Here is a 41,207-nt window from a genome sequence, read left to right on the forward strand (position 1 = left end):
CGGCCGAGCGCGAGCAGGGCATCACGATCGACGTGGCCTACCGCTTCTTCTCCACCGACAAGCGCAAGTTCATCGTCGCCGACACCCCGGGCCACGAGCAGTACACCCGCAACATGGTCACCGGCGCGTCCACGGCGGATGCAGCCATCCTGATGGTCGATGCGCGCAAGGGCATCCTCACCCAGACGCGCCGCCACAGCTACCTGGTGTCCCTGATCGGCATCCGCCACGTCGTGGTCGCCATCAACAAGATGGACCTGGTGGGCTACGCCGAGCCCATCTTCCGCGAGATCGTCGAGGACTACCGCGCCTTCGCAGCGCAGCTCGGTCTCGAGGGCATCACCTTCATCCCGATGTCCGCCTTCAAGGGCGACAACATCATTGCCCCCAGCGACAACATGCCCTGGTACCACGGCACCACGCTGATGGGTTATCTCGAGACCGTCGAGGTGGACGATTGCCGCATGCAGCGCGCCCCCTTCCGCCTGCCCGTGCAGTGGGTCAATCGCCCGAACCTCGATTTCCGCGGTTTTGCCGGCACCATCGCCAGCGGTGTGGTCAAGCCGGGTGATCGCATCCGCGTTCAGCCCTCGGGGCGCGAGAGCACGGTAGCGCGGATCGTGACTCTGGACGGCGACCTGGCACAGGCGGTAGCCGGGCAGTCGGTCACGCTCACGCTGGCCGACGAGATCGACATTTCGCGCGGCGACGTGATCTCCACGGTCGAGGCGCCGGCCGAGGTCGCCGACCAGTTCGAGTGCACGATCAACTGGATGCACGACGAGCCCATGCTCGCCGGGCGACCCTACCTGCTCAAGATCGGCGCGCGCACGGTGACGGCCACGATCACCGACATCAAGTACCAGGTCAATGTGAACACGCTCGAGCATGTCGCGGCCAAGAAGCTGGAACTGAACGCGATCGGCGTGTGCAACATCAGCCTCGACCGTCCGATCGCCTTCGATGCCTATCGCGACAACCGTGACACCGGCGGCTTCATCCTCATCGACCGGCTGTCCAACAACACCGTCGGTGCTGGCCTGCTGCACTTCGCGCTGCGCCGGGCACACAACATCCACCTGCAACACGTTGACGTGAACAAGCAGGCGCGTGCTGCGCTCAAGAACCAGCACGGTTGCGTGCTCTGGTTCACCGGCCTGTCGGGTGCGGGCAAGTCCTCGATCGCCAACCTGGTCGAGAAGAAGCTGCACGCGCTGGGCCACCACACCTACCTGCTCGACGGCGACAACGTGCGCCACGGGCTGAACAAGGATCTCGGCTTCACCGACGCCGACCGTGTCGAGAACATCCGCCGCGTGGCCGAAGTCGCAAAGCTGATGGTCGATGCCGGCCTCATCGTGCTCACCGCCTTCATCTCGCCCTTCAAGTCCGAACGCCGTATGGCGCGCGGCCTGGTCGAAGAGGGGGAGTTCGTCGAGGTCTTTGTCGACACCCCGCTCGAAGTCGCCGAGGCGCGCGACGTGAAGGGCCTCTACAAGAAGGCCCGGCGCGGCGAGCTGAAGAACTTCACTGGCATCGACTCGCCCTACGAGGCGCCGGAAGAGCCTGAACTGCGCCTCGACACCACCCGGCTTGACCTCGACGCTGCGGCCGACACCGTGCTGGCATGGCTCGAGGCGCGGGGAATGCTCGTGCGTTGAATCGAGCAGTGAGCAAGGATGGGGGCGACCCCATCCTTGCCCTCAGTTACTGAGACTGCGCGTAATCGGCGCACATCTCGCACAGCAGGTCGAAAAGCGTTTCAAGTTCCTTGCGTCCGGTGTTCATCATCGGCTCCTTCCGATTCGCGGCGACAAGTGGGGCGCGCGCCTGTCGAACAAGCCCGGGTGGCCTCGTCCCTGCTCCTGCAAGCCCCATCCCGCTTGAGGCAGCTTACGTCGCTCGCTCAGGAGAGGCCAATCGAAACGCATCATCGCGCCGATTGGCCTCGGCAATGCCCGTCCGGAAGCACGAGACAGCTCAGGAGGCCCGACGCGTCAGGCACCAGCCGAGCAGCCCCGCAGCGATGAGCACGAGGACGCCGGGCTCGGGGACGGGGGAGACGAACTCGGTCAGCGGTGTCATCGTGCCGGTAAAGCGTCCTTCCTCGGCAAAACGCAGGCCGGTGATGAAGGCCAGCGGGTTGGCCGGGTCCAGTCCGGCGGTGGTCTCGATCCCCAGCACGCGGAAACGGTCGACGCCGTCGTCATCGAACACGAGTTCTTCGCCGCCAAGGACGTTGGTCTTGAAGGGCACCCACGCGCTGCCGTCCCAGAGTTCGATATCGTAGAGCGAGTCGCCGATCCCGGTCGGGAGCAGCACGGCGCGGATCAGCGGGTCGCCAGCGCCGATGGCATAGTCGTAACCGACAGCCACTAGCGGATCTATGAAGATGATCTCGTCGGGAGTGACGCGCTCGATGGTGAACTTGAATACCGTATCGCCGGTCGGGTCGATTCCGCCGCTGGGCAGGTAGACACCGTCCGGCGCCCCTTCGGGCAGCAGCATGAAGTCGAAGAAGCTACGCGAGCGGCTCAGGATGTTGGCGTTCGACACCGGCGCGGATTCGTCGCGGCGGTCGATCAGGCTGACCTCGACCGAGTACATCTTGTCGCCGCTCAGCAGGGTGCCGAGATCGGCATAGTCGCCGATCCGGAACGAGGACACATCGGGCGCCATGAAGCTGCGGCTAAACAGGATGTCGCCCGAGATGGAGTCACCGGGCTTGTAGTCCAGGCTCCATATCTGCACCCGCACGCTGTCGTGGCTCGAATCTTCATAGACCCCCCAATTGAAGGTCATGTCCTCGCCACTGCCGCTGACACGCATGTTGGAGACGAAGGGCAGCACAGTTGCGCCTTCGATGGAGGGCAGGGTGCCGACAGCGGCATATGCGTCCGTCGGGTCGCTCCGACCGAACAGGCTCCAGCCGGCCGTGCTGGGGTTGTAGGGCACGTTCTCACCCAGCTCGGCATTGAAGAACAGCATGCCGTCCCCGACCGAGCGCGCATACTGGTTCGGCGCGACGGTGACCGGATCGTAGACGAGACTGGTGTAGTGCACACCGTCCTGGGTGGCGATGATCTGGGTGGCGGCGCTGGGTGTGGAGCCTGGATTGGGGGTGACGTTCAAGGCGCCGATCGTCTGCCTTACGCCGGCGAAGATGCGTACGGAGTTGTCGCTGCGATTGTCCAGGAAGTGATAGCTGTCGCTGACGGTGATGGCGGCGTCCGCCGTGCTCGCCTGCAGCAGGCAAAGGCTCATTGCCGCCGTCAGGGCTACCCTCTGCGGCGATAAGCTGTTTCTTGTGTTCATGCGAGTCTCCTGCGGGGTGTTGTTTTGTAGGTGTCCGGTGGTCGCCCGGACAGAGTGGTCGAAGCAATTTTTGTGCGAGTGGTATATCCCGCTGGCAAGTCGCAGCCGGCTGTGATCGACGCCGAGTTGGGGTGGGCATGTGTAAGGAATGCCGACACTTTCCCGGCGGCAGGAAGTTTCGATGCCGATCGGTTCGGTGGAGCAGCCCACAGGCGCAGCGGCGCAGGCCATCGATTCCGCTGATACCCCGGCAGATCCGAGTGCAGTCTCCTTCGGGCTCTCGCGGCGGGCGCTGCACTGCAGGGGGGCGCGGCGGCCACGCTCTGCTAGAATCGCCCGCCATGAGCTATCAGGTCCTTGCGCGCAAGTGGCGGCCGAAGTCCTTCGGTACGCTGGTCGGTCAGGAGCACGTGGTGCGTGCGCTGTCGCATGCGCTCGCCACCGGCCGTCTGCATCACGCCTGGCTGTTCACGGGCACGCGCGGCGTCGGCAAGACGACGATCAGCCGCATTCTGGCCAAGGCGCTCAACTGCGAGACCGGCATCACCCCCGAGCCGTGCAACACCTGCGACGCCTGTCGCGCGATCGACGCCGACCGCTTTCCCGATTACGTCGAGATGGATGCGGCTTCGAACCGTGGCGTGGACGATATGGCGGCGCTCCTCGACAAGGCGGTGTATGCGCCAGTGCAGGGGCGCTACAAGGTGTACATGATCGACGAAGTGCACATGCTCACCGGGCATGCCTTCAACGCCATGCTGAAGACGCTCGAGGAGCCGCCCGAGCACGTCAAGTTCATCCTCGCCACCACCGACCCGCAGAAGATCCCGGTAACGGTGCTGTCGCGCTGCCTGCAGTTCAACCTCAAGCAGATGCCGCAGGGGCATATCGTCGAGCACCTCACGCGCATCCTGCAGGCCGAGCAGGTGTCATTCGAGCCTGGTGCATTGCGCCACCTCGCCAAGGCGGCGAACGGCTCGATGCGAGATGCGCTGTCCCTGCTCGACCAGGCGATCGCGCATGGCGCGGGCAAGGTCGAGGAGGGGCAGGTTACCCACATGCTGGGTACGGTGGGCGACGACCACCTGTACGCGGTGCTCGATGCCCTGGTCGCGGCTGATGTCCCTGCGCTGCTGCGAGTGGCTGATGGCATGGAGGCGCGCAGCTTGGCCTTCGATGCGGCCCTGCAGTCGCTGGCGACGCTGCTGCACCGCATTGCGCTGGCGCAGTTTGCGCCCGAGGCGATCACCGACGAACTCGAGCGCGCGCGCGTGGCGGCCTACGTGCAGGCCTTCGATGCCGAGTTCCTGCAGCTTGCCTATCAGATCGCCATCCACGGCCGTGATGAGCTACCGCTTGCGCCGGATGAGTACACCGGCTTCACGATGACGCTGCTGCGCCTGCATGCATTCCGTCCCGAGCAACCCGCAGCGCTCGGTGGGCCGGGCGTGGCGCCTGGGGGTGGTGGCTTGGCGCGGGCGGTGCCTGCGTCGGCGAGGCCGGCGCCAACGGTGTCCGCGTCGGTTGCTGCGGCGAGGCCGGAGCCGCCGGTCGCGGCCATAACACCGCCACCTGCCGCGGTCGCACAGCCTGCCGCAGAGCCGCCGCCAGCGATGGCTCCGCAGCCTGCCGAGGCCAAGCCGGCGGCGGTCGGCACCGCGCAAGCGGTGTCGGGGCATGACGTGCCGCCGTGGGAGGATCTGCCGCCCGAGGCCTATGCCGACAGCGCGGCCGTTGTCGAACGCGTGCATGCCGTGTCGTCTTCGCTGGGAGCTGCGAGCGAGGCTGCGTCAGCTCCCGCTCCTGCCCCGGTGGCTCCTGCCTCAGTGGCTGCTGCTGCAGAGAAGTCCGTGGTAGTGCCGGAGGCGACGATGGCGCCGGATGCAGCTGCCGGCAAGGCTGCACGCGGCGATGCTGCGACCCTGTTCGCGCTTGGTGATTGGCGCGGGCTGGTGCGTGCGCTTGAACTCGGTGGCCTCGTGCGCGAACTTGCCCAGCATTGCGAATGGGTCGATTTCAGCGATGAGGGCCTGCAGTTGCGCCTGTCAGTGGCGCACCGTCATCTGCTCGACATGAACCCGGGGGCGCTCGAGCGCCTGCAGGGCAGTCTGTCGTCAGCCCTCGGGCGTACGCTCAAACTGCGCATCATCGTCGGCGACATTGCCGGTGAGACGCCAGCGCAGCGCGACGAGGTCGAGCGTCGTGCGCGCCATGCCGAGGCCGTTGCCGCGCTCGAGGCCGATCCCTTCGTACGCGAGCTGATCGAACGTTTCGACGCCACGCTCGTCGAGAGTACCGTGAGGCCGCTTTGAGCCGCTGCTTGCGGTGTCGGCCTGCGGCACACCCTTCCTGAAACATTTACCTTGAATCCCAACCATACGACGGAGCGCACATCATGATGAAAGGCGGTATTGCCGGCCTGATGAAGCAGGCCCAGCAGATGCAGGAAAACATGAAGAAGATGCAGGACCAGCTGGCCTCGATCGAAGTCGAGGGGCAGTCCGGTGCCGGCATGGTCAAGGTACAGATGACCTGCAAGTACGATGTGCGCCGCGTCTCCATCGATGCCTCGGTCATGGATGACAAGGAGATGCTCGAGGATCTCGTCGCCGCAGCGCTCAACGATGCGGTGCGCAAGGTCGAAACCGCCACCCAGGACAAGATGGCGAGTGTCACCGCGGGCTTGAATCTGCCGCCCGGCATGAAACTGCCGTTCTGAGCGTAGCCGTCCGATGTCGCCGTCCAGCCTCGACGAGCTGATCGAGGCGCTGCGTTGCCTGCCCGGCGTGGGGCCGAAGTCGGCCCAGCGCATGGCCTACCACCTGTTGCAGCGCGACCAGCGCGGCGCAGCGCGCCTTGGTCGTGCGCTCACGCATGCGCTCGAAGTGTTGCGTCACTGCGAGCGCTGCAATACGTTTTCCGAGGAGGTGGTGTGCCAGCGCTGCGCAAATCCTCGCCGCGACGCGTCTCTGTTGTGCGTGGTGGAAATGCCGGCCGATCTGGCGATGATCGAACAGACCCAGACCTACAATGGCCTCTACTACGTGCTGATGGGGCGCTTGTCGCCGCTCGACGGCATCGGGCCACGTGAGCTCGGCCTGGACAAGCTGATCGCGCGGGCGACGGACGACAGCGTGCGCGAGGTGATCCTTGCCACCAACTTCACCAACGAGGGCGAGGCAACGGCGCACACGGTGGCCACCCTGCTCGCAGCGCGTGGGGTCAAGGTGAGCCGCCTGTCGCGTGGGGTGCCGGTTGGTGGAGAGCTCGAGCATACCGACACCGGCACCATTGCCCAGGCCCTGGTGGAGCGGCGTGCGCTCTGACCCATCCCGGGCTTCATGACGCGGCCGGTGGCGAGGATGCTGCAGCGCCACATTTGACCCGCCCGGAGACCGACCGAAAGCCCTCGCATTGTCGCGGAAAGCCTTGTGGCAGAAGGCGATGCGCGCTTTGCGCTTTCTCTGCTGCGGTGACTCCGGTATAATTCTCGGGTTATCTGTATCCAGGTCTTTCATTTTCCTTTCTGGGAAGAGGGTCATGAGCGTTGATCAAAAGATGGACAGCAGCCGCCGCACTCTGCTGCTCGCTACGTCCGCCGCCGGCGGCGTGGCCGCAGTGGCGACCGCGGTGCCGTTTGTTGCCAGCCTGACGCCGTCCGAGCGCGCCAAGGCAGCCGGTGCGCCGGTCGAAGTCGATGTGAGCAAGCTCGCTCCGGGCGAGATGATGACGGTGGAGTGGCGGGGCAAGCCGGTGTGGGTGCTGCGCCGCACGCCCGAAATGCTCGCGTCGCTCGATGCTACCGATGCGCGCGTCAGCGATCCGAATTCGGACAAGCCGATGCAGCCGGACTACGCAAAGAACAAGCATCGCTCCATCAAGCCGGAGTACCTCGTCGCCGTGGGTATCTGTACCCACCTCGGCTGTTCCCCGTCCGAGAAGTTCAAGATGGGTGCCGAGAGCGGCATGGGCGCCGACTGGCAGGGTGGCTTCCTGTGCCCCTGCCATGGCTCGCTCTTCGATCTGGCCGGTCGCGTCTACAGCAGCATGCCGGCGCCGGACAACCTCGAAGTGCCGCCGCACCAGTACCTCGCGGATTCCACCATTCTTGTTGGCGAAGACGGGAAGGCCTAAGCGATGACGACCAAATCACAAGCCCTGCTCAACTGGATCGACGAGCGTTTTCCGCTTACGTCGTCGATCAAGGGGCATCTCACCGAGTACTACGCGCCGAAGAACTTCAACTTCTGGTATTTCTTCGGTTCGCTCGCCCTGCTGGTGCTGGTCATCCAGATCCTCACCGGCATCTTCCTGGTCATGCACTACAAGCCGGATGCGTCGCTCAACGCCTCGGGCGTGCCGGTGGCCTTCGCCAGTGTCGAGTACATCATGCGTGAAGTGCCGGGTGGCTGGTTGATCCGCTACCTGCACTCGACCGGCGCGTCGGCGTTCTTCGTCGTTGTGTACCTGCACATGTTCCGTGGCCTGCTCTACGGTTCCTATCGCAAGCCGCGCGAGCTGATCTGGATCTTCGGTACCCTGATCTTCCTGGTGCTGATGGCCGAAGCCTTCATGGGCTACCTGCTGCCGTGGGGGCAGATGTCCTTCTGGGGCGCGCAGGTGATCGTGAACCTGTTCTCGGCGATTCCTCTCATCGGGCCCGATCTGGCGCTGGTGATCCGCGGCGATTTCGTCGTGTCCGACGCCACGCTGAACCGCTTCTTCTCCTTCCACGTCATCGCCGTGCCGCTGGTGCTGATCGGCCTCGTCGTTGCGCACATCATCGCGCTGCACGAGGTTGGCTCCAACAACCCGGACGGTGTCGAGATCAAGAAGAAGAAGGACGCCAACGGCATCCCGCTCGACGGCATCCCCTTCCATCCGTACTACACAGTGAAGGACATCGTCGGCGTCGTCGCCTTCCTGTTCTTCTTCAGCGCGGTGGTGTTCTTCGCGCCAGAGGGCGGGGGGTACTTCCTCGAGTACAACAACTTCATTCCCGCTGACCCGCTGAAGACCCCGCCGCACATCGCGCCGGTCTGGTACTTCACGCCCTTCTACTCGATCCTGCGCGCGGTCACTTTCCCGCTGTTCGGCCTCGATGCGAAGTTCTGGGGTGTGGTCGCGATGGGGGCCTCGGTGGTGATCATCGCCTTCCTGCCGTGGCTCGATCGCAGCCCGGTGAAGTCGATGCGCTACAAGGGCCCGATCTTCAAGGCTGCAGTTGCCATCTTCGTGGTGTGCTTCATCATCCTCGGTTACCTTGGCGTGCTGCCGCCGACCCCGGGTCGCACCCTGGTGTCGCAGATCTGCTCGGTGCTGTATTTCGCCTTCTTCCTGCTGATGCCGTGGTACAGCAAGCTCGACAAGTGCAAACCCGAACCGGAAAGGGTGACTTTCAAATGAAAATGCGCGTGATCAACCTCATCAAGCGGGCAGCAGCGGTGCTGCTGTTCGCCCCGGCCGTGGCGCTGGCGGCGGCGGCCTCGGTGCAGCTCGACAAGGCCCCGGTCAGTACAGATCCGGCTGCCCTGCAGCATGGCGCCAAGCTGTTCGTCAACTACTGTCTGAGCTGTCACAGCGCGAGCTTCAAGCGCTACAACATGCTCACCAACATCGGCCTGTCCGAGCAGGAAATCCGTGACAACCTGATGTTCACCGCCGAGCGCGTCGGTGATCTGATGACCGTGGCCATGCGCCCGGCCGATGCCAAGGTCTGGTTCGGCACCGCGGTGCCCGACCTGACCCTGGTAGCGCGCCAGCGCAACTCGGGAGACGGCAGTGGTGCGGACTGGCTCTACACCTACCTGCGTCAGTTCTACCGTGACACGGAGCGTCCCTCGGGCTGGAACAACGTGGTGTTCGAGAACGTGGGCATGCCGCACGTGTTCTGGGAGCTGCAGGGCGAGCAGGTGGCCAGCATCACCGAGAACGCCGATGGCACCAAGAACGTGCAGCTGTCGCTCGCCAAGCCGGGCAAGCTGAGCGTAGAAGAGTACGACAAGGCCGTCGCCGACCTCGTGTCCTTCATGGTCTGGATGAGCGAGCCGATTGCCGAGAAGCGCAAGGCGATCGGTACCGTCGTGCTGATCTTCCTGGCCGGCATGTTCGTGCTCAGCTACGCGCTGAAGAAGAACTACTGGAAGGACATTCATTGATCGAAAACGCGGCAGGCCGCAAGGCCGGTTAGCGCGGTCCGACCCCAGACGCACCACGCGCTACCGCGTGGTGCGCTTTTGCTTTATGAATTCCGGAGTGGCAACACCATGATGAACCTTTATTCCGGCACGACCGATCCCTTCAGTCACCGCTGCCGGATCGTGCTGTTCGAAAAGGGCATGGATTTCGAAGTCATCGACGTCGATCTCTACAACAAGCCCGAAGACATCGCCGTCATCAATCCCTACAACCGCGTGCCGGTGCTGGTGGATCGCGACCTCGTGCTCTACGAGTCCAACATCATCAACGAGTACATCGACGAGCGCTTCCCGCATCCGCAGCTGATGCCGCCCGACCCGATCATGCGCGCTCGTGCACGTCAGTTGCTGCATACCTTCGAGCAGGAGTTGTTCACCCACCTCGAGGCGCTCGAGGCCGGGCAGAAGGGTGTCGACAAGGTGCGCACCCATGTGCGTGACCACCTGACTCAGCTCGCGCCGGTGTTCACCAAGCAGAAGTTCATGCTGGGTGACGAGTTCTCGATGCTTGACGTCGCGATCGCGCCGCTGCTGTGGCGCCTCGAGCACTACGGTATCGAGCTGCCCAAGGCTGCAGCGCCGTTGATGAAATACGCCGAGCGCATTTTCAGCCGCCAGGGCTTCATTGACGCACTGACCCCGTCCGAGAAGGTCATGCGCCGCTGAGCGGGCCGGGGCGGGCCCCCAGTGGCGCAGCCCCGATCAACGGAGTGAAGATGAGCATCGTTTCGACCAAGCCGTATCTGCTGCGCGCAATCTGGCAGTGGTGCATCGACCAGGGTTTCACGCCCTATATCGCAACTGCCGTTGACGAGCACACGCGTGTTCCGCCCGGTTACGCCCGCGATGGCCAGATCGTGTTGAATCTCGCCCCTGACGCCACGGGCCAACTGCAGATGGAGAACGACTTCATCAGCTTCCAGGCGCGCTTCGGTGGTGTTGCACACTCGCTGGTCATTCCTGTCGCCAACGTGATCGCCATCTATGCGCGGGAGAACGGGCAGGGCATGGCCTTCGAGCCCGAGCTCGAAGAGGATGCGGCCGGCCTCGAGGATGAGGCTGTCGACGGCGAAGAAGCTGCCGGCACGGAGGCCGTGGTCGAAGACATGGGCGACGCGGCGGCACAGGCCCGCGCCGAAGCTGCAGATGGCGCCGGCGATGCCTCTCCACGCCCGCCGCGCGGCAGTCATCTCAAGCTGGTCAAGTGAGGAGCATGCCGTGACAGGTCTGGTTTGGAGCGAAGCGCTCGAGAACAAGCTCGAGCCGATGGACGCCACGCACCGCGAGTTCGTGGCGTGCTACAACGCGGTAGTCGAGGCGGCGCCCGAGCAGTTGCTGGCGGCCTTCGATGCGCTCATCGCGCACACCGAAGAGCACTTTGCGCTCGAGAACGGGTGGATGGAAGCCGTTGACTTTCCGGGTTGCCATCGCGCCGAGCACGATCGCGTGCTTGCAGTCATGTACGACATCCGCAAGCGCGTCGCGGGGGGCGACACCTTCTTCTTCAAACGCCTGGTCGAGGAGTTGCCGGCCTGGTTCCGCAATCATGTCGACGGCATGGATGCCGCGCTCGCATTCCATTTGCAGAGCGTAGGGTTCGACTTCGAGGCTGGCGTGCTGCCTGCGCTCGCCGAGGGCGAGCAGCGCGGTGAAGGCTGTGCGTGCGCCAGCCTCAGTGCGGAGTCCGCATGCCAGCCGGAGACTGCGCGTAGCCCGGCCTGTTCGGGCTGACCAGGGCACTCTGCTGGCGTATTCCCTGCGCGTTACAGTTCATCGCGACGCGGTTTTCAGGTCTTGCGGCCGTCGCGGAAAGGAAAGTCGAGCGCGGGCTGCCGTCCGCTCATGAGTTCGGCCAGGGCTGCGGCGGAGCCGCAGGCCAGCGTCCAGCCCAGCGTTCCGTGCCCGGTGTTGAACCACAGCCGATCGTGCCGGCCGCGGCCGATCACCGGAACATTGCCGGGTGTTGCCGGCCTCAGCCCGGCCCAGGCTTCGGCCTCGGCGATGTCGATTGCACCCGGGAAGCGGGTGCGCGCCCAGTCGAGGATTCCCGCTACGCGTTCCGGCCTGATCCTCGTATCGAACCCATTGAGTTCCGCCGTGCCTGCGATGCGCAGTCGATCGCCGAGTCGCGAGCAGACGATGCGGCGGGATTCGTCGGTCAGGCTCACGCTGGGCGCGCGGCTCGGGTCGACCACCGGTGCCGTGATCGAGTAGCCCTTTACCGGATAGATCGGTAGCTTTTCGTCCAGCGGTGCGAGCAGACGCGGGCCGTAGCTGCCCAGGCAGACAACGAAGGCGTCGGCATGCAGCAGATGCAACTCGCCGCGCGTGTCGCGGATTTCGACGGCCTCGACGCTCTCCCTCCTGGTTGCCGCAGCGCTCAGGATGCGCGTGATCTCGCACCCCCAGTGCATGCGTGCCCCAGCGCTCGACAGGCGCAGGGCAAGCATCTGGGTGAAGAGGTGGGCGTCGCCCGACTCGTCGCCTGGCGCATACAGCCCGCCTGCCAGCGAGTCCGCCTGTGCCGCGAGTGCGGGCTCGATGCGCAGGCATTCGGCTTTGGTGCAGACCCGGGCTGCGATGCCGAAGTGCGTGAGTTCCTGCACCCGCCTGCCGGCCTGGGAGAACTCTGCCGGGCTGTGAAACAGATGCAGGATGCCGCGTTCGAGGTGTTCGTAGTGCAGGTCGAGTTCCGCGCGCAGGGCGCGCAGGCGCTCGCCGCTCCAGCGCGCCAGGTGCGCGATCGCAGCCGTATTCCGGCGTGTCCGCCAGGGCAGGCATTCGAGCAGAAAGCGCGCCCCCCACTGCCACTGGGCCGGGTCGGTGGTGGGGCGGAACATCAGGGGCGCATCGTCACGGCCGAGCCAGCGCAGCACTTGCAGCGGTGCACCCGGGTTGGCCCAGGGCTCCGGGTGGCTGATCGAGATCTGGCCGCCGTTCGCGTAACTGGTCTCGAGCGCTGCCGCGGGTTGGCGGTCGACGATGCTGACGTCGAACCCGGCCTGGTGCAGATACCAGGCTGTGGTGACGCCGGAGAGGCCGGCACCGAGGACCAGGACATGCATGGGTGGGGCGTGCGCCTTCTGTTGAGGGCCGGGGATGGGTTCCGGGGCTGCGATCATACCCCCGCGCTTCAGCGCGCGGAACCGCTTGCCGGCAGTGCTATGGGCATTTACCCCGTGCGCTGCCGGCGTGGAACCGCGATAATCCACGCCTGTCCGTCTATCGAGTCGATTGGAGTTCCTTCATGCGCCGTGTCACCCTTACCCAGTTCCTGATCGAGCAGCAGCGTGCAGGTCGCATCAGCCCCGATCTGCGTCTGCTGATCGAGGTTGTTGCGCGTGCGGTCAAGGCCATCAGCGTCAACGTATCCAAGGGGGCGCTCGCCGGCGTGCTCGGCGAGGCCGGTACCGACAACGTGCAGGGCGAGGCGCAGAAGAAGCTCGACGTGATCGCCAACGAGATCCTGCTGCAGGCCAATGAGTGGGGTGGCCACCTTGCGGCCATGGCCTCGGAAGAGGTCGAGACCGTGCACCAGATTCCGTTCGACTATCCCAAAGGTGGTTTCCTGCTGCTGTTCGATCCGCTCGACGGCTCCTCGAACATCGACGTGAATATCTCCGTGGGCACGATCTTCTCGGTGCTGCGCAACCCCGCGGGCGGCAGCGAGCCGACCGAGGCCAACTTCCTGCAACCGGGCAGCGAGCAGGTCGCTGCAGGTTATGCGGTGTATGGCCCGTCGACCCAGTTGGTTCTCACCGTCGGTAATGGTGTGCATGGCTTCACCCTCGATCGCGAGATGGGTAGCTTCGTATATACCCAGCCGTTCATGACCATCCCGGTCGACACCCAGGAGTTCGCCATCAACGCATCCAATGCGCGCTTCTGGGAGCAGCCGGTGAAGCGCTACGTGGATGAGATGCAGGCGGGCAAGGGCGGCCCGCTCGGCAAGGACTACAACATGCGCTGGGTGGCGTCGATGGTCGCCGACGTCCATCGCATCCTGACCCGTGGCGGCATCTTCATGTACCCAATGGATGAGAAGTGCCGTGCAAAGGGGGGCAAGCTGCGTCTCATGTACGAGGCCAACCCGATGGCGATGCTGGTCGAGCAGGCTGGCGGCGCAGCCTCTACCGGTCGTGAGCGCATCATGGACCTCAAGCCCACCGAACTGCACCAGCGCGTGCCGGTGATCCTGGGCTCGAAGAACGAAGTCGAGCGCGTTGTCTCCTATCACCTCGAGGCTTGAGCCGGGTGGGTCGGATGCGGTGCTTGGTGCGGGTTGCCGCTGTGCTTGGGGGGCTGGCGCTGCTCCCCGTGCCCGGCGCGTATGCGCAGCAGGCACTGGCGGTCGGCCTGGATGCGCCCGATGCCGTCAAGCCCTTGCTCGAGCGTCACGTTCGCCTGCTGCGTCGTGCAGACCTTGTCGTTCCCGAGGCGGACGCCGACCGCGCGGCGATGACACGGCGGACGCGCCGTGAGGTCGCCGAGTTGCTTGCCACCGAGGGCTACTTCAGCCCGCGTGTCCGCATCGACCGCAGCGCGGCCGGGCAGTGGGTAATTCAGGTCGAACCCGGGCCGCGTACCACGATTGCGGCGGTCAACATCGAGTTCGAGGGCGAGCTTGCCGCGCCCGGCGCCACTGCGGAGCTTGAGCGTCTCCAGGACCTGCGTTCGCGTTGGTCCCTGCCGGTGGGCGACGCCTTCACTCAGGGCGCGTGGGACGGCGCGAAGCAGCAGCTCCTCGATGCCGTAAGCGCGCGTCGCTACGCCGCCGCCCGCATCGTTCGCAGCCGTGCCGAGATCGATCCCGAGGCCGCAACGGCAAGGCTCAGCGTGACGCTCGACAGCGGGCCGGCCTTCTACCTCGGTGCTCTCGAGGTCGAGGGGCTTGAGCACCTGCCGGCCGACCTCGTTCAGCGCTACAGCCTTTTGCGACCGGGTACGCCATACGACCGCGAAGCGCTTCTGGCTTTCCAGACCGGCTTGCAGAATACGCCGCACTTTGGCTCGGTGATCGTCGACATCGAGCGCGACCCCGCATTGGCTGCAGCAGTACCGATACGGGTGCAGGTGACCGAGGCGCTGCCGAAGTACGTTGGTTTCGGGGCGGGTTTTTCCACCAACACCGGGGCGCGCGTCGAGACCACCTATCGCGACTCCAACCTGCGTGGCCGTGGCTGGGAGTTCGCCACCGGCCTGCGTGTCGAGCAGCGCCGCCAGGCGCTGTACGCCGACGTGTTCCTGCCGCCTAGGGGGCGGCATCGCGACAGTTTCGGCGCGCTCGTCGAGCGCAGTGATCTCGAGAACCTCGTCGTCACCTCGCAAGCCGTGGGCGCGACCCGCAGTGCAACCCGTGGCGACATCGAAACCCAGTTGGCGCTGCGCTTGCAGCACGAGAACATCGCGCCCGCTGGTGCGCCGCAGCGTTCCAACAACACCCTTACCGCAAACTGGACATGGGTGAAGCGGGCGGTTGATGACCTGCTCGACCCCACCCGTGGCTATGTATTCGAGTACCAGGTTGGCGGTGGTACCGCGATCGCCTTGGCCGAGCAGGACTTCGTCCGCTTGTATTCGCGCTTCGTTCGCTATCAGCCGGTGCGCGGCAGCGATGTCTTCATCCTGCGCGCCGAGGCGGGCATGACGGTTGCAGACAGCCGTGAGGGTATCCCGCAGGACTTCCTTTTCCGCACCGGTGGCGCGCAGACCGTGCGCGGCTACGACTACCAGAGCCTCGGCGTCAGGGAGGGCAGCGCCACCGTCGGTGGCCGCTTCCTCGCAGCGGCGAGTGCAGAGTATGTGCACTGGTTCAAGCCGCAGTGGGGGGGCGCCGTATTCGTGGATGCAGGTGATGCCGCGGATACGCGCGACGACTTCGACCTACGCGTCGGTTATGGCGTTGGAGCGCGCTGGCGCAGCCCGGCCGGGCCGCTCGCAATCGACCTCGCATGGGGCCACCAGGCGCGCAGCCTGCGTTTGCACTTCGGCGTCGCCATCGCGTTTTGAGTACACCTTCACCGCGAGCGGTGGAGTGTGTGTGCAGAACAGCGCCACAGCATGCAGGCTGCGCTTCAGCCATGGCGCAGTGCGGGTAGCGTGCTCACTGTCCAGCCGCGCGCTTCCAGCGCAGTGCGCAGCAGCCGTGCGCTATCCACCGCGCCCAGGGTGTCGCCATGTACGCAGATGCTGTCCATCGTCGCCGGCAGGACCTTGCCGTTCTGGCTGACTACGGCGCCGGCGTCGAGCATGCGCAGCACGTGGGAGACGAGCTGCTCAGGGTCATGGATGACGGCGCCCGGCTGACCGCGTGGCACCAGGGTGGCATTGTCGGTGTAAGCGCGGTCGGCAAAGATCTCGCCAGCGACCTGAAGACCTGCACGCTGGCCGGCGAAGTACAGCTCGGACAACACGGGGGCGAGCAGAATGAGCTGTGGGTCGATGGCGCTCACCGCACGCGCCACCGCGTCAGCGAGCGCTGCATCCTCGCAGGCCTGGTTGTTCAGCGCGCCATGTGGCTTGACGTGTGTGACGCGCCCGCCTTCGGCCGCGGCCAAGCCGGCGAGCGCGCCAACCTGGTAGATGATCATGGCTTCGAGTTCGGCCGGCGCCATCTTCATCGGCCGGCGGCCGAAGCCCTGCAGATCGGGGTAGGCGGGATGGGCGCCCAGGCTGACCCCGGCGGCAAGCGCACAACGCACGGTGTGGCGCATCACGACCGGGTCACCGGCGTGAAATCCGCAGGCGATGTTGGCCGAGCGCACCACCTGCAGTAGTGCCTCGTCCTCGCCCATCGTCCAGGCGCCGAAGGATTCGCCGAGGTCGGCGTTCAGATTGATGGTCTTGTTCATGTGCAAGTCTCCTTAGGCAGGGGCGGCTCTGAGGTTCAATACAGCGGCCGGTATTCGGGGCCGAGCGCATGAACGACGCCGTCGACCAGATTGCTGCTGTACAGCGCCACCAGGTCCACGCCGTCGGCAGGCAGAGGGCGGATCGAGGCGATCAATGCCCGGGTCTCGGCCTCTGTCGCGCGCGCGACCCGTGCCCCTTCGGTGGCAGTAACGGCGGCAAAGCGCAGCGTCTGTCCGGGGCGCAGTGCGGCGAGTCGGCCGAGGTCGGCGGTGATCACGGTGGCGATCTTCGGATAGCCGCCTGCGGTCTGGGCGTCGGCGAGCAGTACGATCGGCTGGCCGGCGCCGGGCACCTGGATGGAGCCGGGCACGGTGGCGTCGGACACAATTTCTGCGGCGCCGGCATGCTCGAGGCGCGCGCCTTCGAGGCGGATGCCCATGCGGTCGGCTTCCGCGCTGATGCGGTAGTTGCCGCTGACCAGCGTCGCCAGCGCATCGGTGCCGAAATGGTCGGCCTGCGGGCCGGGCACCACGCGGATCGGGCGCGTGTCGGCGGCGGGCGCTTGGGCGAGCACGCGGTCAAGGCCTCGGGTCTCGTCAGTGGCTGGGGCCAGGGCCAGGCGTGTGCCGGTGGTCAGCGCGCGGCCGCTGCCGTTTGCCCCGCCGAGGCCAGCGCGTACATAGGTCGAGGCACTGCCCATCACCGCTGCAACATCGAGCCCTGCGACCGCGACCATGGCAATGCGGCCGTTGTCCATCTTGCGGATGCGCAGCGCCTCACCTGCAGCCAGCGTCAGCGAGCGCCAGGGGGCGAGCTGCCGGCGTCCACCGGTGTCATCGATCTCCACCACCGCGTCGCCCGCGACCGCCAGCTTCACCGCGCCGCCGTGTGCCACGACATGCAGCCCGCCATCGAAGCACTCGATCACCGGTGCGTACTCGGGGCGGCCGGCCAGAGCGTTGGCGATGCGCATCAGTCGGCGATCGAGTACGCCCGCCCAGGGCACGCCGATGCGACGGAAGCCGCGCCGGCCGTCGTCCTGGATCGAGGCGAAGGCGCCCGGTGAGACGATCTCGAGTTCGGTTCTGGCGTTCATGCTGCAGCCTCGCTGGCGCTGCTGGCATCGGCGACGCACCACTGCATCGGGTCGATCTCGCCGCGGCGTAGCCCGGCTTCGAGTGCGCGGTATTCGTCCGCGCTGACGGGGACGAAGCGCACCTTGTCGCCGGCGGCGAGCAGTGAGGGCGATGCGCGGCGGGCGTCGAACAGCGGCACGGGGCAGCGTCCGAGCAGGTGCCAGCCGCCGGGGCTTTCCCAAGGATAGATGGCGGTAAGGCCGGTTGCGATCGCCACGCTGCCGGCGGGAACACGCACGCGGGGCTGGCTGCGCCGTGGCAGGTGCAGGCGCTCGGCCAGATCACCCATGAAGGGAAAGCCAGGCAGGAATCCCAGCATGTAAACCAGGTACTCGGTGCCGCTGTGCAGCGCCACCACCTCGGCGGCGTCGATGCCGAGCGTGCTCGTCACTTCGGCGAGGTCGGGTGCGGCCTCGCCCTCGTAGCAGACGGGCAGCTGCCAGTGGCGGCCGTCCGTGGGTGTGCAGTGCTCGACAGCGTCGATCAGCGGCTGCAGCGCTGGGAGCAGGGTGTCGCGGTCGGTGACGAGCGGGTCGAAGAACACCGTCAGCGAGCGGAAGGTGGGCATGGACTCGATCACGCCCGGCAGCCCGCCGCCATGTTGCAAGCGCAGGATGGCGGCGTCCAGGGCGTTCACGGCGGCGAGCAGGGCGGGGTCGATGACGTTGCCGAACTCGATGGTCAGCGCGGCGTCGCCGGCGTCGAGGATGCGGTGGCTCACTGGCGCGCTCCGGCTTACAGGGACGATGTCGATGCCGCACGGGCCGCTTGGTCGTAGCGGCCGGACAGGGTGCGCAGCAGACGGGCGAGTTCGCCGATCTGGGCGTTGTCTTCCGGTGTGCCGGTGAATCCGGGCATCAGGCAATCCTCGCGTACATCGCGATATGCCATGCACACATCGTGCCCTTGCTCGGTAAGCGAGAAGAAGGCTTCCTTGCCACGCCTGGCACTCTTTACCAGGCCGAGACCGGCCAGCTTGCGCAGTGAGTAGGAAACCACGTGGGTGTCCTCAATGTTGAGCACGAAAGCGATGTCACCGAGGCGCTTCTCGATGTCGCGGTGGGCAACGTGGTGCAGGACCAGCACGTCGGTCGGCGTCATGTCCTTGACGCCGGCAGCCGTCATGCACCGAGTCATCCAGCGCGCAAAGGCGTGCCACGCAATGATCAGGCCGAACTCGAACTCGGACAGTTCGGGCGACTTGGATGACACCAGGTGTTGGGAAGACACGATGCGGTTGGCCTCACTCATGACAGTCTCCGGGGCAGTGGTGGGATGGGTGTTCAGGGATTGAAGGTATTTCGAGTGCGTTATAAATATGTTTCGTTAAAAAAACGTATACGTTTTGTTGACAAGATAACCATAAAATCTCTATCGTGCAATAACGGTGGCTTATGGATTGCAGGTTGCCGCCTAATCACCAGCCTCTCGGGGCGCTTGCCCTCCCATACTCAGGAGTAGATGCCATGACTTTCTCGCACCCTTTGCTAAAGGCGATCACCGCTTCAATGCTTGGGCTCGGCATTGCCGCTGCTGCTCAGGCTCAGACCGTCTGGGACATGCCCACGCCTTACCCGGCCAGCAACTTCCACACCGAGAACATCCAGCAGTTCGCCAACGAGGTCGCCGAGGCCACCGGCGGCAAGCTCAAGATCACCGTCCACGCAAACGGGTCGCTGTTCAAGGCCAACGAGATCAAGCGCGCGGTGCAGGGCGGTCAGGCGCAGATCGGTGAGGTGATCATCTCCGGCCTGGCCAACGAGGATGCGCTCTATGCGCTCGACACCGTGCCCTTCCTCGCCACCGGCTACGAGGACTCGAGGAAGCTGTGGCAGGTGTCGAAGGAGGCGGTCGAGGCGCGCCTGGCGAAGAACGGCCTGAAGATCCTGTATTCGGTGGCGTGGCCGCCGCAGGGGCTGTACTCGAAGACCGAACTGAACACGATCGGCGACCTCAAGGGCATGAAGATCCGCTCCTACAGCCCGACCGTGGCACGCATGATCCAGCTCATGGGTGGCCAGCCCGTGACCGTGCAGGCCGCCGACCTCACTCAGGCGCTGTCGACCGGCGTGGTGTCGGCCAACCTGACCTCCTCGGCCACCGGCTATGACACCAAGAGCTGGGAGCAGCTCAGCCACTACTACGACATCCAGGCCTGGCTGCCGAAGAACATCGTGTTCGTCTCGCAGAAGGCCTTCGATGCGCTCGACCAGCCCGCGCGCGACGCCTTGCTCAAGGCGGCTGCCGCTGCCGAGGAGCGCGGCTGGAAGGTCTCGGAAGAGAAGACCGCGTGGTACATCGATCAGCTCAGGACCAACGGCATGAAGGTGGAGCCTGCGCCCGCCGCGCTGCAGGCCGACCTGCTCAAGATCGGCGAGCAGATGGCGGCCGAATGGGCCGAGAAGGCAGGCCCCGATGGCCAGGCCATCCTCGACGCCTACCACAAGCTGAAGTAAGTCCGTGCCGTCGCCGGGGGCCGCACGTGCGGCCCCCGGCCTTTCCGGAGACCGCCATGAGAGCATTCCTTGATTCGCTGTACCGTCTGTCCGGTGCCCTCGCCGCCGTCGGCATGATCTTCACGCTGGTGATGGTCGCCGCCGGCGTATTCACCCGGCCTTTCAACATCTACCTGCCGGGTACCGATGACTACGCGGGCTATGCGATGGCGGCCTGCGGCTTCCTCGCGCTTGCCTACACCTTCAAGCACGGCGAGCACATTCGCGTGAGCCTGGTTATCGAGCGCCTCGGGCCGGGCATGCGGCGCGTGGCGGAGTGGTTCGCGCACGGCGCCGGCGTGGTGGTGGCGTCAATGCTCGCCTGGTATGCGGTACGCCTGGCCTGGCAGTCGCATGAATTCGAGGAGATCTCGCAGGGCATCGACGCCACGCCGCTGTGGATCCCGCAGCTGTCGATGGCGATCGGGTCGGTGATCCTGCTGATCGCCGTGGTCGACGACTTCATTCAGGTCAGCCTCGGGCGCGAGCCGCAGCGCCTGGCCAAGGCCAGCGCCGAAGAAATGGCGCACATGGAATAAGGGGCCATCATGGAACTCACCGCTGCACTCGTTCTCATCGGCCTGATGGTGCTGCTGCTCGCCGGCGGCCTTTGGATCGGCCTCTCCCTGATGGCCATCGGCATCCTCGGCATGCTCGGCTTCACCACCCGCGCCCCCGGCGACGGCATGGCCGTTGCCATCTGGAGCCACGGCTCGAGCTGGACACTGACCGCGCTGCCGCTTTTCCTGTGGATGGGCGAAATCCTGTTCCGAACCCGGCTGTCGCAGGAGATGTTCAAGGGCCTGTCGCCCTGGCTCGAGCGCCTGCCCGGCCGGCTGCTGCACACCAACGTGATCGGCTGCACGCTGTTTGCGGCGGTGTCGGGCTCGTCGGCGGCGACCTGCGCCACCATCGGCAAGATTGCGATGCCCGAGCTCAGCCGCCGCGGCTATCCCGAGTCCATGGTGCTGGGCACCCTGGCCGGCGCGGGTACGCTCGGGCTGCTGATCCCGCCTTCGATCATCATGATCGTGTATGGCGTGGCGGCCGATGTTTCGATCTCCAAGCTCTTCATCGGGGGCGTGCTGCCGGGCATCCTGCTCGCGTCCTTGTTCATGGGCTGGGTGGTGATCTGGTCGCTGATGAACCGCGACAAGATCCCGCCGGCGGACCTCAAGACCAGCTTCATGCAGAAGCTCGCCGCGTCGAGAAACCTGATCCCGGTGGTACTGCTGATCGCCGGCGTGCTCGGCTCGATCTATTCGGGTATCGCCACCGCCACCGAGGCGGCGGCGATAGGCGTGATTGGCAGCCTGATCATCGCCGCAGCGCAGAAGTCGCTGACCCGCGAGAGCTTCATTGCCGGCCTCATGGGCGCCACCCGGCTGTACTGCATGATCGCGCTCATCCTCGCCGGCTCGGCCTTCCTGACCCTGGCGATGGGCTACATCGGCCTGCCGCGCCATCTGGCTGAGTGGATCGGCACGCTCAACCTCACGCCCGGCATGCTGCTGTTCGCCCTTGCGATCTTCTTCGTGCTGCTCGGCTGCTTCCTCGACGGCATCTCGATCATCGTGCTGACGATGGCGGTGCTGCTGCCGACGATCCAGGCGGCGGGCATCGATCCGCTGTGGTTCGGCGTTTTCGTGATCGTGGTCGTGGAGATGGCGCAGATCACTCCGCCGGTAGGCTTCAACCTGTTCGTGCTGCAGGCGCTGTCAGGCAAGCAGATCAGCACCATCGCCTGCTACGCGCTGCCATACTTCCTGCTGATGGTGCTGGCGCTGATCCTGCTCTATGTCTTTCCCGGGTTGGTGACGTGGCTTCCCGGGCAGATGATGGGGTAGCGGGTCGTGCGCCGCTGAGGGTCTTGACCTGAGCCCAGCCGATTGCTCCGAGGTTGCCGGATAAATGCGGGTGGCGATGAAGAGCCTCCGGTTGAGCAGCCTGGTTTCAAGGTCGAGAATGCCGCTCGTGAGTCTATGAGCATTTGCGTCCCTGGCGGAATTGAAGCAAGGCCACTTTCCAGACCGGAGTTTCACCATGTCCATCAGCGTGCTCGACCTTTTCAAGGTGGGTATCGGCCCGTCCAGTTCGCACACCGTCGGCCCCATGCGTGCCGCCCACGATTTCGTCGCAGCGCTCGGGGGCCGTGGGCTGGTGGATGCGGTGACGCGGATCGAGGTGAAACTCTACGGCTCCCTGTCGGCGACGGGTGTCGGTCATGGCACCGACCGGGCCGTGGTTGCAGGCCTCATGGGGGCTCGCCCGGACGAGGTTGATCCCGATTTCCTGGTTGATGCGGTGGATGCCGTAAGTATCGATGGCGTATTGCCGTTGCCCGGTGGGGGTGAGCTGGCATTCGACTGGGCGCGCGACATGCGCCTGCTGCCCGTGAGCTTGCCCTACCACCCGAACGCGATGCGCCTGGCGGCCTACGGCGAGGCCGGCCTCCTGCATGAGAACACCTATTACTCAGTCGGTGGCGGCTTTGTGATCGACGAGGCACAAGCCCAGGCAGGTGACTTGGCGGCGGAGGAACTGGCGCTGCCTTACCCTTTCGCCACCGCGTCCGAGTTGCTCGCGCAGTGTCGCCGCCATGGTCTGCGCATCAGTCAGCTGATGCTCGCCAACGAGGGCGCCTGGCGCAACGAGGATGATACGCGGCAGGCACTGCAGCGTATCTGGGCGGTGATGCAGGCCTGCGTGGCACGGGGCATGCGCCATGAGGGCGTGTTGCCAGGCGGGCTCAATGTGCGGCGCCGCGCTCCGGACCTGCATCGCACGCTCAGCGCACGGGCGGCGGGCCGCAACCTGATCAGCGACACGATGGCAGCGCTCGACTGGGTCAATCTGTTCGCGCTGGCAGTCAATGAGGAAAATGCCGGCGGTGGTTGCGTGGTCACCGCGCCTACCAACGGGGCAGCTGGCATCATCCCTGCCGTGCTGCACTACTACATGAAGTTCATGCCGGGCAGCAGTACGCGCGACGTGGAGGACTTCCTGCTTGCGGCGGCGGCCGTGGGCGTGCTTTGCAAGACGAACGCCTCGATCTCGGGCGCGGAGGTCGGCTGCCAGGGCGAGGTCGGTTCGGCCTGTGCGATGGCTGCTGCGGGCTTGACCGAGGTGCTGGGCGGCAGCCCCGAGCAGGTCGAGAATGCGGCCGAGATCGGCCTCGAGCACAACCTCGGCCTGACCTGCGACCCGATCGGCGGTCTTGTGCAGGTGCCCTGCATCGAGCGCAACGCGATGGCCTCGGTGAAGGCCATCAACGCCGCCCAACTTGCCCTGCGCGGCGACGGCGCACACACGGTCTCGCTCGATCAGGCGATCCGCACCATGCGCGATACCGGTCGCGACATGCTCGACAAGTACAAAGAGACCTCGCGCGGCGGCCTGGCGGTGAGCTTCCCCGAGTGCTGAACAATGCTGTGCTGGCCGAGTTCTGGTGTAGAGGCAGGGAGCCTGCGCCGCATGAGCGATGCTGCCGAACAAATAGTTTCGGCCTCCCACCCTTGAAATCCATTGGGGCCGTCCCTATTATTAGCACTCGTTGGCGGTGAGTGCTAACACGTGGCGGCGATCAGTCGCACCCGTTGGTGCTCGAGCCACTGCAGATTCACCCGCGGGCTTTGCCCGCGGATCAATCAACCCAAACAGTTGAACCGTAACAAGGAGAGAACTCGATGAAGATTCGTCCCCTGCACGATCGCGTGATCGTCAAGCGTCTGGAAGCCGAGCGCAAGACCGCCAGCGGCATCGTGATCCCGGACAGCGCCGGCGAGAAGCCCGATCAGGGCGAAGTCCTGGCTGTCGGCAACGGCAAGATCCTGGACGACGGCAAGGTGCGTCCGATGGCCGTCAAGGTGGGCGACAAGGTGCTGTTCGGCAAGTATGCCGGCCAGACCGTGAAGGTCGAAGGCGAAGAGCTCCTCGTGATGCGCGAGGAAGACATCATGGGCGTGGTCGAGGCCTGAGCCTCCTGCAAGCCCCTGCAACGCTAATCGAAACAATTCAGGAGTTCTGAAGAATGGCAGCTAAAGAAGTCAAGTTTGGTGATTCCGCCCGCGAGCGCATGGTCGCCGGCATCAATATCCTGGCCAACGCGGTCAAGGTGACCCTGGGCCCGAAGGGTCGCAACGTGGTGCTCGAGCGCTCCTTCGGCGCCCCCACCGTGACCAAGGACGGCGTCTCCGTCGCCAAGGAAATCGAGTTGAAGGACAAGTTCGAGAACATGGGCGCACAGATGGTCAAGGAAGTTGCTTCCAAGACCTCGGACATCGCTGGTGACGGCACCACCACCGCCACCGTGCTGGCCCAGTCGATCGTGCGCGAAGGCATGAAGTACGTCGCCGCCGGCATGAACCCGATGGACCTGAAGCGCGGCATCGACAAGGCTGTCGTGGCCACCATCGAAGAGCTGAAGAAGCTGTCGAAGCCGTGCTCGACCAACAAGGAAATCGCCCAGGTCGGCTCGATCTCGGCCAACTCCGACAGCGACATCGGCGACATCATTGCCCGCGCCATGGACAAGGTCGGCAAGGAAGGCGTGATCACCGTCGAGGACGGCAAGTCGCTGCAGAACGAGCTCGACGTCGTCGAGGGCATGCAGTTCGACCGCGGCTACCTGTCGCCCTATTTCATCAACAACCCGGACAAGCAGGTTGCCATTCTCGAGCAGCCCTTCGTCCTGCTCTTCGACAAGAAGATCTCCAACATCCGTGACCTGCTGCCGGTGCTCGAGCAGGTTGCCAAGGCCGGTCGTCCGCTGCTGATCATCGCCGAAGACGTCGAGGGCGAAGCCCTGGCCACCCTGGTGGTGAACAACATCCGCGGCATCCTCAAGACCTGCGCCGTCAAGGCTCCGGGCTTCGGCGACCGTCGCAAGGCCATGCTGGAAGACATCGCCATCCTCACCGGCGGCCAGGTCATCGCCGAAGAAGTCGGCCTGACCCTCGAAAAGGCGACCCTGGACGACCTCGGCCAGGCCTCCCGCATCGAGATCGGCAAGGAAAACACCATCATCATCGACGGCGCCGGCCAGGCCGAGCGCATCGAAGCCCGCGTCAAGCAGATCCGCGTGCAGATCGAGGAAGCGACCTCGGACTACGACCGCGAGAAGCTGCAGGAGCGCGTCGCCAAGCTGGCGGGTGGTGTTGCGGTGATCAAGGTCGGCGCTGCCACCGAAGTCGAGATGAAGGAGAAGAAGGCCCGCGTCGAAGACGCCCTGCACGCCACCCGCGCTGCAGTGGAAGAGGGCATCGTCCCCGGCGGCGGTGTGGCGCTGCTGCGTGCCCGTGCTGCACTGGGCGAGCTGAAGGGCGACAACCACGACCAGGACGCCGGCATCAAGATCGTGCTGCGCGCGATGGAGCAGCCGCTGCGCGAGATCGTCGCCAACGCCGGTGACGAGCCGAGCGTGGTGGTGAACAAGGTGGTCGAGGGTTCGGGCAACTACGGCTTCAACGCCGCCACCGGCGAGTACGGCGACATGGTCGAGATGGGCGTGCTGGACCCGACCAAGGTCACCCGCACCGCGCTGCAGAACGCCGCGTCCGTCGCTGGCCTGATGCTGACCACCGACTGCATGGTCGGCGAGCTGGCAGAAGACAAGCCGGCCGGTGGCATGCCCGACATGGGCGGCATGGGTGGCATGGGCGGCATGGGCATGGGCATGTAAGTGCCTGCCTGCGACCCGGCATGCCCGGGTCGCGCCCGCAGTAACGCAGACGGCTCCGCTCAGGCGGGGCCGTCTGCGTTTACGCAGGGCCGAAGACGCAGGCGAGAGCATGCATCGCCGCGCACGAAGCCGCGCGAAGCGTGGGATAATCCATAGGTTTGGTAGGGAGAAAGGTCGGCGGGGAGTGAGCTGGCGCAGTGGCCGCCCGCTCCCCGGAGCCGCCAGCGCGCTAGCGCTGGCGGCTCCCAAGGCCGAGCAAAAGGAGAACAGCGGGCCAACTGTATGAAGGTCCGCTTACAAATCACTTACAGCCTGGACACTATGCGGATTCTGCTGGCTGAAGACGACCCGGTGATTGCCGATGGCATCTGTCGCGCGTTGCGGCGTGGCGGCTATGCAGTCGATCATGTGGCCGACGGCGCCGAGGCCGATGCGGCGGTTTCCACCCAGGGCTATGACCTGCTGATCCTCGACCTTGGTCTGCCGCGCATGAACGGCATCGACGTCCTGAAGCGCCTGCGGGCGCGCAAATCGGCGCAGCCGGTGCTGATCCTGACGGCCCAGGACGGTGTCGATGATCGTGTGCGCGGACTCGACGCCGGTGCGGACGACTACCTTACCAAGCCATTCGCCCTGCCCGAGCTCGAGGCGCGCGTGCGCGCGCTGACGCGGCGCGGTACCGGGCAGCCGCGCTGCATCGAGATCGGCCAGCTCAGCTACGACCAGGCCGATCGCGTGGTGAAGGTCGGCGGTCAGATGATCGACCTGTCGGCGCGCGAAATCGGCTTGCTCGAGGTCTTCCTGCTGCGGGTCGGTCGCCTGGTGAGCAAGGACCAGCTCGTCGACCACCTGTGCGGCTGGGGCGAGGAGGTGTCGAGCAATGCAATCGAAGTGTATGTGCACCGCTTGCGCAAGAAGCTCGAGGACAGCGGCGTGCGCATCGTGACCGTGCGCGGTCTGGGGTACTGTCTGGAAAACCCCGATGCTGCCCCTGCGGCGAAAGCCTGAGAAGGCGGGCGCGGCGCGCAAGACTGCGCCCCCAAACTCGCTTTTCGGTGAGATCCTCGACTGGATGCTCGCGCCGCTGCTTTTCCTGTGGCCGATCTCCATCATCGTCACCCATAACGTGGCGGACAGTATCGCCAATCAGCCCTACGACCTCGCGCTCGCCGACAGTGTGAGGGCGTTGGCGCGCTTCGTCGTCATCGATGAGGGGCGTGCCGTTGTCAACTTTCCGGCGCCACCGCGCGCCTTGTTTCGTGCCGATCAGGACGACGCGGTTTATTACCAGGTGGCGGATTGGCGTGGCGTGACCGTCAGCGGCGACCCCGAGATCCTCCCGGCTCCCTTGCCCGTTTCCATCGACGGCGAGCAGATCTTCTTTCGTGACGAGCTGATCCACGGCGAAGATGTGCGTATCGCCTACCGCTTCCTGCGCCTTGATCCCGCGCGGCCCGAGCTGCTTGTGGTAGTGCAGGTGGCTGAAACGCGCAACAAGCGTACGGATCTGGCCTCGCGAGTGGTCACGGGGGTGCTGTTGCCTCAGTTCGCGATCATCCCGCTCGCGGTGATCCTCGTCTGGGTCGGCCTCAGTCGCGGCATTGCGCCGCTCAACCGGCTGCAGAGCCTGATCCGGCGCCGCCGGCCGACCGACCTGTCACCGGTCGCGCCCGGCAGCGTCCCGGAAGAGGTTCGTCCCTTGATCGTCGCCTTCAACGACATGATGGTCCGCCTCGAAGAGAACCTGCAGGCACAGCAACGCTTCATTGCTGACGCAGCGCACCAGATGCGCACGCCACTGACCGGTCTGAAGATGCAGGCCGACCTCGCGCTGCACGAGACCGACCCCGTGCAGTTGCGGGAGTCGCTCACGCGTATTGCAGAAAGTACCGACCGCGCTGCCCACTTGATCAACCAGCTTTTGTCGCTGGCGCGCGCCGAGGCAAGCTTCGAGAAGCTCTATACCGTGGAGCCGGTCAGTCTCGATGCAGTGGTGCGGGAGGTGGCGCTCGAGCTTTACCCGCGCGCTCAGGTCAAGCAGATCGACCTCGGCGTCGAGGCCGGCGACACCGAACTGGTGATCGAGGGTAACCCCGTCCTGCTGCGTGAGATGGTCAAGAACCTTGTCGACAACGCGGTCAAATACACCCCGCACGGCGGACGGGTGACGGCGCGCACCCGCTTTGCGGGATCGCCGATCCTGGAGGTGGAGGACACCGGACCGGGAATCCCCGATGTCGACCGCGAGCGCGTGTTCGAGCGCTTCTACCGTGTGCTCGGCAGCGGCGTGGATGGCTCCGGCCTGGGCTTGCCGATCGTGCGCGAGATTGCCGAGTTGCATCGCGCCACGGTGACGCTGGATGCCAATCCGGCCGGGCAGGGCACGCTGGCGCGGGTGGTTTTCCCGCGCAGCAATCTGCAGCCGCCACCGATCGTGCAGGGCGATCATGATCCGCTGGGTTGAGGCCTTGTGCCACGCCCGAGGTCTTCCCTCGAGCGTGCATCCAGCACGTCGCGCATTTGCATTGAATTAGGCTTTGACATCGGAAAAGATTTCACTATAATGGCGTCCTCGTTGGCCAGTTAGCTCAGTTGGTAGAGCAGCGGATTGAAAATCCGCGTGTCCGTGGTTCGATTCCGCGACTGGCCACCACGATTCCCAGAGCGGGCCGACACTTGTGTCGGCCCGTTTGCTTTCCGGGCTGGAATTTCGGGTCAGAAGTGGCTGATTCTGCTCAAGTTTTACGCTTGTTTCGCGGTGCTATAATGCGCCACGCCCGAAAACCCGGTTTCCGCATGCAACTCTTCGCCCTTGGCCTGAACCATCACACCGCGCCGCTCGCCATCCGTGAGCGCGTGGCGTTCCAGCCCGAGCGGCTGGATCAGGCTCTGCACGATCTGACGCATGCCGATTCGGTGCGCGAGGCGGCGATCCTGTCTACCTGCAACCGCACCGAGCTCTACTTCGCGGCCGAGCAGCCTCAGCACGCGGCCGACTGGCTGGCGCGCTTTCACAGCGTGCCCTTGCCGGAAGTGTCGCCCTACCTGTATTCCTACCCGCAGCGCGACGCCATTCGCCACGTCTTTCGCGTCGCCAGCGGGCTCGATTCCATGGTCATCGGCGAGCCGCAGATCCTCGGCCAGGTCAAGGATGCCGCGCGCCACGCCGAAGAGGCGGGCACCATGGGCGTGCTGCTGCACAAGCTGTTCCAGAACACTTTTGCGGTGGCCAAGGAGGTGCGCTCGACCACCGCGATCGGGGCCAACACGGTGTCGATGGCCGCCGCCGCCGTGCACCTGACCGAGCGCATCTTCGAGCGGGTGTCCGACCAGCATGTGCTGTTCATCGGCGCAGGCGAGATGATCGAGCTCTGCGCTGCGCATTTCGGCGGGGCAAAGCCCAAGTCCATGACCGTGGCCAATCGCACCGAGGAGCGCGCGCGTGCGCTGGCTTCGCGCTTTGGTGCCCAGACCATGCGCATCGAGCAGATTGCCGACGCGCTGCCGCGCTTCGACGTGGTCGTGTCCTGTACGGCCGCGCCCTTGCCGATCGTCGGCCTGGGCATGGTCGAGCGCGCGGTCAAGGCGCGCCGCCACCGCCCGATGGTGATGGTCGATCTCGCCGTGCCGCGCGACATCGAGCCCGAGATTGCCGGGCTCGATGACATCTTCCTGTACACCGTCGACGACCTCGCCCAGGTCGTCGAGGCCGGGATGGAGTCACGCCAGCAGGCGGTGATCGAGGCCGAGCAGATCATCGACACGCGTGTCGACGGTTTCCTCAGCTGGATGGCCAATCGTGACGCGGTGCCGGTGATCCGCGCGCTGCGCGACCATGCGGAGTCCTTGCGCCGCAGCGAGCTCGAACGTGCCATGCGCCTGCTTGCCAAGGGTGAGGATCCACACAAGGTGCTCGATGCGCTGTCGCAGGGTCTGACCAACAAGCTCATGCACGGGCCCACCCGTTTCCTCAACCAGGCTGAAGGCGAGCACAAGGCCGAAGCCGGCCGCGTCGTGCGCGATCTTTTCAGCCTGCCCCGCGACCTCCATCGCGATCAACACTAGGCCCATCGGCATACGCCGGGCCGCCCGCAGGGGCGGTGCAGGCGCATGTCGCTCATCACGATGAAGCAGAGCATCCGCGACAAACTCGAACACCTTGCCAGCCGGCTCGAGGAGCTCGACCGTGCGCTCGCGGCAGAAGATGCTGCGCGTGACATGAACGTCTTTCGCGAGCTTTCGCGCGAGCGTGCAGAGATCGAGCCGGTGGTTGCGCTGTATCGCGACTACCTTCAGGCTGAAGCGGACTGCGCCACCGCGCGCGAGCTGATCGCCGAGCCCGAGATGCGCGAGCTTGGCGAGCTGGAGTTGGAGGCCGGGCTGGCGCGCATCGGCGAACTCGATGGCGAGTTGCAGCGCGCCTTGCTGCCGCGCGACCCCAACGACGAGCGCAACCTCTTCCTCGAGATCCGTGCAGGCACGGGTGGCGATGAGGCCGCCTTGTTCGCTGGCGACCTGCTGCGCATGTACACACGCTACGCAGAGCGCCAGCGCTGGAGAGTGGAGATCGTGTCGGCGAGCGAGTCCGACTTGGGGGGTTACAAGGAGGTCATCGCGCGCGTGGTCGGCGCGGGGGCGTATTCCAGACTCAAGTTCGAATCCGGCGGTCATCGCGTGCAACGCATCCCGGTCACCGAGACGCAGGGGCGGATTCACACCTCGGCGTGCACGGTGGCGGTGCTGCCCGAGGCGGATGAGGTCGAGGCCGTCGACATCAATCCTGCAGACCTGCGCATCGACACCTTCCGTGCCTCTGGCGCGGGCGGCCAGCACATCAACAAGACCGATTCGGCGGTGCGTATCACCCATCTGCCGACCGGGATCGTCGTCGAGTGCCAGGACGACCGTTCGCAGCACCGCAACAAGGCGCAGGCGATGGCTGTGCTGGCGGCGCGTCTGTATGACGCCAAGGTGCGTGCGCAGCAGAGCGCCGAGGCTGCGCAGCGCAAGAGCCTGGTCGGAAGTGGCGACCGCTCTGAACGCATCCGCACCTACAATTTTCCTCAGGGGCGTGTCACCGATCATCGCATCAACCTCACCCTCTACAAGCTCGATGCGGTGATGCAGGGCGAACTCGACGAGATCGTCGCTGCGCTGACGCTGGAGCACCAGGCGGCGCTGCTCGCAGCGCTGGCGGACGACTGATGGGCGAGGAGCGTTCGGGGGTGCCGGTGGCCGGTGTCGATATCGCTGGTGCGCTCGCCTGGGCGCGCGCGCGCATCGATATGCTCGATGCGCGAGTGCTGCTGCGCCATGTGCTGCAATGCCCTGCGGCGCGCCTGGTGGCTTGGCCCGAGCAGCGTCTCGAGGCTGCCGATTGGGCGGAGTACCGTGCGCTCGTCGAGCGCCGCTGCGCGGGCGAGCCGGTGGCCTACCTGACAGGCAGTCGCGAATTCTACGGTCGCGAGTTCCTGGTCACGCCCGCGGTGCTGATCCCGCGTCCGGACACCGAATTGTTGGTCGAGCTGGCGCTGGCGCACTTCGCCGGACAGCGCGGCGCGCGCGTACTTGACATGGGTACGGGTAGTGGTGCGCTGGCCGTCACGCTCGCGCTCGAGCTCGACGGGGCGGATGTCGTTGCCCTCGACCGTTCGCGCGAAGCCTTGTGGGTGGCGATGGCCAATGCCGCCCGCCTCGGTGCCAGCGTGTCCTTCGTTCAAAGCGACTGGTTTGCCGCCCTGGGCGATGAGCGCTTCGAGCTCATTGTTTCCAACCCACCCTATATCGCCGCTGCCGATCCGCACCTCGAGCAGGGCGACGTGCGCTTCGAGCCGCGCAGCGCGCTGGCTGCCGGCCCGCAGGGGCTGGACGACCTTGCCGAGATCGTCGCCGGGGCGCCAGCGCGTCTCGTGCCGGGCGGCTGGCTTTTCCTCGAGCACGGCTATGACCAGGCTTCCGCAGCGCGGGGCTTGCTGGCGGATGCGGGCTTCGCGCAGATTGCGTCCTGGAGGGATCTGGCCGGAATCGAGCGCGTCTCCGGTGGGCGCTGGCTGGGCAGGGGCTGAGCACCGGGTGCGTCTGCGACCGGCTTTGTGCGTCCGGCTTGACGCCTTCCGGGGCCATCCCTAGAATTTCCGACTGTTTAACTCAACTTTTGCAGGTTTTTCCATGGACATCCAGGACGTCATCCGCGAACAGGTCGCCACCAACGACGTGGTGCTTTACATGAAGGGTTCGCCCCAGTTCCCGCAGTGCGGCTTTTCGTCCACCGCGGTGCAGATCCTGAAGGCCTGTGGCGTGCGCGAGGTGCTGGCGGTCAACGTGCTCGCCGACGCCGAGATCCGCCAGGGCATCAAGGAGTTCTCCAACTGGCCCACCATCCCGCAGCTTTACATCAAGGGCGAGTTCGTCGGCGGCAGCGACATCATGCGCGAGATGTACGAGAGCGGCGAGCTGCAGCAGATGCTGAAGGATGCAGGTGTGTCCGACGCCGCCTGAGTCGTCGAGGCATGGCGTTGCTGGTAGTGTCGGTTTTTTTGACACTCTCGTTGCTCTGGTCGCAGGGCGTAGCAACAGCAGGGTAATTTATTCTTTTTGTTCAGCTGTTTGCGGGAATGGGCGTGAATCTTGCTTTACGTCTTTCGAAAAGCGCAGGAATGACAGCATTCGAATCCGTGCCGTTGTTCACGCTCGCGACTGGCGAGCTGTGATACGGTGCGGTGCGCTGACGGAGATACTTGATGAATACGCCGAACAAACCCTCAGATCCTGGTGCGGAAGCCTCCGGCCAGGTCGAATCCGTGTCCGATCCCAAGCGACGCAAGCTGACTACGGCCGGTCTTGCCGGCGCGGGTGTGCTGATGTCGCTGAGTTCCCGCTCGGCGCTCGGTACCGGCTTCGGCCAGTGTGGCTCGGAGTCGGTGTCGGCGGCAATGTCTCGGCATGGCGAGGTGTCGTCATGCGGCTGCAGCCCTGGGTTCTGGTGGCGTAGCCCGCACGGGATCATCAAGTGGAGCGATACCGACATCATTCCCGCGCACTATGGTCCCTACAAGACCTTCAATTCGGTGTTCGGGGTCATGCTTTTCAAGTCAACCTCCAACCGCAAGCTGATCGATCTGGGGCCTGGCAGCAACAAGGTCGGGGACTCCGAACTTGCGATGAGCAAGCTCAAGGGTTGTACTTCGCTCTCGGCCAGTCTGTTCCATGTGATCGCAGGCTTGCTGAATGCGTCCTTCTATGGTGATCGCTATCCTGCGCCAGGCTACCAGACCCCGGGCGCGGTGATCGCTGCACTGCAGACTGCGTTGTCGAGTCCCAGTCCTTGCAGCGCGCTCAATGCGCTCAAGAGCCATCTGGATGTGTATGACAAGTCCGGCGAGTTGTGGTGCTTCAACGGCGTCACCACAGGTGAGAAGGACTGGACTCAGAAGTACTGATTGACCACGGCCCGCCAGACCGGGGCGGTATCGCGGGCCGTGCGCACCGGCGCGCAGTTTCCCTCAGGTATAGATGACCACCTTCTTTTTGAACCCGGAAGTGCGCTGGCGTGCCTGGGCTGACGGTGTGGTGCTGTTTTCGCCACGCAGTGCCGAGACCGTAATGTTGCCTGGTGCAGCGGAGGCGCTTCTGCTTGACGCCGCGAGTGCCGAGGGTTGGTCCGCGGCAGCGGTTGGTGGCGAGGCTGAGTCCGCGCTGGTGGACGCATTGTTGCGACTTGCGGCGCTCCGGGGCCGGGATTGACGCTCGGAGCGCTTTCCCGGGTTGAATTGCAGCAAAGGCTGGCGGGCGCCGGGCTATTGTTGCCATGTGGCCCTTTCGTGGTCCGATTGCGTACGCGAAGCGCAGAGATCGTCGAAGGCTTGCAGCGTCTCTATCGAGACTTCCCCCTTCTGCCAGAGGGGGGCTTTGTCGATTTCGAGGTCGAAGTCCGTCCGCCAGGCCTGGCTCGGCGTTTCCTGCGGCCGCAGGTCGGCTTCTACTGCGATGGTCGTGCGCCTTTCAAGCCTCTGCCGCGTCATCAGGCTTTTCCGATGCTCGAGTGGGGGCTCAACTGGGTGATCTCCACCCACGCTCACGACCATCTCGTCCTGCATGCCGCTGTTCTCGAGCGTGACGGGCGCGCCCTTCTGTTGTCTGCTGATCCGGGATCGGGCAAGAGCACCTTGTGTGCAGGCCTCGTGCATGCGGGCTGGCGCCTGCTGTCGGACGAGTTGGCCTTGCTCGAGTTGTCGTCCGGGCGTGTGCGGCCGGTGGCGCGACCGATCAGCCTCAAGAATGAATCTATCGAGGTCGTGCGCGGTCTTGGCGACGAGGTCGAGCTCAGCGCAGTATGTGCCGATACGACCAAGGGCGCCGTCGCGCATATGCGCCCGCCTGCCGATAGTGTGGCGCGCAGAGCGGAGATGGCGCTGCCGGCTTGGTTGGTTTTTCCTCGCTTCACGCGCGGCGGTCAGCTCAGCGTCGAGCCGGTCGGCAAGGCGCACGCTTTCATGGAGATGGTGCGCCACGCCTTCAACTATGGCTTCCTTGGCGCCTCTGCCTTCGACGCATTGGCCGGCTTGATCGAGCGTAGCGAGACCTTTCGCGCTGGCTATGGCAGTCTGACGCAGATACTCCCCGAGATCGACCGCCTTACCGCGGCGGATCGCTCATGAGCGGGGGCGGCGTGCTCGACACGAGCCTGATTGCCGCTGTGCTTGCCGAGCCCGGGCGGGTGGCCGGCCTGGATGCGGCGGCGTGGTCGGTTCTGATCGGACAGGCCAGAAATGCCGAAATGCTCGGTCAGTTGCATGCGCGCCTTTCGTGTGCCGCCGCGCTCCATTTTGCGCCTCAGGCGGCGCGCCGCCACCTTGATCTAGCCTGGCAACTGTCCATGCGCCATCGCGAGGCCGTGCGCTGGGAGGTGCTTCACATCGCGCGTGCCCTGCGCAAGCTTGATGTTCCTGTGGTGCTGCTGAAGGGAGCCGCTTACGCCCTCGCGGACTATCCGGCGGCGGAAGGCCGCGTATTCAATGACGTTGATATCATGGTGCCGCATGCCGCGATCACCACGGTCGAGTACGCCTTGCTTGATGCGGGCTGGATTCCGCAGATCGTCAACGATTATGACCAGCGCTACTACAGGCGCTGGATGCATGAGATTCCGCCGCTTGAACACAAATCACGCGGCACTGTGCTCGACGTGCACCACACGATCGTACCGCCGACCTCCGGTGTCGTGCCTGACGCAAACGTGCTGCTCGAGCGCGCGCAGCCCCTGAACGGTCTGGAGTCCGACAGGCTGGGCATGTTCAGGGTGCTGGCGCCGGAAGACATGGTCCTGCACTCGGCCGCGCACTTGTTCTTCAATGAGTTCCACAAGGGCTTGCGCGACCTCTACGACCTGCATCGTCTGCTGACGCATTTTGGCGATGTGCCGGCGTTCTGGACGGTCCTGCGGCGCAGGGCTTGCGAGACTGGGCTGGAGCAGCCGCTGAACGATGCGCTTCAGCATTGTGCGCGGGTGTTCCATACCGCTGTGCCTGAGGTCGAGCTGGCACAAGTCGTTCGAGCGCGGTCGTGGCGCGGCGTCGGCGCGCTTCGTGACTGGATGCTGCGCCGCGCGCTTCTGCCCGATCACCCCTCGTGCGCCACATCGTCCGTCCGATTTGCGCGCTGGATGGCCTTCGTGCGCAGCCACTGGCTGCGCATGCCGCCAGGATTGCTGGCAGTTCATCTGCTCAACAAGGCCTTTCGCAGCGAGGCGTGATGCGCGGCGCACTTTGACGCCTGTCCTCAATCCCGGCGCAGCGACAGTTCCTGGTTGAGCTTGGTCGCAAGCCTCAGCGCTTCGCCCAGGTAGCCGCGCCCGAAGAGGTTGAGGTGGTTGAGCATGTGATACAGGCTGTACAGCAGCTTGCGCTGCTCGTAGTCCTCGTGCAGCGGCCAAGCCTGGCGGTAGCGCGCATAGAAGCTCGACGGGAAGCCGCCGAAAAGCTCGCTCATGGCGATATCCGACTCGCGGTCGCCGAAGTGCACCGCGGGGTCGTACGCAACCGGCGTGCCGTCTGCGAGCAGGGCTGCGTTGCCGTGCCAGAGGTCGCCGTGGACGAGGCTCTCGCGTGGACGGTAGTCGAGGAAGAGTGCGGGCACGCGTGGGAGCAGGCGTTCTCCCTGCTTCTGCAGCTCGCCGACGAAGCCGCGCTCGCGCGCAAGGGCGAACTGGGGGCGCAGGCGCTGTTCGATGAAGAACTGGGCCCAGTTCGCATTTGGCGTGTTGCGCTGGGCGCTGCGGCCGAGGAAGTTGTCGCATCGCCAGCCGAAGCTGTCGCCCGTCGTGTGATGGAGGGCAGCCAGCGCTTCGGCATAGCGGACGCCGTCGGTCGCAGAGCTCACAGCCAGCAGGTCGAGGTGCTCGAGGACGACGAAGGCGTGCTCGGCGGACTCGCCACGGGCAATGACGGCAGGCGTGCGGAACGTTGCGCTGGCTGCGATCGCGGCGAGGCCGTCTGATTCGGCGGCGAACATCGCTGCACAGGCGCGGGGCCCGACCTTGACGAAGTGGCGGCTGCCGTCGGTGCCGTAGACGGTCATCGCCTGGTGGGTGCTGCCGCCTCTGGCTGGTGTCAGTTCGGCGATGTGGAAGGCACTGCCGGTCGCGCTGCGGATTGCGTGTTCGATGTCGGGCAGGGCGGGGTGGGGCGGTGTGCTCATGGGTTTGCGATGCGTGCGCTGGCCTGGGACAGGCGGGTGGCGAGGACCTCGAGGAAGCCCTGGTAGAAATGCATGCGGCAGGTGTCGCTGGCGCGTTGCAGGGCCGCTGCGCGTATGGTGATGAGCGCCGTGTCGGTGGTCGCTTCGACCGAGGCCGAGCGTATGCCGGCAGCCGCCGAGAACACCGCCACCTCGCCGAAGCACTCGCCGGTGCTCAACACGTTGAGCAGGTGCCCGTGCTTGCGCACATGCGCCTCGCCTTCGAGCACGAAACAAACGGCGTCGCCGCGCTCCCCTTCCTTGAAAATCACCGTGCCGCTATGGGCGCGACTGAAGCGCGACAGGCCGATGACCTCCCACAGTTCGGCATCCGAGAAGCGGCGGAAGAAGTGGATCGCGCGCAGGGCCTCGAACTTCTCTGCATCGGGGACGCTGTTTGCGGCCAGGTGAACGCCATGGTTGCGGAATGCGAGCGCGAGGTCGTGCGAGAACTCGGCCCAGTCCTGGTAGCGGCGCTCGATGTCCTTCTCGGTGGCGCGACGCACGATCGCATCGAGGGCTTCGGGTACCTCGGGGCGCAGCTCCGAGGGGAGTGGCGGCGTATCGTTGGCGATGCTGTAGAGCAGGCTGTAGTTGTTGTCGTGCTCGAAGGGCAGGCGACCAGTGAGCAACTGGAACATCACCACGCCGAGCGAATAGATGTCGGTGCGGTGGTCCAGCGGCACCTCGCGCACCTGCTGTGGTGACATGTAGGCAGGCGAGCCGACGCCGGAGATCTGGGTGGTCTCGCGTGCCGTGTGCAGCGCGGCGCCGAAGTCCGAGATGCGGATGTCGGTGCCCTCCGGTTCCATCAGCAGGATGTTGGCCGGCTTGATGTCGCGATGGGTGATCCCCTGGTGAAAGGCGTAGTCGAGTGCGCGCGTGGCCTTGAAGACGATTTCTATGACGCGCTCGAAGGGGGCGAGCGTCCCTGGGGTGGTGATGGCGTCGAGTGTGCCGCCGGGTATGTAGTCCATCACCAGCCAGGCGCTGTCGTCGCCCACCATGGCGTCATGGATGCGGACGATGTGGGGGTGCTTGAGCTTGCCTGCGAAGGTGGCTTCGTTGAGAAACAGCTGGCGCAGCAGGCGGCCACGCTGCGGGTCGCTCACGATCTCGCGACGCAGGCGCTTGATGGCGACCTCGGTCTGGCGGAACGGATCCCAGGCCAGGTGGACGCTGCTGGTGGCGCCGCGGCCGATGAGGCGGCGAAGTTCGTACTTGCCGATGAACTCAGCCGTTGCCGTGTTCATCGTCGCCGCGCCGCAGCGCCCTTACGTGCCGTCATCGAGTTGCGCCGAACTCAGCCGAGCCGGTTGCGCGCGCGTGCAACGGCGGCGCGAACCTGCTCCGGCGCGGTGCCGCCAATGTGCTTGCGCGAGGCCAGCGAGCCCTCGACCGTGAGCACGCCGAACACGTCCTCGCCCAGGCGCTCGGCTGCGCCCGGCACGTGCGCCATGGCGATGCGCAGCTCGTCGAGCGAGAACTGCGGCAGGTCGCAGCCCTTGACGTCGGCTGCGCGCACCGCCAGCGCCACGGCCTCGTGCGCATCGCGGAAGGGCAGGCCCTTCTTGACCAGGTAGTCGGCGAGGTCGGTGGCGGTGGCATAGCCCTGGCAGAGCGCGCCGCGCATGGCGTCGGCCTTGACCTTGATGCCGGTGATCATGTCGGCATAGATGCGCAGGGTGTCGATGACGGTGTCGGCGGTGTCGAACAGCGGCTCCTTGTCTTCCTGGTTGTCCTTGTTGTAAGCCAGGGGCTGGCCCTTCATCAGGGTGAGCAAGGCGATCAGGCTGCCGTTGACGCGGCCGGTCTTGCCGCGCACGAGCTCGGGCACGTCGGGGTTCTTCTTCTGCGGCATGATCGAACTGCCGGTGCAGAAGCGGTCGGCGAGGTCGATGAAGCCCACGCGGGGGCTCATCCACAGGATCAGCTCCTCGGACAGGCGCGACAGGTGGGTCATCAGCAACGCCGATGCGGCGCAGAACTCGATGGCGAAGTCGCGGTCGCTGACGGCGTCGAGCGAGTTGTAGCAGACCTCGTCGAAACCCAGCTCCGCGGCCACGAACTCGCGGTCGATCGGGTAGCTGGTGCCGGCGAGCGCGGCCGAGCCCAGCGGCAGGCGGTTGGTACGCTTGCGGCAGTCGGCAAAGCGCTCGGCGTCGCGCCGGCTCATCTCGTAATACGCCATCAGGTGGTGGCCGAAGGTAACCGGCTGCGCCACCTGCAGGTGGGTGAAGCCGGGCATCGGTGTGTCGGCGTTGGCCTCGGCGACATCGAGCAGGTTCTTCTGGAACTCGGCGATCAGCGCCAGGATCTGGTCGATCGCGTCGCGCAGCCACAGGCGGATGTCGGTGGCGACCTGGTCGTTGCGGCTGCGGCCGGTGTGCAGGCGCTTGCCGGCGTCGCCCACGAGCGCGGTAAGGCGTTTCTCGATGTTGAGGTGCACGTCCTCGTCGTCGAGGTTCCAGGTGAATTCGCCACGCTCGATCTCGTCCTTGATCTGCGCCATTCCGCGCTCGATATCGGCGAGATCCTGGGCGCCGATGATGCCCTGGCGGGCGAGCATCCTGGCGTGCGCGAGCGAGCCGCGGATGTCCTGCGTCGCCATGCGCTGGTCGAAGAACACGCTGGCGGTGTAGCGCTTGACGAGTTCTGAGACGGGCTCCGTGAAGCGGCCGGACCAGGCCTTGGCGGGTTCGTTGCCGCTGGCTGCCGGCGTCGTGGTGTCTGTCATAATGGTGCCGATGAAATGAATCGGCCGGCGTATTGAAGCCGGCCCTGCGCGTGGATGTGAGGCCGTGGTCACGGCGCTCGGGAACGATGGAAATTATAAAGCAAAAGCCAGCCGGGCTTGGCCCGCCCCGCCTGCCGGATTTCCGCAATCTGGGCGTCATCCTGCGCGTGCTTGTGCTGGTGAGCCTGTTCGTCGTTCTCACCGTTGGCGTGCGTGTCGATGAGCCCGCCGAGCTGCCGGCAGCGCTAGTCTTGATGGCCGGGCAGGTGGCGCTGCCGCTGTTGCTCACCGTGCTGCTGCTCTATGGCGTGGCACCTGCATTGCTGCGCGCTGGTGCGCGTCGCGCGTGGTTTGCCGTTGTCGGCCTGGCTGTTGCTGCGGCGCTTGCGGGTGTGGCGCTGGTCGGCGGCGATGTGGTCGCCGAGGGCGCGCGCAGCGCGGTGTGGGCTGCGCTGGCCGCCATGCTGTGCCTGCTTTACCTCGACTATGTGCGCTGCCGCTATACGCCCGCACTTGCCGAGGCGCGTCTGCTTGCGCTTACCGCGCGCATCCGGCCACATTTCTTCTTCAACAGCCTCAACGGTGTGCTTGGTGTCATCCGGACCGATCCCCGTCGGGCCGAGCGCGCCCTCGAAGAGCTTGCAGACCTGTTTCGCGCGCTGATGCAGGACAACCGCGAGCAGGTGCCGCTGCGCGACGAACTGGCGCTGTGCGAGCGCTATATCGACCTCGAGCGCCTGCGTCTGGGCGAGCGCCTGCATGTGCGCTGGGAGCTTGGCGAAGGTGAGGGCGGGCGCGAGGCCTTGCTCGAAGCGCGAGTCCCGCCGCTGCTGTTGCAGCCGCTGCTGGAGAACGCGGTTTATCACGGCATCGAGCCCGCTGCACAGGCCGGTGAGGTGGTCGTGCGTCTGGCACGCCACGGCAAGGAGCTGAGGCTCGAGGTCGACAACCCGGTGTGCGATGCAGGTGGCCACCATGCCGGCAATCGCATGGCCCTCGACAACATCCGTGAGCGACTGATGCTGTTCTATGACCTCGAGGCCGGACTTGAGATCAACGACGATGGCAGGCGATACCGCGTGCGCATCCGACTGCCTTACCGTACCGGGGGTGCTTTGGGAGCATGGAACGATGAAGCCTGAGGGGGGCGGAGCAGCGCCCGCACTGCGGGTCCTGATTGTCGATGACGAAGCGCCTGCGCGCAGCCGCCTGCGCGACCTGCTCGGCGACATCGGTGCGGGGCAGCCGAGCCGGGTCGTGGGCATGGCGGCCAATGGCGTGGAGGCCTTGCGCATCCTGGAGGCCGAGCCGGCCGACGTCGTTCTCGCCGACATCCGCATGCCGGTGATGGATGGGGTGGAGCTTGCCCGCCACCTGGGCCGCCTCGACAAGCCGCCGGCGGTTATCTTCGTGACTGCTTACGACCAGTATGCGGTTCAGGCCTTCGACCTTGCGGCGGTCGATTACCTGCTCAAGCCCGTGCGCGCCGAGCGCCTGGCTGCTGCGCTGGGCAAGCTGCGCCCGCCCGCGCGTGTCGCCGACGCCACGCTGGCCGGCCTGGCGCCGGGCGAGCGGCGTCACTTCAGCGTCAGCGAGCGTGGGCGCATCCTGTTGCTGCCGGTGGCCGATGTGCTTTACCTGCGTGCCGAGCTCAAGTACGTCACAGCGCGCACGGCAGAGCGCGACTACGTGCTCGACGAATCGCTGGTCCAGCTCGAGGAGGAGTTTCCCCAGCGCTTCCTGCGCCTGCACCGCAACTGCCTGGTGGCGCGTGCGGCGGTGCTCGGTGTCGAGCGCGCCGGTGAGCAGGACGGCGAGGCCCACTGGGCGGTACTGCTCAAGGGCGTGGACGAGCGCCTGGCGGTCAGCCGCAGGCAGTGGCCTGCGGTCCGCCAGGCGCTTGGTGTGTAGGCGCGCGTCCTGTGCTGCGCCCTAGCCGCTGTTGCGCAAGCCCGCCGCGATGCCGTTGATCGAGATATGGATGCCGTTGCGGGTGCGCTCGTCGCTGCCGGCAGCGGCGGCGGCTTCGCGGTGGCGGCGCAGCAGCTCGACCTGGACGTG

General features: G+C 65.5%; 40 protein-coding genes and 1 tRNA gene. 31 read left to right on the forward strand and 10 right to left on the reverse strand.

Going from position 1 to position 41,207, the window contains the following annotated elements; translation table 11 throughout:
- Nucleotides 1-1,661, forward strand: a 1,661-nt coding sequence (cysC, locus tag P7F68_RS18705; protein WP_277835418.1) for an adenylyl-sulfate kinase, incomplete at its 5' end; no start/stop codon positions are given.
- A 319-nt stretch (nucleotides 1,662-1,980) separates the two neighbouring features.
- Here the strand turns inward: cysC and P7F68_RS18710 are convergent.
- On the reverse strand, nucleotides 1,981-3,315 hold the full coding sequence (locus P7F68_RS18710; protein ID WP_232431663.1) for a PEP-CTERM sorting domain-containing protein: 1,335 nt from the start codon (nucleotides 3,313-3,315) through the stop codon (nucleotides 1,981-1,983).
- 341 nt (nucleotides 3,316-3,656) lie between these two features.
- On the opposite strand from P7F68_RS18710, the gene dnaX reads away from it, so the two are divergent.
- The 9 genes from dnaX (at nucleotide 3,657) to P7F68_RS18755 (ending at nucleotide 11,243) form a co-directional block, all read left to right on the forward strand.
- Nucleotides 3,657-5,627, forward strand: coding sequence for a DNA polymerase III subunit gamma/tau (gene dnaX, locus P7F68_RS18715; protein WP_277835421.1), 1,971 nt, complete (start codon nucleotides 3,657-3,659; stop codon nucleotides 5,625-5,627).
- An 83-nt stretch (nucleotides 5,628-5,710) separates the two neighbouring features.
- Complete coding sequence (locus tag P7F68_RS18720; RefSeq protein ID WP_002926821.1) at nucleotides 5,711-6,034, forward strand: YbaB/EbfC family nucleoid-associated protein; 324 nt, start codon at nucleotides 5,711-5,713, stop codon at nucleotides 6,032-6,034.
- A gap of 13 nt (nucleotides 6,035-6,047) precedes the next feature.
- Entirely contained in the window at nucleotides 6,048-6,641 is a 594-nt protein-coding gene (gene recR, locus P7F68_RS18725; RefSeq protein ID WP_002926820.1) for a recombination mediator RecR, read from the forward strand.
- 214 nt (nucleotides 6,642-6,855) lie between these two features.
- Entirely contained in the window at nucleotides 6,856-7,449 is a 594-nt protein-coding gene (petA, locus tag P7F68_RS18730; protein WP_002926818.1) for a ubiquinol-cytochrome c reductase iron-sulfur subunit, read from the forward strand.
- 3 nt (nucleotides 7,450-7,452) lie between these two features.
- Nucleotides 7,453-8,721, forward strand: coding sequence for a cytochrome b (locus P7F68_RS18735; RefSeq protein WP_002926815.1), 1,269 nt, complete (start codon nucleotides 7,453-7,455; stop codon nucleotides 8,719-8,721).
- Nucleotides 8,718-9,473 (forward strand): cytochrome c1, encoded by a 756-nt coding sequence (locus P7F68_RS18740; RefSeq protein ID WP_002943257.1) that lies wholly within the window; start codon nucleotides 8,718-8,720, stop codon nucleotides 9,471-9,473. Before P7F68_RS18735 ends, P7F68_RS18740 begins: the two co-directional genes overlap by 4 nt.
- A gap of 108 nt (nucleotides 9,474-9,581) precedes the next feature.
- Nucleotides 9,582-10,178 (forward strand): glutathione S-transferase N-terminal domain-containing protein, encoded by a 597-nt coding sequence (locus tag P7F68_RS18745; RefSeq protein WP_002926809.1) that lies wholly within the window; start codon nucleotides 9,582-9,584, stop codon nucleotides 10,176-10,178.
- A gap of 50 nt (nucleotides 10,179-10,228) precedes the next feature.
- On the forward strand, nucleotides 10,229-10,720 hold the full coding sequence (locus tag P7F68_RS18750; RefSeq protein WP_002943258.1) for a ClpXP protease specificity-enhancing factor: 492 nt from the start codon (nucleotides 10,229-10,231) through the stop codon (nucleotides 10,718-10,720).
- 10 nt (nucleotides 10,721-10,730) lie between these two features.
- Complete coding sequence (locus P7F68_RS18755; protein ID WP_002926807.1) at nucleotides 10,731-11,243, forward strand: hemerythrin domain-containing protein; 513 nt, start codon at nucleotides 10,731-10,733, stop codon at nucleotides 11,241-11,243.
- 56 nt (nucleotides 11,244-11,299) lie between these two features.
- Here the strand turns inward: P7F68_RS18755 and P7F68_RS18760 are convergent, their stop codons facing one another.
- Entirely contained in the window at nucleotides 11,300-12,577 is a 1,278-nt protein-coding gene (locus P7F68_RS18760; protein WP_277835428.1) for a D-amino acid dehydrogenase, read from the reverse strand.
- Between the two features lie 182 nt (nucleotides 12,578-12,759).
- Here P7F68_RS18760 and P7F68_RS18765 point away from each other — a divergent pair, with 182 nt between their 5' ends.
- Both P7F68_RS18765 and P7F68_RS18770 read left to right on the forward strand, forming a co-directional pair.
- Complete coding sequence (locus P7F68_RS18765; RefSeq protein WP_002926803.1) at nucleotides 12,760-13,761, forward strand: class 1 fructose-bisphosphatase; 1,002 nt, start codon at nucleotides 12,760-12,762, stop codon at nucleotides 13,759-13,761.
- Nucleotides 13,762-13,775: 14 nt separating this feature from the next.
- Nucleotides 13,776-15,521: an autotransporter assembly complex protein TamA gene (locus tag P7F68_RS18770; protein ID WP_277835430.1), complete on the forward strand. Its 1,746-nt coding sequence runs from the start codon at nucleotides 13,776-13,778 to the stop codon at nucleotides 15,519-15,521.
- A gap of 65 nt (nucleotides 15,522-15,586) precedes the next feature.
- On the opposite strand, the gene P7F68_RS18775 is transcribed toward P7F68_RS18770, so the two are convergent.
- Genes P7F68_RS18775 through P7F68_RS18790 form a run of 4 tightly spaced genes read right to left on the reverse strand, consistent with a single transcriptional unit; the run spans nucleotide 15,587 to nucleotide 18,751 of the window.
- The gene (locus P7F68_RS18775) at nucleotides 15,587-16,363 is read right to left on the reverse strand and encodes a LamB/YcsF family protein (RefSeq protein WP_002943262.1); all 777 of its coding nucleotides are present in this window, start codon (nucleotides 16,361-16,363) and stop codon (nucleotides 15,587-15,589) included.
- 35 nt (nucleotides 16,364-16,398) lie between these two features.
- Nucleotides 16,399-17,460: a 5-oxoprolinase subunit C family protein gene (locus P7F68_RS18780; protein WP_277835433.1), complete on the reverse strand. Its 1,062-nt coding sequence runs from the start codon at nucleotides 17,458-17,460 to the stop codon at nucleotides 16,399-16,401.
- Nucleotides 17,457-18,221: a 5-oxoprolinase subunit PxpB gene (gene pxpB, locus P7F68_RS18785; protein ID WP_277835435.1), complete on the reverse strand. Its 765-nt coding sequence runs from the start codon at nucleotides 18,219-18,221 to the stop codon at nucleotides 17,457-17,459. The genes P7F68_RS18780 and pxpB overlap by 4 nt, the downstream gene beginning before the upstream one ends.
- Nucleotides 18,222-18,235: 14 nt before the next feature.
- Nucleotides 18,236-18,751 carry a winged helix DNA-binding protein gene (locus P7F68_RS18790; RefSeq protein ID WP_270069400.1) on the reverse strand — a complete coding sequence of 172 codons (516 nt, stop codon included), beginning with the start codon at nucleotides 18,749-18,751 and terminating at the stop codon, nucleotides 18,236-18,238.
- Between the two features lie 215 nt (nucleotides 18,752-18,966).
- Here P7F68_RS18790 and P7F68_RS18795 point away from each other — a divergent pair, with 215 nt between their 5' ends.
- From P7F68_RS18795 to P7F68_RS18875, 17 genes are all read left to right on the forward strand, one after another.
- Nucleotides 18,967-19,956 carry a TRAP transporter substrate-binding protein gene (locus P7F68_RS18795; protein WP_277835439.1) on the forward strand — a complete coding sequence of 330 codons (990 nt, stop codon included), beginning with the start codon at nucleotides 18,967-18,969 and terminating at the stop codon, nucleotides 19,954-19,956.
- A gap of 56 nt (nucleotides 19,957-20,012) precedes the next feature.
- Nucleotides 20,013-20,534, forward strand: coding sequence for a TRAP transporter small permease (locus P7F68_RS18800; RefSeq protein WP_002926790.1), 522 nt, complete (start codon nucleotides 20,013-20,015; stop codon nucleotides 20,532-20,534).
- A gap of 9 nt (nucleotides 20,535-20,543) precedes the next feature.
- On the forward strand, nucleotides 20,544-21,842 hold the full coding sequence (locus tag P7F68_RS18805; RefSeq protein ID WP_277835441.1) for a TRAP transporter large permease: 1,299 nt from the start codon (nucleotides 20,544-20,546) through the stop codon (nucleotides 21,840-21,842).
- Between the two features lie 196 nt (nucleotides 21,843-22,038).
- Nucleotides 22,039-23,418 (forward strand): L-serine ammonia-lyase, encoded by a 1,380-nt coding sequence (locus tag P7F68_RS18810; RefSeq protein ID WP_277835443.1) that lies wholly within the window; start codon nucleotides 22,039-22,041, stop codon nucleotides 23,416-23,418.
- Nucleotides 23,419-23,681: 263 nt separating this feature from the next.
- Nucleotides 23,682-23,972 carry a co-chaperone GroES gene (groES, locus tag P7F68_RS18815; RefSeq protein WP_002926786.1) on the forward strand — a complete coding sequence of 97 codons (291 nt, stop codon included), beginning with the start codon at nucleotides 23,682-23,684 and terminating at the stop codon, nucleotides 23,970-23,972.
- Nucleotides 23,973-24,025: 53 nt separating this feature from the next.
- Nucleotides 24,026-25,675, forward strand: a complete 1,650-nt coding sequence (gene groL, locus P7F68_RS18820) for a chaperonin GroEL (RefSeq protein WP_002943277.1) — start codon at nucleotides 24,026-24,028, stop codon at nucleotides 25,673-25,675.
- A gap of 321 nt (nucleotides 25,676-25,996) precedes the next feature.
- On the forward strand, nucleotides 25,997-26,683 hold the full coding sequence (locus P7F68_RS18825; protein WP_002926782.1) for a response regulator transcription factor: 687 nt from the start codon (nucleotides 25,997-25,999) through the stop codon (nucleotides 26,681-26,683).
- Nucleotides 26,658-28,139, forward strand: a complete 1,482-nt coding sequence (locus tag P7F68_RS18830) for a sensor histidine kinase (protein WP_002926780.1) — start codon at nucleotides 26,658-26,660, stop codon at nucleotides 28,137-28,139. Before P7F68_RS18825 ends, P7F68_RS18830 begins: the two co-directional genes overlap by 26 nt.
- 113 nt (nucleotides 28,140-28,252) lie before the next feature.
- Nucleotides 28,253-28,328, forward strand: a tRNA-Phe gene (locus tag P7F68_RS18835).
- 143 nt (nucleotides 28,329-28,471) lie between these two features.
- Nucleotides 28,472-29,740 (forward strand): glutamyl-tRNA reductase, encoded by a 1,269-nt coding sequence (gene hemA, locus P7F68_RS18840; protein WP_002926778.1) that lies wholly within the window; start codon nucleotides 28,472-28,474, stop codon nucleotides 29,738-29,740.
- A gap of 60 nt (nucleotides 29,741-29,800) precedes the next feature.
- Nucleotides 29,801-30,880, forward strand: coding sequence for a peptide chain release factor 1 (gene prfA / locus P7F68_RS18845; protein ID WP_002926776.1), 1,080 nt, complete (start codon nucleotides 29,801-29,803; stop codon nucleotides 30,878-30,880).
- Nucleotides 30,880-31,740 carry a peptide chain release factor N(5)-glutamine methyltransferase gene (gene prmC / locus P7F68_RS18850; protein WP_277835448.1) on the forward strand — a complete coding sequence of 287 codons (861 nt, stop codon included), beginning with the start codon at nucleotides 30,880-30,882 and terminating at the stop codon, nucleotides 31,738-31,740. Before prfA ends, prmC begins: the two co-directional genes overlap by 1 nt.
- A gap of 103 nt (nucleotides 31,741-31,843) precedes the next feature.
- Nucleotides 31,844-32,173 carry a Grx4 family monothiol glutaredoxin gene (gene grxD, locus P7F68_RS18855; protein WP_002943284.1) on the forward strand — a complete coding sequence of 110 codons (330 nt, stop codon included), beginning with the start codon at nucleotides 31,844-31,846 and terminating at the stop codon, nucleotides 32,171-32,173.
- Between the two features lie 242 nt (nucleotides 32,174-32,415).
- Nucleotides 32,416-33,114, forward strand: a complete 699-nt coding sequence (locus tag P7F68_RS18860) for a hypothetical protein (RefSeq protein WP_277835450.1) — start codon at nucleotides 32,416-32,418, stop codon at nucleotides 33,112-33,114.
- Between the two features lie 73 nt (nucleotides 33,115-33,187).
- Nucleotides 33,188-33,418, forward strand: coding sequence for a hypothetical protein (locus P7F68_RS18865; RefSeq protein ID WP_277835452.1), 231 nt, complete (start codon nucleotides 33,188-33,190; stop codon nucleotides 33,416-33,418).
- Between the two features lie 59 nt (nucleotides 33,419-33,477).
- Nucleotides 33,478-34,332, forward strand: coding sequence for an HprK-related kinase A (locus P7F68_RS18870; protein ID WP_277835454.1), 855 nt, complete (start codon nucleotides 33,478-33,480; stop codon nucleotides 34,330-34,332).
- A complete protein-coding gene (locus tag P7F68_RS18875) occupies nucleotides 34,329-35,426 on the forward strand; it encodes a nucleotidyltransferase domain-containing protein (protein WP_277835456.1) in 1,098 nt (365 codons plus the stop codon). The genes P7F68_RS18870 and P7F68_RS18875 overlap by 4 nt, the downstream gene beginning before the upstream one ends.
- A gap of 26 nt (nucleotides 35,427-35,452) precedes the next feature.
- Here the strand turns inward: P7F68_RS18875 and P7F68_RS18880 are convergent, their stop codons facing one another.
- Genes P7F68_RS18880 through argH form a run of 3 tightly spaced genes read right to left on the reverse strand, consistent with a single transcriptional unit; the run spans nucleotide 35,453 to nucleotide 39,146 of the window.
- Nucleotides 35,453-36,370 carry a fructosamine kinase family protein gene (locus tag P7F68_RS18880; RefSeq protein WP_277835458.1) on the reverse strand — a complete coding sequence of 306 codons (918 nt, stop codon included), beginning with the start codon at nucleotides 36,368-36,370 and terminating at the stop codon, nucleotides 35,453-35,455.
- The gene (locus tag P7F68_RS18885; protein ID WP_277835460.1) at nucleotides 36,367-37,662 is read right to left on the reverse strand and encodes a serine/threonine protein kinase; all 1,296 of its coding nucleotides are present in this window, start codon (nucleotides 37,660-37,662) and stop codon (nucleotides 36,367-36,369) included. The genes P7F68_RS18880 and P7F68_RS18885 overlap by 4 nt, the downstream gene beginning before the upstream one ends.
- Before the next feature lie 50 nt (nucleotides 37,663-37,712).
- On the reverse strand, nucleotides 37,713-39,146 hold the full coding sequence (argH, locus tag P7F68_RS18890; protein WP_002943328.1) for an argininosuccinate lyase: 1,434 nt from the start codon (nucleotides 39,144-39,146) through the stop codon (nucleotides 37,713-37,715).
- An 86-nt stretch (nucleotides 39,147-39,232) separates the two neighbouring features.
- On the opposite strand from argH, the gene P7F68_RS18895 reads away from it, so the two are divergent.
- Both P7F68_RS18895 and P7F68_RS18900 read left to right on the forward strand, forming a co-directional pair.
- Complete coding sequence (locus P7F68_RS18895) at nucleotides 39,233-40,288, forward strand: sensor histidine kinase (RefSeq protein ID WP_002943330.1); 1,056 nt, start codon at nucleotides 39,233-39,235, stop codon at nucleotides 40,286-40,288.
- Nucleotides 40,278-41,057, forward strand: a complete 780-nt coding sequence (locus P7F68_RS18900; RefSeq protein WP_002926753.1) for a LytR/AlgR family response regulator transcription factor — start codon at nucleotides 40,278-40,280, stop codon at nucleotides 41,055-41,057. The genes P7F68_RS18895 and P7F68_RS18900 overlap by 11 nt, the downstream gene beginning before the upstream one ends.
- Nucleotides 41,058-41,078: 21 nt before the next feature.
- Here the strand turns inward: P7F68_RS18900 and P7F68_RS20000 are convergent.
- The coding region (locus P7F68_RS20000; protein ID WP_422126332.1) for a phosphoenolpyruvate carboxylase at nucleotides 41,079-41,207 on the reverse strand (129 nt) is incomplete at its 5' end.

The sequence above is a fragment of the Thauera mechernichensis genome, assembly GCF_029588855.1.
In the GTDB taxonomy this organism is placed as follows: domain Bacteria; phylum Pseudomonadota; class Gammaproteobacteria; order Burkholderiales; family Rhodocyclaceae; genus Thauera; species Thauera mechernichensis.

Coding starts and splice junctions, on each gene's coding strand:
- P7F68_RS18865 (WP_277835452.1), top strand. CDS start 33,188: ATGACCACCTTCTTTTTGAACCCGGAAGTGCGCTGGCGTGCCTGGGCT.
- P7F68_RS18735 (WP_002926815.1), top strand. CDS start 7,453: ATGACGACCAAATCACAAGCCCTGCTCAACTGGATCGACGAGCGTTTT.
- groES (WP_002926786.1), top strand. CDS start 23,682: ATGAAGATTCGTCCCCTGCACGATCGCGTGATCGTCAAGCGTCTGGAA.
- P7F68_RS18805 (WP_277835441.1), top strand. CDS start 20,544: ATGGAACTCACCGCTGCACTCGTTCTCATCGGCCTGATGGTGCTGCTG.
- P7F68_RS18780 (WP_277835433.1), bottom strand. CDS start 17,460: ATGAACGCCAGAACCGAACTCGAGATCGTCTCACCGGGCGCCTTCGCC.
- P7F68_RS18825 (WP_002926782.1), top strand. CDS start 25,997: ATGCGGATTCTGCTGGCTGAAGACGACCCGGTGATTGCCGATGGCATC.
- P7F68_RS18790 (WP_270069400.1), bottom strand. CDS start 18,751: ATGAGTGAGGCCAACCGCATCGTGTCTTCCCAACACCTGGTGTCATCC.
- grxD (WP_002943284.1), top strand. CDS start 31,844: ATGGACATCCAGGACGTCATCCGCGAACAGGTCGCCACCAACGACGTG.
- P7F68_RS18710 (WP_232431663.1), bottom strand. CDS start 3,315: ATGAACACAAGAAACAGCTTATCGCCGCAGAGGGTAGCCCTGACGGCG.
- groL (WP_002943277.1), top strand. CDS start 24,026: ATGGCAGCTAAAGAAGTCAAGTTTGGTGATTCCGCCCGCGAGCGCATG.
- P7F68_RS18720 (WP_002926821.1), top strand. CDS start 5,711: ATGATGAAAGGCGGTATTGCCGGCCTGATGAAGCAGGCCCAGCAGATG.
- P7F68_RS18830 (WP_002926780.1), top strand. CDS start 26,658: ATGCTGCCCCTGCGGCGAAAGCCTGAGAAGGCGGGCGCGGCGCGCAAG.
- P7F68_RS18795 (WP_277835439.1), top strand. CDS start 18,967: ATGACTTTCTCGCACCCTTTGCTAAAGGCGATCACCGCTTCAATGCTT.
- recR (WP_002926820.1), top strand. CDS start 6,048: ATGTCGCCGTCCAGCCTCGACGAGCTGATCGAGGCGCTGCGTTGCCTG.
- P7F68_RS18895 (WP_002943330.1), top strand. CDS start 39,233: ATGGAAATTATAAAGCAAAAGCCAGCCGGGCTTGGCCCGCCCCGCCTG.
- P7F68_RS18800 (WP_002926790.1), top strand. CDS start 20,013: ATGAGAGCATTCCTTGATTCGCTGTACCGTCTGTCCGGTGCCCTCGCC.
- P7F68_RS18745 (WP_002926809.1), top strand. CDS start 9,582: ATGATGAACCTTTATTCCGGCACGACCGATCCCTTCAGTCACCGCTGC.
- P7F68_RS18875 (WP_277835456.1), top strand. CDS start 34,329: ATGAGCGGGGGCGGCGTGCTCGACACGAGCCTGATTGCCGCTGTGCTT.
- petA (WP_002926818.1), top strand. CDS start 6,856: ATGAGCGTTGATCAAAAGATGGACAGCAGCCGCCGCACTCTGCTGCTC.
- P7F68_RS18740 (WP_002943257.1), top strand. CDS start 8,718: ATGAAAATGCGCGTGATCAACCTCATCAAGCGGGCAGCAGCGGTGCTG.
- hemA (WP_002926778.1), top strand. CDS start 28,472: ATGCAACTCTTCGCCCTTGGCCTGAACCATCACACCGCGCCGCTCGCC.
- P7F68_RS18760 (WP_277835428.1), bottom strand. CDS start 12,577: ATGCATGTCCTGGTCCTCGGTGCCGGCCTCTCCGGCGTCACCACAGCC.
- P7F68_RS18810 (WP_277835443.1), top strand. CDS start 22,039: ATGTCCATCAGCGTGCTCGACCTTTTCAAGGTGGGTATCGGCCCGTCC.
- prmC (WP_277835448.1), top strand. CDS start 30,880: ATGGGCGAGGAGCGTTCGGGGGTGCCGGTGGCCGGTGTCGATATCGCT.
- P7F68_RS18880 (WP_277835458.1), bottom strand. CDS start 36,370: ATGAGCACACCGCCCCACCCCGCCCTGCCCGACATCGAACACGCAATC.
- P7F68_RS18765 (WP_002926803.1), top strand. CDS start 12,760: ATGCGCCGTGTCACCCTTACCCAGTTCCTGATCGAGCAGCAGCGTGCA.
- dnaX (WP_277835421.1), top strand. CDS start 3,657: ATGAGCTATCAGGTCCTTGCGCGCAAGTGGCGGCCGAAGTCCTTCGGT.
- P7F68_RS18900 (WP_002926753.1), top strand. CDS start 40,278: ATGAAGCCTGAGGGGGGCGGAGCAGCGCCCGCACTGCGGGTCCTGATT.
- prfA (WP_002926776.1), top strand. CDS start 29,801: ATGAAGCAGAGCATCCGCGACAAACTCGAACACCTTGCCAGCCGGCTC.
- argH (WP_002943328.1), bottom strand. CDS start 39,146: ATGACAGACACCACGACGCCGGCAGCCAGCGGCAACGAACCCGCCAAG.
- P7F68_RS18770 (WP_277835430.1), top strand. CDS start 13,776: ATGCGGTGCTTGGTGCGGGTTGCCGCTGTGCTTGGGGGGCTGGCGCTG.
- P7F68_RS18885 (WP_277835460.1), bottom strand. CDS start 37,662: ATGAACACGGCAACGGCTGAGTTCATCGGCAAGTACGAACTTCGCCGC.
- P7F68_RS18860 (WP_277835450.1), top strand. CDS start 32,416: ATGAATACGCCGAACAAACCCTCAGATCCTGGTGCGGAAGCCTCCGGC.
- P7F68_RS18775 (WP_002943262.1), bottom strand. CDS start 16,363: ATGAACAAGACCATCAATCTGAACGCCGACCTCGGCGAATCCTTCGGC.
- P7F68_RS18750 (WP_002943258.1), top strand. CDS start 10,229: ATGAGCATCGTTTCGACCAAGCCGTATCTGCTGCGCGCAATCTGGCAG.